This is a genomic window from Sphingobacterium siyangense, from assembly GCF_007830445.1.
Lineage (GTDB): Bacteria > Bacteroidota > Bacteroidia > Sphingobacteriales > Sphingobacteriaceae > Sphingobacterium > Sphingobacterium siyangense.
Genome location: NZ_VLKR01000010.1, coordinates 1 through 57671 on the forward strand (window position 1 = coordinate 1; position 57671 = coordinate 57671).

At 39.0% G+C, this 57671-nt stretch carries 52 protein-coding genes (1 of these 52 running past the window's edge); 30 read left to right on the forward strand and 22 right to left on the reverse strand.

The window, feature by feature from the left end:
* From IQ31_RS27325 to mnmL, 3 genes are all read left to right on the forward strand, one after another.
* Positions 1-332: transposase (locus IQ31_RS27325; RefSeq protein WP_483259534.1), on the forward strand; the 332-nt coding region annotated here is incomplete at its 5' end.
* A 141-nt stretch (positions 333-473) separates the two neighbouring features.
* Positions 474-1223, forward strand: a complete 750-nt coding sequence (locus IQ31_RS10415) for a hypothetical protein (protein WP_139145098.1) — start codon at positions 474-476, stop codon at positions 1221-1223.
* Positions 1224-1239: 16 nt separating this feature from the next.
* The gene (mnmL, locus tag IQ31_RS10420) at positions 1240-2181 is read left to right on the forward strand and encodes a tRNA modification radical SAM protein MnmL/YtqA (RefSeq protein ID WP_070570068.1); all 942 of its coding nucleotides are present in this window, start codon (positions 1240-1242) and stop codon (positions 2179-2181) included.
* Between the two features lie 148 nt (positions 2182-2329).
* Here the strand turns inward: mnmL and IQ31_RS10425 are convergent, their stop codons facing one another.
* Positions 2330-2797, reverse strand: a complete 468-nt coding sequence (locus tag IQ31_RS10425) for a pyrophosphohydrolase domain-containing protein (protein ID WP_070570070.1) — start codon at positions 2795-2797, stop codon at positions 2330-2332.
* Between the two features lie 94 nt (positions 2798-2891).
* On the reverse strand, positions 2892-4508 hold the full coding sequence (locus IQ31_RS10430; RefSeq protein ID WP_112375475.1) for a pseudouridine synthase: 1617 nt from the start codon (positions 4506-4508) through the stop codon (positions 2892-2894).
* A gap of 242 nt (positions 4509-4750) precedes the next feature.
* Here IQ31_RS10430 and IQ31_RS10435 point away from each other — a divergent pair, with 242 nt between their 5' ends.
* Positions 4751-5563 carry a lytic transglycosylase domain-containing protein gene (locus IQ31_RS10435; protein WP_145327934.1) on the forward strand — a complete coding sequence of 271 codons (813 nt, stop codon included), beginning with the start codon at positions 4751-4753 and terminating at the stop codon, positions 5561-5563.
* 108 nt (positions 5564-5671) lie between these two features.
* On the opposite strand, the gene lolA1 is transcribed toward IQ31_RS10435, so the two are convergent.
* Both lolA1 and IQ31_RS10445 read right to left on the reverse strand, forming a co-directional pair.
* Positions 5672-6325 (reverse strand): outer membrane lipoprotein periplasmic chaperone LolA1, encoded by a 654-nt coding sequence (gene lolA1, locus IQ31_RS10440; RefSeq protein WP_145327935.1) that lies wholly within the window; start codon positions 6323-6325, stop codon positions 5672-5674.
* Position 6326: 1 nt separating this feature from the next.
* Entirely contained in the window at positions 6327-9062 is a 2736-nt protein-coding gene (locus tag IQ31_RS10445) for an FtsK/SpoIIIE family DNA translocase (RefSeq protein WP_145327936.1), read from the reverse strand.
* Positions 9063-9334: 272 nt separating this feature from the next.
* Between IQ31_RS10445 and IQ31_RS10450 the strand changes: the two genes are divergently transcribed.
* Positions 9335-9844, forward strand: coding sequence for a GNAT family N-acetyltransferase (locus tag IQ31_RS10450; protein ID WP_145327937.1), 510 nt, complete (start codon positions 9335-9337; stop codon positions 9842-9844).
* A 120-nt stretch (positions 9845-9964) separates the two neighbouring features.
* Here the strand turns inward: IQ31_RS10450 and tyrS are convergent, their stop codons facing one another.
* Positions 9965-11248, reverse strand: coding sequence for a tyrosine--tRNA ligase (tyrS, locus tag IQ31_RS10455; protein WP_145327938.1), 1284 nt, complete (start codon positions 11246-11248; stop codon positions 9965-9967).
* 103 nt (positions 11249-11351) lie between these two features.
* Between tyrS and IQ31_RS10460 the strand changes: the two genes are divergently transcribed.
* Positions 11352-12035: an ACP phosphodiesterase gene (locus IQ31_RS10460; RefSeq protein WP_145327939.1), complete on the forward strand. Its 684-nt coding sequence runs from the start codon at positions 11352-11354 to the stop codon at positions 12033-12035.
* An 80-nt stretch (positions 12036-12115) separates the two neighbouring features.
* Positions 12116-13810, forward strand: coding sequence for an amino acid permease (locus tag IQ31_RS10465; protein WP_145327940.1), 1695 nt, complete (start codon positions 12116-12118; stop codon positions 13808-13810).
* An 89-nt stretch (positions 13811-13899) separates the two neighbouring features.
* On the opposite strand, the gene rlmF is transcribed toward IQ31_RS10465, so the two are convergent.
* Positions 13900-14811 carry a 23S rRNA (adenine(1618)-N(6))-methyltransferase RlmF gene (gene rlmF / locus IQ31_RS10470; RefSeq protein ID WP_088162950.1) on the reverse strand — a complete coding sequence of 304 codons (912 nt, stop codon included), beginning with the start codon at positions 14809-14811 and terminating at the stop codon, positions 13900-13902.
* A gap of 77 nt (positions 14812-14888) precedes the next feature.
* A complete protein-coding gene (locus IQ31_RS10475) occupies positions 14889-16835 on the reverse strand; it encodes a KUP/HAK/KT family potassium transporter (RefSeq protein ID WP_088162949.1) in 1947 nt (648 codons plus the stop codon).
* Positions 16836-17094: 259 nt separating this feature from the next.
* On the opposite strand from IQ31_RS10475, the gene IQ31_RS10480 reads away from it, so the two are divergent.
* Positions 17095-17529, forward strand: coding sequence for a T9SS type A sorting domain-containing protein (locus IQ31_RS10480; protein ID WP_083663760.1), 435 nt, complete (start codon positions 17095-17097; stop codon positions 17527-17529).
* 120 nt (positions 17530-17649) lie between these two features.
* On the opposite strand, the gene ispG is transcribed toward IQ31_RS10480, so the two are convergent.
* Both ispG and IQ31_RS10490 read right to left on the reverse strand, forming a co-directional pair.
* Positions 17650-19659 carry a (E)-4-hydroxy-3-methylbut-2-enyl-diphosphate synthase gene (ispG, locus tag IQ31_RS10485; protein WP_208734220.1) on the reverse strand — a complete coding sequence of 670 codons (2010 nt, stop codon included), beginning with the start codon at positions 19657-19659 and terminating at the stop codon, positions 17650-17652.
* Positions 19660-19704: 45 nt separating this feature from the next.
* Complete coding sequence (locus IQ31_RS10490; RefSeq protein ID WP_112375482.1) at positions 19705-20652, reverse strand: LiaI-LiaF-like domain-containing protein; 948 nt, start codon at positions 20650-20652, stop codon at positions 19705-19707.
* A gap of 246 nt (positions 20653-20898) precedes the next feature.
* Here IQ31_RS10490 and IQ31_RS10495 point away from each other — a divergent pair, with 246 nt between their 5' ends.
* The 3 genes from IQ31_RS10495 (at position 20899) to IQ31_RS10505 (ending at position 23414) form a co-directional block, all read left to right on the forward strand.
* A complete protein-coding gene (locus tag IQ31_RS10495) occupies positions 20899-21633 on the forward strand; it encodes an MlaE family ABC transporter permease (RefSeq protein ID WP_046671950.1) in 735 nt (244 codons plus the stop codon).
* Between the two features lie 9 nt (positions 21634-21642).
* A complete protein-coding gene (locus IQ31_RS10500) occupies positions 21643-22401 on the forward strand; it encodes an ABC transporter ATP-binding protein (RefSeq protein ID WP_145327942.1) in 759 nt (252 codons plus the stop codon).
* A 107-nt stretch (positions 22402-22508) separates the two neighbouring features.
* Positions 22509-23414, forward strand: a complete 906-nt coding sequence (locus IQ31_RS10505; protein ID WP_145327943.1) for a class I SAM-dependent methyltransferase — start codon at positions 22509-22511, stop codon at positions 23412-23414.
* Between the two features lie 81 nt (positions 23415-23495).
* On the opposite strand, the gene IQ31_RS10510 is transcribed toward IQ31_RS10505, so the two are convergent.
* The 3 genes from IQ31_RS10510 to IQ31_RS10520 form a co-directional block, all read right to left on the reverse strand.
* Positions 23496-25274, reverse strand: a complete 1779-nt coding sequence (locus tag IQ31_RS10510) for a hypothetical protein (RefSeq protein WP_145327944.1) — start codon at positions 25272-25274, stop codon at positions 23496-23498.
* An 83-nt stretch (positions 25275-25357) separates the two neighbouring features.
* Entirely contained in the window at positions 25358-26200 is an 843-nt protein-coding gene (purU, locus tag IQ31_RS10515; protein ID WP_145327945.1) for a formyltetrahydrofolate deformylase, read from the reverse strand.
* A gap of 37 nt (positions 26201-26237) precedes the next feature.
* The gene (locus IQ31_RS10520) at positions 26238-28091 is read right to left on the reverse strand and encodes a DNA topoisomerase IV subunit B (RefSeq protein ID WP_145327946.1); all 1854 of its coding nucleotides are present in this window, start codon (positions 28089-28091) and stop codon (positions 26238-26240) included.
* Between the two features lie 167 nt (positions 28092-28258).
* Between IQ31_RS10520 and IQ31_RS10525 the strand changes: the two genes are divergently transcribed.
* Both IQ31_RS10525 and IQ31_RS10530 read left to right on the forward strand, forming a co-directional pair.
* Complete coding sequence (locus tag IQ31_RS10525; RefSeq protein WP_145327947.1) at positions 28259-29413, forward strand: SPFH domain-containing protein; 1155 nt, start codon at positions 28259-28261, stop codon at positions 29411-29413.
* 23 nt (positions 29414-29436) lie between these two features.
* Positions 29437-30546 (forward strand): TFIIB-type zinc ribbon-containing protein, encoded by a 1110-nt coding sequence (locus IQ31_RS10530; RefSeq protein ID WP_145327948.1) that lies wholly within the window; start codon positions 29437-29439, stop codon positions 30544-30546.
* 74 nt (positions 30547-30620) lie between these two features.
* Here IQ31_RS10530 and IQ31_RS10535 read toward each other — a convergent pair whose 3' ends face one another.
* The 4 genes from IQ31_RS10535 to IQ31_RS10550 all read right to left on the reverse strand — a co-directional run bounded on the left by IQ31_RS10535 (position 30621) and on the right by IQ31_RS10550 (position 34250).
* A complete protein-coding gene (locus IQ31_RS10535) occupies positions 30621-31616 on the reverse strand; it encodes a hypothetical protein (protein ID WP_145327949.1) in 996 nt (331 codons plus the stop codon).
* Positions 31617-31650: 34 nt separating this feature from the next.
* On the reverse strand, positions 31651-32760 hold the full coding sequence (locus tag IQ31_RS10540; RefSeq protein WP_088162938.1) for a hypothetical protein: 1110 nt from the start codon (positions 32758-32760) through the stop codon (positions 31651-31653).
* 10 nt (positions 32761-32770) lie between these two features.
* Positions 32771-33517: a hypothetical protein gene (locus tag IQ31_RS10545; protein ID WP_145327950.1), complete on the reverse strand. Its 747-nt coding sequence runs from the start codon at positions 33515-33517 to the stop codon at positions 32771-32773.
* Between the two features lie 235 nt (positions 33518-33752).
* The gene (locus IQ31_RS10550; protein ID WP_046671961.1) at positions 33753-34250 is read right to left on the reverse strand and encodes a cupin domain-containing protein; all 498 of its coding nucleotides are present in this window, start codon (positions 34248-34250) and stop codon (positions 33753-33755) included.
* 196 nt (positions 34251-34446) lie between these two features.
* Here IQ31_RS10550 and IQ31_RS10555 point away from each other — a divergent pair, with 196 nt between their 5' ends.
* From IQ31_RS10555 to atpG, 8 genes are all read left to right on the forward strand, one after another.
* On the forward strand, positions 34447-36672 hold the full coding sequence (locus IQ31_RS10555) for a helix-turn-helix domain-containing protein (RefSeq protein ID WP_145327951.1): 2226 nt from the start codon (positions 34447-34449) through the stop codon (positions 36670-36672).
* Between the two features lie 83 nt (positions 36673-36755).
* Positions 36756-36971: an AtpZ/AtpI family protein gene (locus tag IQ31_RS28220; RefSeq protein WP_075994172.1), complete on the forward strand. Its 216-nt coding sequence runs from the start codon at positions 36756-36758 to the stop codon at positions 36969-36971.
* Positions 36972-37459: 488 nt separating this feature from the next.
* Positions 37460-38656 carry a F0F1 ATP synthase subunit A gene (atpB, locus tag IQ31_RS27870; protein ID WP_244294456.1) on the forward strand — a complete coding sequence of 399 codons (1197 nt, stop codon included), beginning with the start codon at positions 37460-37462 and terminating at the stop codon, positions 38654-38656.
* Positions 38657-38690: 34 nt separating this feature from the next.
* Positions 38691-38879 carry an ATP synthase F0 subunit C gene (atpE, locus tag IQ31_RS10575; RefSeq protein ID WP_021188666.1) on the forward strand — a complete coding sequence of 63 codons (189 nt, stop codon included), beginning with the start codon at positions 38691-38693 and terminating at the stop codon, positions 38877-38879.
* Positions 38880-38975: 96 nt separating this feature from the next.
* A complete protein-coding gene (locus IQ31_RS10580; protein ID WP_046671966.1) occupies positions 38976-39476 on the forward strand; it encodes a F0F1 ATP synthase subunit B in 501 nt (166 codons plus the stop codon).
* Between the two features lie 29 nt (positions 39477-39505).
* Positions 39506-40048 (forward strand): ATP synthase F1 subunit delta, encoded by a 543-nt coding sequence (atpH, locus tag IQ31_RS10585; RefSeq protein ID WP_075994169.1) that lies wholly within the window; start codon positions 39506-39508, stop codon positions 40046-40048.
* Between the two features lie 54 nt (positions 40049-40102).
* A complete protein-coding gene (gene atpA, locus IQ31_RS10590) occupies positions 40103-41677 on the forward strand; it encodes a F0F1 ATP synthase subunit alpha (RefSeq protein ID WP_075994168.1) in 1575 nt (524 codons plus the stop codon).
* Between the two features lie 77 nt (positions 41678-41754).
* Positions 41755-42654 carry an ATP synthase F1 subunit gamma gene (gene atpG / locus IQ31_RS10595; protein WP_120333225.1) on the forward strand — a complete coding sequence of 300 codons (900 nt, stop codon included), beginning with the start codon at positions 41755-41757 and terminating at the stop codon, positions 42652-42654.
* 73 nt (positions 42655-42727) lie between these two features.
* Here the strand turns inward: atpG and IQ31_RS10600 are convergent, their stop codons facing one another.
* Positions 42728-43774, reverse strand: coding sequence for a 3-oxoacyl-ACP synthase III family protein (locus IQ31_RS10600; RefSeq protein WP_145327953.1), 1047 nt, complete (start codon positions 43772-43774; stop codon positions 42728-42730).
* A 78-nt stretch (positions 43775-43852) separates the two neighbouring features.
* On the opposite strand from IQ31_RS10600, the gene IQ31_RS10605 reads away from it, so the two are divergent.
* From IQ31_RS10605 to IQ31_RS10615, 3 genes are all read left to right on the forward strand, one after another.
* On the forward strand, positions 43853-44134 hold the full coding sequence (locus IQ31_RS10605; protein WP_046671971.1) for an ATP-dependent Clp protease adaptor ClpS: 282 nt from the start codon (positions 43853-43855) through the stop codon (positions 44132-44134).
* 99 nt (positions 44135-44233) lie between these two features.
* Positions 44234-46675, forward strand: coding sequence for a TonB-dependent receptor (locus tag IQ31_RS10610; protein ID WP_145327954.1), 2442 nt, complete (start codon positions 44234-44236; stop codon positions 46673-46675).
* Between the two features lie 67 nt (positions 46676-46742).
* Positions 46743-47552 carry a 3-keto-disaccharide hydrolase gene (locus IQ31_RS10615; RefSeq protein ID WP_083663849.1) on the forward strand — a complete coding sequence of 270 codons (810 nt, stop codon included), beginning with the start codon at positions 46743-46745 and terminating at the stop codon, positions 47550-47552.
* A gap of 32 nt (positions 47553-47584) precedes the next feature.
* On the opposite strand, the gene IQ31_RS10620 is transcribed toward IQ31_RS10615, so the two are convergent.
* The gene (locus IQ31_RS10620) at positions 47585-48289 is read right to left on the reverse strand and encodes a YjjG family noncanonical pyrimidine nucleotidase (RefSeq protein WP_075994164.1); all 705 of its coding nucleotides are present in this window, start codon (positions 48287-48289) and stop codon (positions 47585-47587) included.
* 211 nt (positions 48290-48500) lie between these two features.
* Here IQ31_RS10620 and IQ31_RS10625 point away from each other — a divergent pair, with 211 nt between their 5' ends.
* The 6 genes from IQ31_RS10625 (at position 48501) to IQ31_RS10650 (ending at position 53307) form a co-directional block, all read left to right on the forward strand.
* The gene (locus tag IQ31_RS10625; protein ID WP_088162930.1) at positions 48501-49376 is read left to right on the forward strand and encodes a sensor histidine kinase; all 876 of its coding nucleotides are present in this window, start codon (positions 48501-48503) and stop codon (positions 49374-49376) included.
* Positions 49366-50073 (forward strand): response regulator transcription factor, encoded by a 708-nt coding sequence (locus IQ31_RS10630; RefSeq protein ID WP_070563139.1) that lies wholly within the window; start codon positions 49366-49368, stop codon positions 50071-50073. Before IQ31_RS10625 ends, IQ31_RS10630 begins: the two co-directional genes overlap by 11 nt.
* 10 nt (positions 50074-50083) lie before the next feature.
* Positions 50084-50602: a hypothetical protein gene (locus tag IQ31_RS10635; RefSeq protein ID WP_231585185.1), complete on the forward strand. Its 519-nt coding sequence runs from the start codon at positions 50084-50086 to the stop codon at positions 50600-50602.
* The gene (gene hemE / locus IQ31_RS10640; RefSeq protein WP_088162929.1) at positions 50602-51639 is read left to right on the forward strand and encodes a uroporphyrinogen decarboxylase; all 1038 of its coding nucleotides are present in this window, start codon (positions 50602-50604) and stop codon (positions 51637-51639) included. The genes IQ31_RS10635 and hemE overlap by 1 nt, the downstream gene beginning before the upstream one ends.
* 171 nt (positions 51640-51810) lie before the next feature.
* Entirely contained in the window at positions 51811-52350 is a 540-nt protein-coding gene (locus IQ31_RS10645; RefSeq protein WP_075994977.1) for a CopD family protein, read from the forward strand.
* A 75-nt stretch (positions 52351-52425) separates the two neighbouring features.
* Positions 52426-53307: a proline and serine-rich protein 1 family protein gene (locus IQ31_RS10650; RefSeq protein WP_145327955.1), complete on the forward strand. Its 882-nt coding sequence runs from the start codon at positions 52426-52428 to the stop codon at positions 53305-53307.
* Between the two features lie 21 nt (positions 53308-53328).
* Here IQ31_RS10650 and IQ31_RS10655 read toward each other — a convergent pair whose 3' ends face one another.
* The 4 genes from IQ31_RS10655 to IQ31_RS10670 form a co-directional block, all read right to left on the reverse strand.
* Positions 53329-54762 (reverse strand): NAD-dependent succinate-semialdehyde dehydrogenase, encoded by a 1434-nt coding sequence (locus IQ31_RS10655; protein ID WP_145327956.1) that lies wholly within the window; start codon positions 54760-54762, stop codon positions 53329-53331.
* 77 nt (positions 54763-54839) lie between these two features.
* On the reverse strand, positions 54840-55235 hold the full coding sequence (locus IQ31_RS28225) for a thiol-disulfide oxidoreductase DCC family protein (RefSeq protein ID WP_075994159.1): 396 nt from the start codon (positions 55233-55235) through the stop codon (positions 54840-54842).
* 142 nt (positions 55236-55377) lie between these two features.
* Positions 55378-56592 (reverse strand): bifunctional 3,4-dihydroxy-2-butanone-4-phosphate synthase/GTP cyclohydrolase II, encoded by a 1215-nt coding sequence (locus IQ31_RS10665; protein ID WP_145327957.1) that lies wholly within the window; start codon positions 56590-56592, stop codon positions 55378-55380.
* 71 nt (positions 56593-56663) lie between these two features.
* Positions 56664-57671: the 3' portion of an LptF/LptG family permease gene (locus IQ31_RS10670; protein ID WP_145327958.1), read on the reverse strand. It continues 477 nt past the right edge of the window; only the last 1008 of its 1485 coding nucleotides appear in the window; the start codon falls outside the window, past its right edge — the gene reads right to left on this strand; the stop codon is at positions 56664-56666.

The window sequence follows — 57671 nt, forward strand, 5'->3', positions numbered from 1 at the left end:
CAGAAATAAAGGGCGTGAAAATCTCCATCCCAAGCACTCCAAGAAAAAAAGACACTGCTTATCAAAAGCAGACAAAGCGCAAAAAATTTAGAACCAGAGCGGCAATAGAACCTATCATCGGACATTTAAAAACCGATTTTAGGCTGGCAAAAAATTACTTCATGGGAGAAACGGGACCACAAATCAATGCATTACTAGCTGCAACCGCTTGGAACATGAAGAAAATGATGGAACTACTGAAACAGAAAATTATTTTCTTATTTTATAAGATACAAATTATGCTGTTTTCTAATCCTGTTTTTAAAAATAAATTAAATAGTGGGTTTTGTTAAGGAACGACTAAGTACTTTCCTTGTGAAGCATCTCGCCTTTTCTAGAACTCCCGTATCTAGGTTTTTTGTATATTGCTGTAAATATTACTTACTGGCCATATGAGAAATTGTTTGATCATCGTCTGTCTTCTCTTGTTGAATGTGAGATCAGGTATTTGCCAAGATAGACAGGATTACATTTTTGTTTCTTATCAAAACTACCTTCCAACCCCGAAGATAGGTATTATCGATTTTTATAGGCAGTTAAATGAAAAATGGAAACGTGATATGGATATGCTTAATGATGAGGCTCATGTTGGATTCGAGGTTTATAAGGATAGCACTATCAGAGTTGTTTCTAGCAATTTTGGTCATGTAGATAAGACTGAAGAAATGAATCAAAAATTTTCGTCCATATCAAAGTGGATACCGGCAAATAAAGATGGTAGATCGACCAATATAGCGCGTGAATATATCATTCATCTTGGGGAAAGGTCCTCTATTGGGGAATTGGGGACATATACGCGGAGTAAGGATACAATGGTTGTCATCGATCCAGGTCATATCCAATTTATTGGCGGCAAATGGTTGAATGCACTGTATTATCAAACACTTGATTATTTTTATACAAATGGCAGGCTAAAAAGAATTGAAATATTGGTTTCAAGAAATAGGAATAGGTTTTATGGCTATTTGTCATTTAAAGAATTTGAACAATTTTTCGTATTCTATTACGGTTTACCTACTTATTATGATAATTCTCCCAGTTTAGCTGTTAAAAGCAGTTATTTTGATTTGGAGAATGCAGTTAAGGATAGTTTGTATAAATTATCTTGGGAAGATTTTCGTGATGGCCGTATCAGTTTAACATTTGATCCTGAGAAAATAATGGTCACATATGATTTTTATTGAGTAACTTTGCAGCGGAATGGGTACATTATTGGACAACGGAATTAAACCGTATAATCATTACGGGGCTTATTTAAAGCAAAAGTATAACGGACAGAAAGTGTTTAAAGTGATTGTGGATGGTAATTTTACCTGCCCCAATCGTGATGGTAGTAAGGGCTATGGTGGTTGTACGTACTGTAATGTAGATTCTTTTACACCGGATACTGCCCGGAAAATTCCTTCTATACGCGAGCAGGTGGAATCGGGTATTGAAAGAGCACGTAATAGCTATGGCGCTGAGAAGTTTATTATTTATTTCCAGCCAAATACAAATACATATGCGCCGACTCATCTACTGAAGATGATGTATGATGAGGCTTTAAGTATTGATCCTGAAAATACTTTGGGTCTTTCTGTGGGTACACGTCCTGATTGTTTGGATTTTGAAAAGATAGCATTGTTGGAGTCTTATACAGATCGTTACGATGTGGATTTGGAAATGGGTATGGAATCTATTTACAACGATACATTGGAGCAGATCAATAGAGGCTGTTCTCACGACGAATTTGTTCAGGCCATGAATATGCTGAAAGATACTCCGTTGGAGCTTTGTGTGCATACCATCTTTGGCTTCCCGTGGGAATCTGAAGAAATGATGTTGAAATATGCAGATGAAATCAACCGCTTTCCACAAATTAAATTTGTGAAGTTGCATCACTTACATATTGTAGAGGGATCTATTATGGGCGTTAAGTTCAAACGTGAGCCTTTTGAACTTTTCTCGATAGAAGGTTATACGGAATTCTTAGCAAAGTTTATTCCTCGATTGCGTCCTGATCTGATCATTCAACGTATTTTCGGGATTGCAGATAAAGAATTGTTAATTGCTCCGAATTGGGGCTTACCGAAATCAGGTATTCAAACATACATCGATAAGGGATTGGAAGCACGTCAGGTCGTGCAGGGGAGTCTTTTTTAGCCGTTCCTAATATTTTATACTCTTTTGATAGATCATTGTATGCTATCGCGTTTAATGAATATATTCAGCGCTATAAAAACAGCAAAGGCTTCTCTAATGAAGCCTTTGCTGTTTACCTACAAAAAAAGGGTACGATTACCATCTTTATTTAGCCCTCAACAATTGTTTTTAGATCGGCTGGAGAGTAATTGATGGATTTTAACGTTTTATTGTCAGCTGTTCTGAATACCAGAAATTTGCCATCAACTTCTTTATAATAGGATTCTACACCTTTTAATTTATAGTGCTCCTGTGTAGCGATGGCTTCTGCTTCGTCTTTACATGCTTTGCTCATATTGGAACGTTGAACTTCATCAAAAAGAGCAGAGAATTTATCTTTTAAACCAAATTCCAATACCGCTCCAGCAAGTACATATTGAATGTCACATAGCGCATCTGCAATCTCGACCAAATCTTTATCCCGGATGGCCTCTTCTAATTCTTTTAATTCCTCAGCGATCAACGATACCCGTAAGGCACATCTTTGTTCAGATGGAATAGTAGGCGTGTCTAGGATTGGATGTTGGAATGTTTTATGGAATTCCGCAACGGATGAAAGTGTTTTCGGATCAGTCATATTCTTTGTTTTATTATTTGAAAGAGCAAATATAAAAAATAAAGGACGGTTAACTGAATGACCGTCCTTTATTTTTATTTATCTGCTTAAGCGATTAAATCAGGTGCTTTAACTGCACGATTTCACGCTCTTCTAAATATCTCCAACGGCCACGTGGAAGGTCTTTTTTCGTTAAGTTTGCATAAACCACACGATCCAATTTAACGACTTCATATCCTAATGACTCAAAAATACGACGTACGATACGATTTTTCCCCGAGTGGATTTGGATACCGACTTCACGTTTCGATCCGCCTTGAACATAGCTCAAGTCATCTGGTTTAATTACACCGTCCTCTAATTCGATACCAAAGCTGATTTTGTTAAAATCGCCTTGTGTAAGGCTTTTGTTTAACTCGACATTATAGATTTTGCTGATGCTGTTGCGCGGGTGTGAAAGTTTTTCAGCAAGACTACCATCATTTGTCATCAAAAGTAGTCCTGTTGTGTTTCTGTCAAGACGACCAACAGGATAGATTCTTTCTTTTGTCGCTTTAGAAACAAGTTCCATTACGGTATGACGCTCCTGCGGATCATCTGTAGTCGTGATATAATCTTTTGGTTTGTTCAACAAAACATAAACATTTTTTTCACGTTTTAGACGTTCGTTGTTGTAACGGATTTCATCTGTTGCAGGATCCACCTTGGTACCCAATTCCGTAACAGGTTCTCCATTTACCCAAATAACACCAGCAGTGATAAGCTCATCCGCTTTACGTCTTGAACAGATACCAGCATTGGCGATGTAACGATTTAAACGAACTAAGCCGTCATCTTCTGCATCCTCTGCTTTTTTCTTTGGACGTTTAATATATTGTTTATCACCAAAGTTTTTGTTGTCGTCAAAATTTCTACTTTTATCGCCATCAAACTTTCTGTTAGAAGGTCTTGAAGAGTCATTTCTGTCTGAACGTTTGAAACTGTCTCTTTTGTCAAAAGAACGCTCTGATCTATCGAATGATCTTGGGCTGTCATTTCTGTCTGAACGTTTGAAGTTATCTTTTTTATCGAAAGAACGCTCTGAACGGTCAAAAGATCTTGGAGCGTCATTTCTGTCTGAACGTTTGAAACTGTCTCTTTTGTCAAAAGAACGTTCTGAACGGTCAAAAGATCTTGAAGAGTCATTTCTGTCTGAACGTTTGAAACTATCTCTTTTATCAAAAGAACGCTCTGAACGGTCAAAAGATCTTGAGGAATCATTTCTATCTGTACGTTTGAAACTATCTCTTTTATCAAAAGAACGTTCTGAACGGTCAAAAGATCTTGAAGAGTCATTTCTATCGGAACGTTTGAAGTTATCTTTTTTGTCAAAAGAACGTTCTGATCTATCAAATTTATTGAAGGAATCTTTTTTGTCAAAAGATCTTGAAGAATCATTTTTATCAAATGAGCGGCCTCCTCTACCAAAGGATTTTTCTGAATTATCTTTTGAACGGAAGGAATTGTTATCTCCTCGGAAGGAAGGTTTGTCTGAGAATTTTTTAGATCCGAATGATCTGTTCTCACGATTATCATCTTTTCTGAAAGAGCCTCTTTCAGATTGGTCATTCGACCCATATGATTTTTTTCCGAAACTATTGTTCTTATCGCCTCTAGATTTGAAACTATCTGAGTTGCCTCGTGACTTTCTGGAGTTGTCATCACGACTGTTCCTTTTATTGCTGAATGGCATTGTGTTTTGCTAAAATGTGAACGACAAAGTTAGGTATAATTTTGGGTTTTGCGAAAAAATCCTTATCTTTTTGTCTTTTCTTGAATTTGCTGCGTTTTTACGCTAACAAACCCGGTTTAAGTTGTCTAGAATGTAACTATTTGTTTTTTAAATAAATAGTGTTTACCTTTGTACCCTTGAATTTGAACCAAGCTATTTTTTGATCGATTGCAGTCGTGGATAGGGTAGCATTAAGGGAGTGAATGATAAGAAAGAAAGTTTTATGTAGTAGTTTGATTTTGTTTGCTTTATTGCTGTCAAAGTTATACTCAACCCCACACAACAATGCTTCAAACGGCGATAAGATCGTTGAACCGAAGCTCGTAGTAGTTCCCGCTCATCATGGGGACGAAGAAGAAAAAAAAGAAAAAAGCAATTCCTTTGAATCGTATATGAATTCATTGACATTTGCTGAAGATTCATTACCGATGGATCGTCCGCTTGTGGAAAGTAAATTGCGCAAATTTTTCAATCGATTCTCGTTTAAAAAAACAGGATCATACGATATGCACAAAAAGGCAGAGACCTATTTGCCTATGATCGCAAAGATCCTTAAATCACATGGTATTCCGGAGGATTTTAAGTATATCCCCTTAGTGGAAAGCGGGCTTAGTAAAGCTGTTGTTTCATCGAAGGGAGCTGGTGGCTATTGGCAATTTATGCCGGCAACAGCCCGTTTGTATGGCTTAAAAGTCAATGGTACGGTAGACGACCGAAAGGATCTTGTTAAATCTACGCATGCTGCAGCGAGATACCTCAAATACCTCTATGGCCAATTTGGTAACTGGACCTTGGTAGCTGCAGCATATAATGTCGGTGATGGTAGTTTAAGAGGTTCTATAAGAAGACAAAAAAAGGACGACTATTTTGCATTGAAATTGAATAATGAAACGGGTTCGTATGTTTACAAACTGGTTTCTATGAAGGAAATTATCGAACATCCGCAAAAGCATGGTTATTCGCGTTATGCAAACAAAGAAAGCGAGACCTTGGATAAGGAACCCAATATGCTATAAAATTGCGTAAAGTAAAATATAACGATTAAAGTACCATAAAAAAGGCTTTCCAATACTGGAAAGCCTTTTTTATGGTACTTTAATCAGTGTTATAGCGACGATAGATTTTTATCTTAAATCGACGATTTCAAAACCTTTGTAATCATTTTTGTTGAATGCAAATAGACTACCTGAAAGCGCTTTATTGCCTTCTTGCGAAGCTAATGTATAGGTATAGCGATTACCACTTTTATCAAAAACGGTCGTATCATAGATCAGGTTACTTGCCTTATTGATACGCAGCTTTATCTTTGAATAGTTTTTTTTGCTATCGAGCGGACTTAATTCAACGACACTTAGCGTAAGTCCCTTTACCTTTTCAGTATTGGTCAAGGTATATTTAAAACCGCTGGTGTAGAAGCTGAATATGTTTGTTGGATTGATCTCGTTGGTCGAATTGCTTGCTTCTGAGATTTCCACTTCCTTTTCGGCTTTCATGATATTCCACTGTGTCTTGGAATCCGATATCAATACTTGATTTTTGGTACTGACCTGGTACTTGTTGTTACTCTTGTCCAGGTATATTGTTCCAGCGTCAGTATGTGAGCCACCATTAGCTTGTTTAATAGCTAATGAGAAGTTGGCCTGTATTGTTTTGTATGCATTGTACTTTTGGCTTACTTTCGTCAGTAATGCTTTAGCAGCGGTATCATTTTGTGCATAACTGTTTTGGCTGTATGCAATAATTAGCAAACCTACCATAAACCACAATTGTTTTTTCATCTTAGTTGTCCTTTCTTAACGTCTCCAAAAATTGTTCTAATGAATACTCATCTGGATAAAGTACCTCGCGGGCCTTACTTCCTTCAAATGGACCTACAATTCCAGCAGCTTCCAATTGATCGATGATTCGTCCTGCTCTGTTATAACCCAATTTTAATTTACGTTGGATTAATGAAGTTGAGCCTTGCTGATGCATGACAATCAATCGGGCAGCTTCTTCGAACAACTGATCGCGGTCTTTGGGATCAAAATCCACACTACCAGAACCATCTCCGTTTTCGTCTACATATTCCGGAAGCATAAATGCCGAAGGGTAGCCTCGTTGTGCACCGATGTAGTCGGAAATTTGTTCAACCTCTGGCGTATCAACAAAAGCACACTGAATACGTATCAAATCACTTCCAGTCGCTAGAAGCATGTCACCTCGACCGATCAACTGATCTGCACCGCCTGTATCTAGAATGGTCCGTGAATCGACTTTCGATAATACACGGAATGCAAGACGTGCAGGGAAGTTGGCCTTGATTGTACCGGTAATGATATTGACAGAAGGACGTTGGGTTGCAATAACCAAGTGAATCCCTACCGCACGGGCCAATTGTGCCAATCGTGCAATCGGTGTTTCGACCTCTTTTCCTGCTGTCATCATCAAGTCGGCAAACTCATCAACAATAAGAACGATATATGGTAAGAATCGATGACCCTCCTCAGGGTTTAATCTGCGATTGATAAATTTTGCATTATATTCCTTTAAATTCCGTACCTGTGCATTTTTTAACAAATCATAACGTTGATCCATTTCTATACACAGAGAATTTAAGGTGTTGATTACCTTCTTCGTATCGGTGATAATTGCATCTCCGTCGTCAGGCAATTTTGCAAGGAAGTGGCGCTCTACTTTTTTGAATAGAGAAAGTTCCACTTTTTTAGGGTCAACAAGGACAAATTTTAGTTCGGCCGGATGCTTTTTATACAGCAAGGAGGTCAGAATGGCGTTGATACCTACTGATTTACCTTGTCCGGTCGCTCCCGCAACTAGAAGGTGGGGCATTTTAGCTAAATCGGCAATATAGACTTCATTGGAAATCGTTTTACCTAAAGCAATCGGGAGATCCATGTCTGTTTTCTGAAACTTCTCCGTAGCAAGTACTGATCGCATGGATACCATTTCCGGACTGGAATTTGGTACCTCAATACCGATTGTTCCTTTTCCAGGCATAGGTGCAATAATCCGTATACCTAATGCCGCAAGACTTAAGGCAATGTCATCTTCCAGATTTTTGATTTTTGAAATCCGTACACCTGGTTTTGGTATAATTTCATACAAAGTTACCGTTGGACCTATAGTTGCTTTGATACTTTCGATCTCGATACTGTAGTTTCTCAGTGTATCAACAATCCTGTTTTTGTTCGCTTCGAGTTCCTGTTGATTGATGGTAATTTTACCACCACCATAGTCCTTCAATAAATCCAATGCCGGATGTTGGTAACCAGAAAGATCCAATTTTGGATCATATTGTCCGAATTGGGCCACAAGGTCACTGGCAGTAATCTCTTTTTCCTCTTTGATATCCTCGACCACCAGACCTGGTACTGCATCGGGTTCGATGGCAGCTTCTGGCTCTTGTTGAGGTTCTGCTTCAATTTTCGGTGCTTGATATTCCCGGATTAGTGGTAAGTCTTCCGCTTCAAATTCTTCATTCGGCTGATCAATTGTAAAACTGATTGAAGGTGTATTCTCTGTTCGTTCCAGCGGACTGTCGTCGAACGAGAGTACCACTTTGTCTTTCGGATCAATTTGTACTTCAGGTACGGGGTGATGTGTAAAGGCAGGGCGTTGAAGTTCTTCCTGTATATCTTTTTCACGAGCAGATTGAAATCGCTCATTGATTGATGTTGGCCGTTGAAAAGATTCCCGTACAGATTGGATGGAATCATCTTCAATATGAATTTTGTTTCTTAGATTTTGTGGAGCGTATTCATCCTCATCCTCTTCGTCCGTATCTTCGGAGAATGACTTGGATTTCCTGTTACTGAATAGGACAAATTTAAAATCGAGGTTGTAAAGTAAGATCAATGTCGTCAGGTAGGCAAAAGCCAATATACAGCCAACGCCGACAATGCCAACTTGTGCTTCCAATAATTTATTGGTCCAAAAGCCAAATTTGCCCTCAAGCATATGCGGTGTATCGGCCATAAATCCATGCAGGAAGCCTAATGTTACCGAGATAAAAACGATAGCAACGAAAGAATAGACTACCGTACGGTACAACGGAAGTAATGATTTCTTGAACAACAGGCGATATCCTAAAATGAATAATACCGGGATAAAAAGAAAAGATGCGACACCAAACCATTCGTACATGAATTGGTTGGCAAGCAATGCACCAAATTTCCCTAGTTTATTGTCAACAACGGGTAGATCAACACTTTCATCATGAATTTCTTCCGTAGATCTAAATAATGTTGACCATCCGCCATTAGTTTTTGCGATATAACTTTGATCGTCTTCCCAAGTGAATAGGTAGGATACGAAAGCGGTAGCAAATGCTAATGAAAGCAAGATCAATAAAATCCCTAATATCTTGACAGCCTTTTGCTGTGCATCAGAATAATCTCTTGGTACACTATTTTTTTGACTTTTTTCTTTTTTAAATGTTGTTGATTCCTTTTGAGGGGCACGTTTGCCGGAAACTGAATTTCCTGTCTGCCTAAATGTATTTCCTTTGTTTGACATTGAAAAGCTCACAATTATACTGCTTACAAACTTAGTTATTTTGATAGTATTTTAAAGATGCTGATGGCCTATTATTTTAAGTTTGTCGTTTTTTATGAATGAATAAATTTAGATGTAGCTAAAAAGCTAGATAGCTATAATGACTAGCAAATACTATGCCCTGCAAATAGGTTTGATCAAAGAATGTGCATATCTATACAGATTGCTGTTTTGGTGTATTCTTTGGAGTTGCTGTAAAATATGTAGTTTTACGAATAAAAATAAGAGATAGGATGAACAAGTTTGAAATACGAAAAGCGACATTGGCTGATAAAGGACGGATTTGGGAAATTATACAACAAGCAATTGCCCTCAGGAAAGAACAAGGCAGCCGACAATGGCAAGATGGTTATCCGAATGAAGATGTGGTGCAGTCGGATATTGATAAGGGCTACGGGCATGTCGTTGAAGTGGAGCATAGGATTGTAGGTTATGTAGCTGTTATTTTTGATGTCGAACCTGCTTATAATGATATTGACGGAAAATGGTTAAGTGATGGACCTTATGTCGGTATACACCGATTGGCCTCGGCGCAGGATCCGCATATGAAAGGTGTGGGAACGGGAATCATGTCTGGGGTGGAGAAGATCGCGGTTGATCATGGGGTTTATAGTATCAAGGTGGATACTAATTTTGACAATGGAGGAATGTTGCATGTGTTCGAAAAGCTGGGGTATCAATATTGTGGGGAGGTACATTTTAGAGGAGCGTCGCGTAAGGCATTTGAAAAACTATTAAATTAACCGGACCGATTTTTTAGCGGAAGAAGAACAGCTTTGGATTGCATAAAGAAGTCCCTTTTGATTTGTTCAAAAGGGACTTCTTTATGCTTATGGATTATTAAATCAGGATATTGCTGATCACTAATCTGCGATAATCAGATAATAATTCTTTTTACCGCGTTGTGCAACAATATATTTATTGTTTACAAGGTGATTTTCCGTAACTGACTCTTCTATATCAGTTGCTTTTTCTCGGTTGATAGAAACTCCGCCGCCCTGAAGCATTTTGCGGGCTTCACCTTTGGAAGGGAATACTTGTGTCTGAACAGCCAGTAAATCAAGAATATTGATGCCTGCTGCAAGGTCCGCTTTAGCGACCTGAAATTGAGGAATGCCTTCAAATACCTCTAAAACAGCCTCGTGATCTAAGTTGTTCAAAAATTCTAAAGAACCATTACCAAAAAGAAATTCAGAAGTTTTGATCGCAGTTTCGTATGCTTCTTCGGAGTGGGTACGAATGGTGATATCTTTTGCCAGTGCTTTTTGAACTAAACGTAAGTGTGGCGCTGCATCATGTTCTGCAATAATAGACGCTATTTCGTCCTGAGGTTTGAGTGTGAAAATTTTGATCCAGTTTTTAGCATCATCATCTGACGTATTCAACCAAAATTGGTAATACTTATACGGAGAGGTTTTCTTTGGATCTAACCATACGGCACCAGATTCGGTTTTTCCAAATTTCTGACCATCGGCTTTTTTGATTAATTGTGTGGTGATTGCATAAGCTGTTCCCTGATCTTGGCGACGAATCATTTCACTTCCTGTTACAATGTTACCCCATTGGTCGGACCCACCCATTTGAACTTTACAGTTATGATGCTTCCAAAGGTAGTAGAAGTCATATCCTTGAATCAATTGATAGGTAAACTCTGTAAATGAGAGACCATTGTCGCCTTCCAGACGTTTTTTTACAGAATCTTTTGACATCATATAGTTAACGGTAATCATTTTACCGATATCACGAATAAAATCCAAAAATTTAAAATCTTTAAACCAGTCGTAATTATTAACCATTTGGGCGTCATTTTCCCCTTCTCCAAATTCAAGAAATTTGCCTAACTGCTTTTTCAGACAAGCGACATTATGCTGTAAGGTAGCTTCGTCCAACAAGTTACGCTCTGCAGATTTGAAAGAAGGGTCTCCGATCATGCCTGTTGCTCCTCCAACCAGGGCAACTGGTTTGTGGCCTGCATTTTGGAAATGGATCAACGTCATGATTTGCGTCAAGTGTCCTACGTGTAGAGAGTCGCCTGTGGGATCAAAGCCGATATAACCAGCGACTTTTTCTTTATTCAGTAAGTCTTCAGTGCCTGGCATAATATCTTGCAACATGCCTCTCCAACGTAATTCTTCTACAAAGCTCATTGTTAAATGGATTTAATTTTTTAATTTACAAGATGCAAAGATAGGAGATTAAGCGTATATTGAGCGAATAATTCCATATAAAAGCACACGCTAATAAGCTGGTATGAATTTTTTGTCACATTTCTATTTTGAGCGGTTTGCAACCAATGCCGAACGTATTGTAGGTGGATTGCTACCCGATTTATTAAAAAATGCTGATAAATCCTTTATGCTAAAACCACGTCAGTATGAAGATGAGCTTTTGGACAATCCTTTACTGGAGCAATTGTATATAGGTTGGAACCGTCATATCGAGGTCGATCGCCTGTTTCACAATTCACCTTATTTTTTTCATCATACACATCAACTGAAACTAAAAATCCAGTCTAGTTTAGCGGGGCTGCCTATCCGGCCGTCCTTTATGGCGCATATCGCGTTGGAGCTATTGCTGGATCATATCCTAACACAAAATAAAGCGGTCTCCATCGATAAATTCTACGCTGCGCTAATGCATGTCAATGAAGACGCTGTTCGGAAGTTTTTGAAAATTAATCAACTGAATGATATTCCTAAGTTTGAAAAGTTCTATCATCAGTTTATTGAGTGGAAGTATATTTATGACTATGCTGAGGTAGAAAAAATTGCAGGTGCACTTTTCAATATTTGTAAACGATTGTGGCAATTTGAAGTTTCCGTGGAGCAAAGACAGCTTCTGACAGAACAGTTGATTTCCTATTTACATACGCAGATGACCGATTATCAGGAAATTTACCAGTATATTCAATATGAGCTGGTGGACTTTAATTAGTCTATCGGAAAATACCAATAGTATAAGACCTTGAAAATATTTATTTTCGCATAATTTTAAGTATCAAAAACTAAATTTACATGTCACATAGACTTTTTCGGAAGAAAAGTGTTGATCAGATTCTGCATGACACTCAAAAAGAGGGGGGGACAGGCCTTGCAAAGGTATTGGGGGTAACAGATCTGGTTTCGTTGGGTATCGCCGCTATTGTAGGGGCTGGAATCTTTAGCACAATTGGGTTAGCGAGTTATGAAGGTGGGCCGGCAGTATCACTGCTCTTCGTTTTTACAGCTTTTGCCTGTGTTTTTACGGCATTGGCCTATGCGCAATTTGCCAGTACAGTTCCTGTTTCAGGATCAGCATATACGTATGCTTATGTAGCTTTTGGTGAGTTGTTTGCATGGATTATAGGTTGGGCATTGGTCTTAGAATATGCTGTTTCCAATACGGTTATTGCCATTTCCTGGTCGCAATATTTTGTCTCCATGCTAGAGGGCTTTGGTCTTCACATACCGGCTTGGTTATCCATGGCACCAGGCTATGCTTATGATGCTGTAGACAAGATGAACCAACATGGCGCGGCGGCCCTGACCGCAATCGACCAACATGGTCTGGATGCTTTTAATAGTGCGCCACGAATTGGGGGATTGCCTATTATTTTCGATTTACCGGCAGGTGTCATTACATTTTTGGTCACTTGGTTGGTTTATATCGGAATCAAAGAGTCCCAGAAAGCAAGTATGGTCATGGTTATGATAAAGGTGGCAATTATCCTGGCTGTCATTTTTGGGGGTATATTTTTCATTAAACCTGAAAATTGGACACCTTTTGCACCGAATGGTCTCAAAGGTGTACTCGGAAGTGTGGCCGCGGTTTTCTTTGCCTTTATCGGATTCGATTCGATCTCCACAACTGCCGAAGAGTGTAAAAACCCACAGCGCGATCTGCCTAAGGCAATGATCTATTGTCTATTGATTTGTACTGTATTGTATGTTGCCATTACCCTGGTCTTGACGGGGATGGTTAACTATACCGAATTAAATGTGAAGGATCCACTTGCTTTCGTGTTTAAATATGTGGGTTTCGACCATATGGCCGGAATTATATCGGTGACCTCTGTGATTGCCATCACCAGTGCCTTGCTGGTGTATCAATTGGCGCAACCAAGAATCTGGATGACTATGAGTCGGGACGGTTTGTTGTGGAAGAAATTCGCGACGATCCACCCAAAATATAAAACACCTTCTTTTGCGACTATTGTAACGGGTTTGGTGGTTGCTATCCCTTCGTTATTTTTTAAAATGGACTTCTTTGTGGATCTAACGAGCGTGGGCACCTTTTTTGCCTTTATCCTTGTTTGTGCAGGTGTATTGTATATGGATTATTCGGGCTTATCTGCAAAATCCAAATTTAAAGTTCCTTACATCAATGGTAAATATTTAGTTGGTGCAGGGCTACTGATCGCTATTGTGCTTATTTTTATCTATGCGCAAGAGACGATTCAGGAGTGGAAATCGCTTTCCATCCTGGAAATTATAGAACATAAAATGTTGGTCATTATATTTTGGTTAACCTGGCTTGGCCTGAGTATTTATAGCTTTAAAATGAACTTTTCGCTATTGCCTGTCGTTGGTATCCTGATCAATTTGTATTTGATGACGGAATTGGGGGCAAGTAACTGGATAATATTTGTGATCTGGCTCGTAATCGGATTGGCTGTATATTTTATGTATGGCTATAAACATTCAAAGTTAAATAAACAGGCGCAAGTATAGTATATGAGAAGCGTCGTACAATAATGGTTCAAAGAAAAGGAGCTATCTGCATAAAAGATAGCTCCTTTTCTTTGAATATCGTGGACGTATTAGAATCTCCACAAAAGGATTCGGCTTACCTTATTGCCTTGTTCCATGCGGATCACCTCGGTCTCTTTTACACTTATTTTCTTTAGTTTGTGTTGTAGAAAGCGAATGTCTTCGCGGTGAGCAACTAATGTTGTGAACCATTTTACTTGATCTTTGTGAAATTGACTTTCAAAGATCATGCGTGACAAGAAAGCTTTTTCACCACCATCACACCACAACTCGCTTCCTTGTCCAGAAAATGCTTGTGTGACAGGTTTTTCGTCTATTTTAGCTTCTTTAATGCCTGTAGTCTTACGGATTGACTGCTGTAAAGCCTCGGTTTGAGAGCTAAAAAATGGGGGATTACAGATTACCACATCATATTTCTCACCTGGAAGGATAATATCTTTGAATATGGCTTTCGGGTTATTTTGTAGACGGATTTGTATACTCTTTTTTAAGCTCATATTTGTCCGTGTTATCTCGATTGCATTTTTGTATGCGCTCTTGATAATTTCAGATCCTACAAAGCTCCATCCATACTCCTGATGCCCGATGATGGGGTAGATACAATTTGCACCAACACCGATATCGAGTATATGGATATTTCCACCTTTTGGAATCTCACCATTATTATCCCTTGCAAGCACGTCTGCGATGTAATGAATATAATCTGCTCGGCCCGGGATAGGGGGGCAAAGATTCTCTTTGGGAATATCCCAGTGTTGAATGTGGTAATATTTTTTTAGAAGCGCCTTGTTTAACGTTTTAACAGCATCGGGATTGTTAAAATCGATGGATTTTACGTTATAAGCATTTTCTATAACAAAATCTTTGAGCGAAGGTTCGACTTTGCTCAATTCTTCAAAATTATAGTTATCGAGATGTCTATTTCTAGGGTGTAATTTCTTTTTTGGATTAGCGTCTGCCATGATGTATTATTTGCAACAAAAGTAATGCAATTCTATTGAATAAAAAAGGTGATGCTTGGGCATCACCTTGAGGAGTATTAATCTTTCCGTATGAGATGGACCTCTGAAGTCTGAGGAAAATTGAGTGGAACCCGCTCAATTGTAACGAAGCTGGAATCTAAACCGAAACCTTTTTCTTCGGACAAACTCATTTTTTTGAGGTAACCATAGATGTCCATAATTACCTTCTCTATCCATGTCATTTGGTTGGTTTTGGAGAGTACTTTTTCCAAAACAACAAACTTAAAGTCACCAGGAATATTGTGTTTACGTAGGGTGTCGTATTGACTGGTGATGTCAATTTCACCTTTTTTCACCATTTCCTCAACTACTTTTCTGAACAGTAGACTGATGCGCTGTTCCTCTCTAAAGCCAAGTTTAAAATCAACCCGTATTAACTTACCCGGGATAAGCTGATCGATTGAATATTCTTTTGTATGTGGATGATCCATCACATCAACGTGGACGAGCCAATATACATCCGCACGTTTTGGCTTTTTATTAATAATTGAATAAATAATTTTAGCCTCTATCTCGGATTTGAAATTTGCACTTGTCAGATAGACCAAATGCGACGCATAGGGAGGGACGGATTTGTCCTCGCTCAATTCGGAGATAATGGGGTAGTATTTATTGATGTTAATGAAGTTAACAAAACGATTTTTAATTTTTCGCGCTGTGTACCAGCAATACATTGTTCCAAATAACGCAGTGGCAAGCATCAAGGTTAACCAACCACCATGCGCTATTTTGACACCATTTCCTATTAAGAACGTTAATTCAATAACAAAATAAGCAACCAAAAATACCGCAATAAGCACGCGATTGACCTTTTTCATAGCGAGGAAGTATCCCATTAAGATTGTGGTCATCAATACCGTTAAATTGATCGCAAGCCCATAGGCTGCATCCATTCGGCTTGATTCTTCAAATACCCAGATGACGATCATACAGCCGACCCATAAAATTAAATTGATGGATGGTACATACAATTGTCCTTTATGTTCGCTGGGGTAGCGGATAGCCACCTTAGGCCATATATTCAAACGTACTGCTTCCGAAATTAGGGTATAAGAGCCAGATATCATGGCTTGACTGGCGATGACCGCTGCGATCGTTGCGATAGCGATACCGTAACCGATAAACCAATCGGGCATGATTGAATAGAACGGATTTTCACCCCCTAGAACACGTCCTTCCTGTGTTAATAACCAGGCTCCTTGCCCGAAATAATTTAGTATAAGTGTGATTTTTACGTAGATCCAGCTGATACGGATATTGTTTTTACCACAGTGTCCCATATCCGAATACAATGCTTCGGCGCCTGTAGTACATAAAAATACTGCACCGATCAATAATAGTGAATGGGGGTAAGTAATTAAAATATGGAAGGCATAGTAAGGGTTGATTGCTTTCATCACTTCCGGTGCGAGGTGAAGATGAGATAAACCAATTACACCGATGATGGAAAACCAGATGGTCATTAATGGACCGAAAACCTTTCCTACAACGGATGTTCCAAATCGTTGAATAATAAACAATAAGGAGATAATTGTAACTACAATAGGTACTGTAGGTAATCCTGGGAATTTGAGATCCAAACCTTCAATAGCCGAGGATATTGTGATGGCAGGGGTGATCATTCCGTCGGCTAATAAGGTCGCCGCACCGATCATCGCTGGAAAAATTAACCAAGGGGCACGCTTGCGTACCAATGAATAAAGGGATAGGATACCACCTTCACCTTTATTGTCCGCCCGGAGAGTGATCCAAACATACTTTACTGTTGTCTGGAGGGTCAGTGTCCAAAAAACACAGGATAGCCCGCCCAAGACTAAGTCTTTTTGAATGGCTCCTTGTCCCATGATTGCTTTGAAAACATACAATGGAGAAGTTCCGATATCTCCAAAAACGATTCCTAAACTGATCAATAATCCGGCGAAACTCACCTTATTGATACTGTTGTGATGACTGTTGTCTGCCATTTATCAATTATTTTATTTCAAAATATACTGCAAAAATATACTTTTTGCCTGTACTTTAAGTAGGTACATTTCCTGCGCCAAATTTTAGCATTTACTTTGACATGCGCAAGAGCTGTTAAAATTTGTTAAAAGAAACTTAGAATGAATCTATTTGCTGAAAAACTTTTAAACAAAATACTAACTTTGTTGTTGATAATTCAAATAGTTAGCGTTATATTTGATTAAACCGTAACCAGTATTTGAAGTCTAATTTAACACTATGGGGAGAAATCTACTTAAAGCAGCTTGTTTAACACTTTTATCCGCACTGACATTGTGCAGCGGGATGACTCGGGTGTATGCAAAGTCTCCTTATGACCATACTATTTCGCAACATATTTGGGACGGTACTGAGGCATTTGGGGAAGACAACAACATCAAGGACACAGAGAAACTTATCAATAATGTGAAGGTTTTCTATAATCCGATTGCGGAGCAAATAAATCTTTCTTTTAAATTGGCAAAATCGTCGAGTGTCTCTATTAAAGTAATGGATGCATTGGGCAATGAGATTCTCCAATTAATGAATGGCAACTTAGATTCAGGAATTCAAAATCTTTCCTTTGAGCATGGCGGAAAATTAACGACAGGGTTTTACTTTGTACGGGTAGTCGCTGGTTCAGAAACTGTGGTGAAAAGATTTTCTGTTCGATAAGAAGGTAACATATTTCGATAAAAAGGTAGCTCGTAATATAAGTTTACGCGTTAACATAAAACAGCAAAGGGAATCAAATGATTCCCTTTGCTGTTTTATGTTAAACTTGATTTGTTAATTTTAGTCTTGTTGTATTTCTTCGATCCACAGTCCATCATCTTGAATGATCTTGATCAATTCGTCTAAGGCATGTGCAGAACTCACATTTTTCTTAACGATCTGCTGACCTCTATATAGCGTCACTTTATCAGGCCCCGCCCCAACATAACCATAGTCAGCATCGGCCATCTCTCCAGGGCCATTAACGATACAGCCCATGATACCAATTTTTAAGCCTTTTAAGTGATTGGTACGGCTTCGGATCATCTGCGTGGTTTCTTGGAGATCAAATAAAGTTCTGCCACAACTTGGGCAGGAAATATATTCTGTCTTGGATATTCTGGATCGTGTTGCTTGTAGAATTCCGAAAGAAAGCGAAGCGATGTTTTCCAATGCTGTTGCCGGAGAGTCAATCCAAATTCCTGAACCCAAACCATCGATTAATAATGCTCCTAGATCAGTAGAGGCGTACAGCTGTATTTTTGAAATAGGTTCTTCGGGATTCATAAAATCACCAATGGGTCCTGAGAAATCTTCTTCCAAATAAGAACGTTTGATAATGACAGGATTATCGATACCGATTTCCTGTAGGTTTCGAAAGAACTGTCTTTGATCTGCCATACCGTGAAAATAATCGGTTTCTACTATAAATACGACAGTTTTGTCAAGCTGTAAAGATTCAAACAGTGGGGTTAACAAATCTGAATTACAGATTTTGACCATATTCAGGACTTTATCCTTGTTGTCCGACTTTACGAATTCGTCTAAGGTAAAGAGGGGATGAATATTAGTTTGATCGGTAAGTTTTGACCAGGTGTTATAGTTATATACTTGCTTCAGATTTGCCGGCATCGTAAAGGATGGCAAATTGTCTGCGAGATAGACAAAGTCTACAGACTGCTCACCCATGTGGTATTTATCTAATAGGATATCATAGCGATAGCCAACTTTGGAAAGGATCTGAGCGTCTTTCAGATTTTCTTTAGAAATGTCGACCACAATCCTTGGTACCAAAGAGCCTCCGATAAAGGTATTTACTTCCTGGCTGGCATAAGGAACATTTGGTGTCTCTGGAGAGAGCTGAACAATCTCTTGTTTGGGCTGACTCTCGATGTTTGCCTTTCTTTTACTGTATCTATTGACAAGTGCTATGGCGACTGGGGCTTCCCGCTCAGGCTCTTCGGTTAACGATACACGTACAGTATCACCCAGTCCATCTTCCAAAAGTGTTCCGATACCAACGGCAGATTTTACACGACCATCTTCACCGTCTCCAGCTTCGGTTACACCGAGATGTAGGGGGTAGTTCATGTTTTCGGAAACCATTTTTTCGACCAGCAATCGGTAGGCTTTGACCATGACCTGTGGGTTGGATGATTTCATTGAGATACAGAGATTGTAGAAACTCAGATCTTCACACATCCGGATAAATTCCATGGCAGATTCGACCATCCCTTCGGGGGTGTCGCCGTAATGACTCATGATCCTGTCAGACAGTGAGCCGTGGTTGGTACCAATACGCATGGCGGTACCATTTTCTTTGCAGATATTTACGAGCGGAGTGAATTTTTGATAGATGCGCTCTAACTCACGCTTGTATTCTGCATCGGTATAAGATAGCTGATCAAACTTTTTCTTGTCTGCATAGTTACCAGGATTGACTCTTACTTTCTCGACGATACGAGCGGCAACCTCGGCAGCATTTGGTGTAAAATGAATATCAGCAACTAAAGGGACCTTATAGCCTCTTCTGCGAAGTTCATTTTTTATGTTAGCTAAATTTTGTGCTTCTTTAATACTAGGAGCGGTAATTCGAACGTATTCGCAGCCCGCCTCTACCATTCGAATGGTCTGCTCAACTGAGCCCATCGTATCCATTGTATCTACCGTAGTCATACTTTGAATACGAATGGGATTATCGCCACCCATGGGAATATCACCGATCTGAATTTCCCTTGTTTTCCATCTCGAATAATCTACCTTGGAATTGCAATAGATTCCAGGTAATGTCAACATATTACTTGTGTCCATATCTAACACAAAGTTAGCTTTTCTTGACTAAAAATCGGGTGTCAATTAATATCTTCTAATTTTTATTGACGCGATGCCACCGTTGATATCGAAATCGAATTTTTGAGCGGCAGAGTCGTAATTTGTCGATTTTACTTCGCCTTCACTTTTTAGGAAATCGCCCTCATAATCTGTCGAGGATAATGCATTGTCGCTTGTAATACGACAGGCCGCGTTTTTGGGGATGGAGATTTCAATAGAGGAGGCTCCAGCATCCATAGAAATTTTAGTTGTTGCCAGCGGTTGACCTAATTTTAACTTTAGACTAGTCGCTCCAGCATCGATATCCAATGTTTCTATCTTGTAGGGTGAAAGATCTAACCTGGCATCAATTGCACCGACATCAAAATTCAGATTCCATAGGATGTTGGGGTTTAAAGCGATGAACGTATTGTTGTTTTTGCTGTTAAAATCCTTGTTTTTGAATTTTCCCTTTAGGTTGATATCTAATTTGTCTGCAGATTCTCCATGTACAGTTATGCCCAGTAGATATTCTTTTGAGGTGTTAAATGCCGAGAAGATTTCTGAAGTAGTGCTACTATCATTTCTTAATGAAGTGGCCCCCAAATCGAGGTTTAGGGTAGCACTATGGATTTTATCATCCAGCGGGACGTTTAATTTTTCTGTTGTATAATTTGTTTTATCGTTGGGATCGTCGACATTGATGTTGACGCCTTTACTTTTTAAAAGCTGTGTTAAAAGTGGTTCCTTTGGTGTCGACAGCCCTATGTAAGTCAAAAAACCTAAAATTACGACGGTAGAACCGATGGCGACAAACTGTCCAATCTGTTGGTCTTTGGGTACCAGCATACGAATTCCGGCAAGCACAATAAACAGCGGCCAGTATCTAAAAATACCTACCCAGTTGAAAGAAATCGTGTTGAGCTGTGATAATAATAAGACAACTCCTATAAAGAGAATGGTGATACCAGTTGTTATTCTTCGTGTATTCATAACTAATTCCGTTTGTTAATATGTCTCAAAAGTAAGTCGCTTTGAGAGATACCGTATGAATGTTTAGGCTATTATACATAAAAAATCGGTAAATGTGACTAATTGATCGGTAAGTAATTTCGTTTTTCGTATACTTTTTGGGTTTTCGCTTGTTTATATATTTGCTGGAATTAATTACCTTTAATGGATTACTTGGTTTAGTATAGTCGTAAAATTGGCGTAATACATTGAAATTAAATAGATAATATGATCTTTCATCACATTGGTGCATATCTCATCCTCCTGAAATCAGTTTTTAAAAGACCGGAGAAAGGTCGAATTTATTGGAAGGAAACCGTACTGGCAATGACCGATATTGGTATAGGATCTTTGGGACTTATTGTCATTATTTCTACCTTCATTGGAGCTGTTATGACCATGCAAATTGCCTTTCAGATGGTTTCGGACTTGATCCCAAATTCTATTATTGGTTCGATCAACCGGGATTCAAATATTTTGGAATTGGGACCAACGATTTCGGGGTTAGTTTTAATGGGAAAAATTGGGTCGTCTATATCTTCGCAGATCGGATCCATGCGTGTGACAGAGCAAATTGATGCCTTGGAAATTATGGGGATCAATGCCCCTGGTTATTTGATATTACCCAAAATATTGGCAGGTATCACCATGATTCCGATGTTGGTTATTATTTCCATCGTATGCGCTTTAGTTGGCGGTCTGTTGGGCGGGTCACTTTCAGGTGCTGTGACACAGGCGGATTATATTTTAGGAATTCAAGATGGTTTCAATGGTTTTACGGTGACAGTTGCCCTTGTTAAAGCTGTTGTATTTGGGTTTATTATTACTTCGATATCAGCTTATAAAGGGTATAATGTGAAGGGGGGAGCTTTGGAAGTTGGGCAAGCTAGCACAGAAGCAGTTGTAGTTGGCTGCATAACTATTCTTGCTGCAGATTATGTGATAACCGCATTAATGCTTTAAAAAGATTTTATGATTCAAATCGAAGATATTAACAAGTCATTTGGAGACAATCACGTTCTGAAGGGTATCAGTGCAAATTTCGAACCTGGAAAAGTGAGTTTGATTATCGGGGGGTCGGGTTCCGGAAAGAGTACTTTATTGAAATGTATTGTGGGCCTGCATCAACCGGAAAAAGGAAAGGTGATTTTTGATGGCAAGGATTTTACTCGGATGAATTTTGAAGAGCGCGTTCCTATTCGAAAAGAAATAGGCATGCTTTTTCAAAATTCAGCGCTGTTTGATTCGATGACGGTAGAACAAAATATCATGTTTTCGCTGGACATGTTTACGGATATGTCTAAAGCGGAGAAATTAGATCGGGCAAATCATTGTCTGGAACAGGTTAATCTGGAGGGAAGAAATAAATTGTTTCCTGCGGAACTATCGGGGGGGATGAAAAAGCGGGTTGGAATTGCACGCGCAATTAGTATGAACCCCAAATACCTTTTTTGTGATGAACCCAATTCGGGATTAGATCCGGAGACTTCGATTGTTATTGACGAATTGGTGCTAAAAATTACGCAAGAATTGAAATGTACGACAGTCGTTGTTACACATGATATGAATTCTGTGATGGGAATCGGTGAGTATATTTTGTTTCTCTATAAGGGACAAAAATTCTGGGAAGGTTCCAATAAGGATATGATGCGATCGGATGTGGAAGAATTGAACAACTTTGTTTTTGCAAGTCCATTAATGAAAAGTGCTAAAGCTTCAATGGGGCAATAACATGTGAGAAGAGGGTTTTATTGCGCTTAATTTTAGGTGTTTGATCTGCGTTAGCATCGTGCAGATTTCTTTTATATTGAAATTTAGCTTAGTTTTGTCGGAAAATTTTGATTTTGGCAGCAACAAATATACAACTATTGACCCCACAGCATTGGAAGGACTATGAACTCATTGACTGTGGTGATTTTGAAAAACTGGAACGTTTCGGTGATTTAATTTTAATCAGACCAGAACCTCAGGCTGTATGGCCTAAGGCATTAAGTGATGCGGAGTGGAACAAGCGTTACCATATCAAATTCAAAGGTCGTTCGGCTACTTCTGGAGAATGGTTGAAGAAAAATCCGAAGGTTCAGGACCGTTGGCACATCGAATATAAAAATAACGACGTGGCAATCAAATTTAGATTGGGCTTGACATCTTTTAAACACGTCGGGATATTTCCGGAGCAGGCTGTAAATTGGGATTATATTTCGGAATCTGTTCGTTCATTTAAGACGGAGAAACCGAAGGTTCTAAATCTTTTTGCATACACTGGTGGAGCTTCTTTAATAGCAAAGGCTGCCGGCGCGGATACAACGCACGTAGATTCGATTAAACAGGTTGTTACCTGGGCTAATGAAAATATGGAAATTTCCAATTTGGATAACATTCGTTGGGTGGTTGAAGATGCTTTGAAGTTTGTAAAACGTGAGCTGAAAAGAGGTAATACGTATAATGGGATTATTTTGGACCCACCGGCATACGGACATGGGCCGAAGGGAGAGAAATGGAAATTGGAAGATCACATTATGGAAATGATGACTGAGGTCGTTCAACTATTGGATCCTAAAGAACATTTCTTGATTTTAAATACGTATTCATTAGGCTTTTCTTCTGTTATTGTTGAAAATTTAATTAAGACGGCTTTTCCAAAAGTGGAAAACTTAGAAATAGGGGAGTTGTTTTTACAAGCAACTGCAGGACCAAAACTTCCACTTGGCGTATTTGGTAAATTTCGCAAAATAGCGGAGTAAGACTTGTCAAAAGATTCTTTGATAACAACACGGGGTGCTTATTTAAGCGCCCCGTGTTTGTTTTTAAGCTATATCAGGGAGTTAAATATGTATGTCTTTTAAACGTAGTGATGCAAGTTCAAGCTGTCTTGGGATCGCTGCGCTGATGTTTTGTGGAATGAGCGATAAGTGTTGGGTAAGTTCGTTGTAATAGGTTATTCCAGCTTGTAATTGTGCTTTGAATTTGGCTACATATTTTATCTTTTTATCGTTCATGATATTTTTATTGTCTGCGACATATTTTTGAATATGATCGATATAAAGATTGAGTTCGTTAATTAAAATAAAAGGTCTGTTGTCATTTTCAAAAACCGAAATACGGCCATAGATGTGGTCGATCATTTCCCGCAAAGAATATTGTTTTTTGAACCAGACAAGATTTGGGCCTGGGCAGATGGATACAGCGGTCTGTTCTTTGCTCTTCTGGATATTGTACTTGAGATAGGCGGGTGCTGCGAGCCCTTCACAAAGACAGGTTTTCTCTGTAATGGCGTCGAAGGCTTTATCGTATTCTGCAGCGGACAGGTTTTGTTTTTGGAGTTCCTGGATCTTTTGATGTTGATAGACGCGTGATGCGGTGCAGATCGGTTTATCACTAAACTCTGTGTTCGAAATAAGGTATTCTTTTTTACAAGGGCTACCGGGGCGCCCTTTTTTTATACGTTCCAATCGTAGGTACTCCGCGCCACTTTTTCTGAAATTGTTAAAGGGAATTCCCAAGGGAGATGCCCCACTACAGTAGAAGTCTTCTTGCTTGGCCGTTTCCAATGCTTTTAAGGTTTCTTGATCTACCGTGGTTGCTTCGGGAACCATCAGAAATGGGGATCCCCATCCTACGGCATCGAATTCATAATAATTTAACAAGAACTGATGTTCTGAAGCAGTTCCCACACCTCCTTGAACTGTATATTTGATGATGGGGGGAGTTGTTAATGAGCGCTTTTGGGAAGTCCAATATTCGTGGTATATCTCGAAAAGTTCGGTTTTCAGACTTTCTTTTTTCTCTTTAAACTCTTGAAGGATTGGCCCCAGAAGAAAACCATCGGTTGCGAAGGCATGACCACCGCAGTTCAAACCGGATTCTATTCTGAATTCAGATACCCATACACCACGCTTAGCGAGATATTTTGCCTGGATGAGCGCCGATCGAAAGTCACTTACTTTCAAAACGACTTTTTTGTCAAATAGACCTTCACTATTTGGGAAGAAAGCCGGTAATTTAGCGAGGTAAGCGTATAGGTGTGGATTCATCCCTGCGGAAAGAATAAGAGAGGAATGCAGTGTGGAATTTGCAAAACCACGTAAGGCTGCTGAAGCATCCGAATAACGTTGATTCAATAGGTTACCATCCTGGTAATTCATTTTATCGACTTTGGACATAATATTAACATCGATGTCTCCCGCTTTGAGGTAATTGATCAATAGATCTTGCAGCTCGGTTTTAATCGCGCGATTGCTTTCAATTTCCATCGCATGATAAATTGGTTTTGAAGGGTGTGAATCGGGTAGAAGCTGAAAATATTTGGTAAGTTCGGAATTTTCGGTAAAAGGTTGACGCTTTAAGGCCTCGATTTGCCTATTGACCACAAACTGTACAAGATTGAGATAGGCCGTAATTCTTTTTGCTCGGTAATCTTCTTCTGTTTTAGCGATCGGATGATAGGAGATTTGATATTGTCCGCAGTAATAGCGGCGCATGCGCTCAATTAGTTCATCGTCAACAATAGACATTACGGAGGAGATGCCGTATTGTGCGACCTTAAGTGCGGAGTCGATGGAGAAAGCTAAGCCTAATACGGGGATATGAAAAGTATGCGTCATTCTTAAATATTTCTTTTACGAAATAATGGAGAATAACGCTGAAAAAAAGTAACGATTGTTTTATCGGGAAATGATTGTAATCACTATTCAAATACAATTGTCTTGTAGTCGTTGCGCATCACACGATCTTCGCTAAGGAGACGAATTGCTCGGCTCAAAACAGCCTTTTCTATTTCTTTTCCGGCAGTTACCATATCTTTTACAGTATAGGTGTGGTTGACATGTCGTATATCCTGTACGATGATGGGGCCCTCATCGAGTTGGTCGGTAACGAAATGCGCTGTGGCGCCGATGATCTTAACTCCTCTTGCATGAGCCTGCTTGTACGGGTTGGCACCAATAAAAGCGGGGAGAAATGAATGGTGTATGTTGACCAGTTTATTTTCAAAGGTATTGACAAACTGAGGGGACAAGATCCGCATGAACTTCGCTAAAATAATATAATCGAAATTATAGTTTTGGATTTGTGCGATCAGTTGTTTTTCGAATGTTTCCTTTGTCAGGTTTTCATGTGAGATACAATGAAATGGAATATCGAACTTTTCCGTAAAGGAGCGTAGTGATTCATAGTTGCCAATTACTGCCTGCACCTCCGCTCCCCATGTTTCGAAGTGTTGTCGTACCAAGATATCGGCGAGGCAGTGATGCTCCTTGGTCACGAGGACGACGATTTTTTTGCGGTTATTGGGGTTTATCTGTATCTGAGCGGATGGGGGAAGTACTTCGGCAAGAGAGTCGGAAAGCTGTTTCTGCTCAGGTACGATACCGTTACACACGACACGCACGAAAAATTTGTTGGCTTCTTCATCCACATATTCACGCATGGTGACAATATTGAGTTGATATTTTGCCAGCGTATTTGAAATGTTGGCGACCAATCCAACGGCATCTTGACATTGGATCAGAATTAAGGTTTGGTTGTGCATGAAAGGTGGTTGTAGGTTGCTAAAAAAGCGGGTTATTTTAACCCGCTTTTTTTGTTAGTTCTTCTTCAAGGTCAACTTCAACACGCAGATTTTCGACAATATGCTTTTGTCGATCTGGTGTGTTTTTGCCCATGTAATATTCTAATAACTGTTGAATTTTATTGTCTTTGGACAAGATAACCGGGTCAAGACGGATATCTTTTCCGATAAATAATCCAAATTCGGAAGGTGATATCTCACCCAAACCTTTGAATCGGGTAATTTCAGGTTTAGCGCCTAATTTTGCGATTGCTTTTTGTCGTTCTTCATCGGAATAGCAATAGATCGTTTCCTTTTTGTTGCGGACACGGAAAAGTGGTGTCTGTAAGATGGAAACGTGGCCAGCTTTGACAAGGTCTGGGAAAAACTGCAAGAAAAATGTCAATAGCAACAGGCGGATGTGCATGCCGTCGACATCGGCATCGGTAGCGATTACGATATTGTTGTAGCGTAACCCGTCGAGACCGTCTTCAATATTAAGTGCATGTTGTAAGAGGTTAAATTCCTCGTTTTCATAAACAATCTTTTTGGACATACCGTAGGAGTTTAACGGTTTTCCTTTCAGACTGAAAACAGCTTGAGTCTGCACATCCCGCGATTTGGTAATAGAACCAGATGCCGAATCTCCTTCAGTGATAAACAAAGTTGTTTCTTGGTTACGTTCATTTTTATCGCTGAAGTGCACTTTACAGTCACGTAGTTTACGATTGTGCAAAGAGGCTTTCTTCGCTCTTTCGTTGGCGAGTTTTTTGATCCCGGCGATATCCTTACGTTCACGTTCAGACTGTAGAATACGTTTTTGAAGAGCATCTGCCGTAGCCGGATTTTTATGTAGGTAATCATCCAATGCTTTTTTGACAAAGTCATTGATAAATCCTCTTACAGTAGGACCTTCCGGGCCTACACTTTGAGATCCTAGCTTTGTTTTCGTCTGTGATTCAAAAACAGGTTCCTGGACTTTGATCGCGATGGCGCCGATGATTGATGAACGAATATCCGATGCGTCAAATTCTTTTTTGTAGAACTCTCGGATTGTTTTGACAAGCGCTTCACGGAAGGCAGCCTGGTGTGTTCCACCCTGTGTGGTGTGCTGACCGTTGACAAAAGAATAATATTCTTCTCCATATTGCTGGCCGTGAGTCATCGCGATTTCAATATCATCCCCCCGTAAGTGGATAATTGGATAGCGCATGGACTCGGCATCAATATTTCGTTCCAGTAGATCTTTTAGTCCGTGCTCAGAAATAAACTTTTGCCCATTAAAGTTGATCGTAAGACCTGAGTTTAGAAAAACATAGTTCCAGATCATATTCTCTACAAATTCGGGACGGTATTTGTAGTTTCTGAAAATAGAATCGTCTGGATAGAATGTTACAGATGTACCATTCCGTTGCGTCGTATCTTTTTGTTCATCATTGACTAATTCCCCTTTAGAGAATTGGGCAATGCGTGTTATATTTTGACGGTATGACTGGACGGTAAACTGACTGGACAAAGCATTTACGGCTTTTGTACCGACACCATTTAAACCGACGGACTTTTGGAAAGCCTTACTATCATATTTACCACCCGTATTGATTTTAGAAACAACATCAACCACAGAACCAATTGGGATACCACGTCCATAATCGCGTACGGAAACTTTATTTTCGTTTACCGTGATATCAATAGTTTTACCGGCACCCATAACAAACTCATCAATTGAGTTGTCAACGACCTCTTTCAATAAAACATAGATACCATCATCATAGGCCGAACCGTCCCCCAACTTTCCAATGTACATTCCCGGACGGAGGCGGATATGCTCTTTCCAATCCAGGGACCTAATGCTGTCTTCGTTATATGTACTCATAAATTAATGTAGAACTTAGCTAACAAAAGTAAAAAAAATAAACTACGATAAGTAGTTTAAAAGGCTAAATTTTTTAGATATCGCTAGTTTGCGTACTGCTGGAGAAAATTGCCGGTTTGCGGGGAAATGTTTACATTTAGTGTAAGTAATTGTAAAGAGAATAATTTATGGGATTATTTGATAAAATCAGGAATGAGTTTGTCGATATTATCGAATGGGTCGATAATAGCACAGATACGATTGTGTGGAAGTTTCCACGATATCAGAATGAAATAAAAATGGGGGCACAGTTGACTGTGCGAGAAGGGCAGGCTGCGGTATTTTTGAATGAAGGCGTGGTTGCGGACGTCTTTCAGCCTGGTCGTTACGAACTGACGACCCAAAATATGCCGACCATGACAACCCTCAGAGGTTGGAAATATGGGTTCAATAGTCCATTCAAAGCCGATGTTTATTTTGTCAACCTTCGACAATTTGTCAATCAGAAATGGGGAACTAAAAATCCGATTATGTTGCGGGATCCTGAATTTGGTCCCATTCGACTTCGGGCTTTCGGTAATTTCTCTTTTCAGGTGAAGGACGTTACTGTTTTTATGAAACAGCTTGTTGCGACGACGCCTGTATTTACAGTTGAGGATATCACAGAGCAGCTTCGAAACATTGCGGTATCGCGGGGGATGGATGCTATTGCTGAGTCGAAGATACCGGCCTTGGATCTTGCATCCAACTATGATGAAGTTTCGGCCTTGATACAGCAAAAAATTGGGGTTGATTTTGATGAGTTGGGTTTGAGCTTAACGAAGTTCTTAATTGAAAATATTTCATTCCCAGAAGAAGTCGAGAAAGCCCTTGATAAGCGAAGCAGTATGGGGGTCGTTGGTAATCTGGGGGCCTATGCCCAATTCCAAGCCGCAAATTCAATGGAGAAAGCTGCTGAGAATCCCAGTAGTGGAGGGATTGTAGGTGCTGGATTTGGTGCTGGGTTGGGAGCAGGAATGGTTGGTCAAATGGGTAATGTATTTCAGCAAAACAGTTTTGATGGGAATAATCCTACTGGTACGGGATCAGCTGCTGCGGCTTCATCTGCAGGGGCCGTTGGACCTCCTCCATTGCCCAAAGCGGTCGCTTATTACCTGGCCATTAAAGGTAAACAGGAAGGGCCATTTGATCCGGAACAGCTGCGCGGTCTGATAAAAGACGGGACGATGACACTTGCCACCTTGGTTTGGAAAGAGGGCCTTGAAAACTGGATTGAGGCTGAAAAGGTAGGCGAATTAAAGGACTTGTTCTCGCAGAATCCGCCACCTATACCAGGAATTTAGGATAAAACGCACGACCGAGTTTTATGAGTTTTGAAGAAAAAACCTCCGAAATAGAGCAGGGGTTAAAATGCCAGGGCTGTGGTGCTATCTTGACTTATCAGCCTGGTACTTCCTATTTAGAATGTTCTTATTGTGGAACTAGAAATGAAATAGCGGACCCGATAGCGGAAAATGGCCATATTGAATCAACAGATTATAAAGTCTTTGGACAAGCAATGGAAGGGGTCGCTGATGAGCGCTATAGCTATTTGGCTGAAGTTGTGCATTGTAGTAACTGTGGCGCAAACTCGCGTTTGAATCCTCATGTTACGGCAGATTTATGTGCTTTTTGTGCTTCACCTTTGGTAATTGACCATCAGCAAAAGCGTATTGTGAAGCCACATGGTCTTGTTCCCTTTTCCGTTGATTACAAAAATGCTTTTGGGCTATTGACACAATGGGCCGGTAAGATATGGTTCGCTCCGAATGACTTTAAGCGAATTTTTAATTCAAGAAATGATCGTTTAAAAGGAGTGTATATACCATTTTGGTCCTATGATGCAGATGTACATTCTGATTACGTCGGGTCACGTGGAGAGTATTATTATTTGACGCGTACAAGACGCAATTCGGATGGTGAGACGGAAGAATACGAAGAAAGACGAACAAATTGGTATCCAGCTTCAGGTAGTATCTATAGTCAATTTAAGGATATTGTCATTTCGGGATCAACATCTCTTCCCGAAAAGTTCTCTGATAAAATCGGACCTTGGAATTTGGGCTATCTAAAACCTTTCAATGAGCAATATTTAAGTGGCTTTATCGCTGAAACTTTTAGTGTGGATCATGTAAAAGCGGCGGAAACTGCCCGGGCTATTATGGATCGGGAAATCGAACGTCAGGTTGAGGATGACATCGGTGGTGATACACAGGATATTGATTCTATTGATAGCGATTTTAAATCCATTAAATTGAAGTATATTCTTTTACCTGTATGGTTATCTGCATATCAGTATAAAGGAAAGAGTTATCAGATCATGGTCAATGCATTTAACGGTAAAGTTTATGGACAACGACCTTATAGCTTTTGGAAAATCGCTTTTTTAGTATTGGCGATCATTATTGTTTTATATCTCTTGAGTTTTATGGGATAACAAAAAAGGTTGCAAAAAAAAAGCGCTGTTCTCTTTTATTGAGAAAAGCGCTTTTTTTTTGCTAATCGTCTTGACTATTTGTTTAGTGAAAGTAGGAATCCGATCGTGAAATTGGCATCCCAATCAAATACGAAGGTGTCGCAATTGGTTGCATCTTTAATTGCTTTATAGATGTTGACACCGCTCTTTGTTTTTACTTTATCTGTTTTGTAAGATGCTGGATCGTTCAAAACCGTAAAACGCTCTTCACCTTGGCGTGTCTGTGATGCTAGTTCAAAAGGAACCCCGCCTATAATAAAACAAACCTCTCTTTTATTTGAAGGAATTTTCTCGCCTAATTTTTTTACTTCTGTATAGACAGCGTCATCTTTAAGGTCTTTTTCATAATATTTTGCACCGGGTGCTTCTACCGATTTTGTGTCACCGTCAATCCAGGAAATTTTGGTGTTACCGGAGCCAATGTCAACAACAAATGAATTATCTTCGTAAGCTTTCGGTAGGACAGATTTTAACGCTAATTTTCCTTCTTGCTCCGCTGTAACCAAGTTGACCACAAAGCCCATTTTTCTTAGTTCAGCACTGATAACTGAAGTTTTAGGTTCTTTTTGAGCTCCGGAGCTAATGACGAAATGTATGTTTTTGGATTTGACGCCTTTGTCGAGCATCATGCCTATATAATCTTTTAATCCTTTACGGATGTCTTCCGTATTTGCCAATCCTTCGTAGGCAAATGACTTTCCAAAGTCTTTGGAAATGATCTCCCAGCGATTTTCTTTGTCCATATTGACGACAAAGGAATTGAAACCCGAAGCGCCCACTTCAACGACACCCTTGTATTCGCCGTCGACTGGTTTTTCGGGTTGATAGTTGAATGAACGAGTCGTTTCTGAGCCTGATGAAGGTGCGGCCGCATGACCATTATTGCTTGTTGAATCTGTTGTTTGGACTGTCGAATTAGCATCAAATTTGCCCGATTGAATGGCCCAATAACCGATTGCGAGAATAGGTAAGGCGATGATAATTGCTTTGATTGGCCATCTTAATCTTGCCCATGTTGATTTTTCTTCCATAATGTTCGTATAATAAGTTTGATTTTAGTTAATATTAATCGAGTAATGTAAATCCTTTATCTACTTTTTCTTCGGGTTTGAGTTCATAGCTGGCATCGGCCATTTGCGTTACGTTTAATACATTTAGATTACGTTCGTCAACTTTGCGGATAAACTCTTCCAGTTCACCTTGAGTAGGCGTGCCACCCACGGTGATGTTGTTGTTTTGATCCAAGAAATCAAGATTCGATCGGATAGAGGCAATATTTTGACTGATGGCACCTGTTGCTGCATTCATGGCCTCTTGAAATGCCCAACCATCTTTGATATTGAACACATCGGCTAGGCCATCGGTGGCATTTTTCATCTTTTGAGTGGCTTCTAGCTTCTTGGAAATAATGGAAATGCTGCTATCCAAGGTGCTGACATAGATACGCGCTGCGCTTTCATTATCTTTTAGGACTTCCAATACTTTTGCAAATTGATTGGCATATTGGACATAACTGCGCGCATTTTGCTCTTCAGATTCACCTTCTTTTCCCAATAGAAATGCTTTGGTACGTGTTTCTTTGGCATCTCTTGCATAAGCATTTGCCTTCTCTGCATTATTTTTGCTCGTTTCCTCCTTTGATTTCTCGTCGAGATTAGCCGCTTCAGCGGTGAAACGTTTCGCATAGGTGTACTTCTCTTCGGCTGTTTTTTGAGCAGTTTCACCGCTTTGAATCATGTCGATGCGGACACCGTCTACATTGCTGATTTTTTCCTTCACGCGTTTCAGGGTGTCTTTTGCATCTCTTGATAACAGTTGTAAGGTTTCGATAGGGTTATTTCTAATGATGGATTTTTCACCTTTAAAAAGTAGGACGGTTCCCAATCGGTGCAATAGTGCAATGATCTTTGGGGCTAGCAATAATAAGGTAATCAGGATTATACTGAATATCACAAAAAGTATACTTTTTCCGGCATATTCCAGCATAATCGGTAAGTACTTGAAAAAAGCAAAGGCTCCACCAAGTAAAAGTGCCCAAAAGAAGATCGACGAAGCTGTCTTCTTCGCTTCTGGTGATTTTAATTGTGCAGGCAGATGATCGCCCAGTACTTGAAATATCGGAAGTTGCGTTTTTATCTCAGCGGGAATATTAACATACTGATCTTTTCTTTCCATTGATTTATTTTTATGTTATTGATTGATTAATCATATGCAATGCAGTGTTGATTTCGGTGACCACTTCATCAACGGCCGCGTTGCCGATGTTTATTTTTTGTTCGATATCTTTAATTCTTGGTTCGTACTTTTCATTAATTTGACCCAAAGCGAGTTGTTTTTTCTGTAGGTCATCTTGCAATTTGGCGATATTATCCGTTATTGTTTTGATTTCAGTGTTCAGATTTGCAATCTCCATGGTTCGGTCTTGTTCAGTCTTTTTCTTTTCAGCCTGTTTTTGTTCCGATTCTTTGGCAATGGTTTCTTTCAGTTTATTAGCATAATTTGTGCCAGTTGCTACCAGTTTATCCTTGGTTAACGACCTGTCTACAAATTTCAGTGAAGTATAGGCTGCTTTTAATGTGTTTTCCTCTACTTTTCCCATTGCGGCAGCAGCATTCCATACTTCGAAAAAATCTACACCCTGTTCGTTGAGTTTTTCAAGAATGGCATAGACCTTTAATTTCATTTCTTTGAGGTCGGTTGTTCCGTCATTGGCTGTTATAGGGATTGGGGGCGGTGTTTTTCCAGTTGGAGCCTGGACCGTCGGCGATGAATATGCCGGTGGTACCTGCGGTCTTTCAGGAGCGGCATTAGTGGTCGGAGCCGGTGGGGCTTGTGCCGGCGGAGTTTGCTGCGGCTGATCGTCCTCAAAAATTAATTTCTTCAGACTGTTTAATATACTGGATCCTCTTTTAGTATCGTCGTTGCTCATCATGTCATAGTTGATTATATCTGTACTAAAATAATAAAAATTAATATTCTCTTCTAATGAATTGCGTTATGGAACACCTGAAATGGACATGGGGTGGAGGAGCTTGGATAAAAGCGATGAAATGCAAATTAGGGAGAGTGAATCGGCTGCTATGGCGCTTTATGTTTGGGGTAAAAACAAAGATTCCCAATTGTTGATTGGGAATCTTTGTTTGGGCGGTAACGGTCTTGTGGGACTATTATCTGCCAAAATCATCTTGTACGCGAACAATATCGTCTTCATCAGAAGGATTGTTGGCATCTGTGTGCTGCCAGATCTCGGCTAAAATACCGAAGCCATCCAATCCAATTAAACGGTGACGTTGCCCTTGACGCAATCTAATCGTTTCGCCTTCTTTCAATGTTGAAACAACCGATTCTTCATCTGTGTCAGAAACCATAACGCCTACGTTACCTTGGATAACACGCCAGATTTCGGCACGACGGTGGTGATATTGCCATGAAAGTCTTTTCTCTGGTGCAACAATTAAAATTTTTGGACTTAATTTCCCTGAGATTCTTAATTCTTGTACATCCATTCCGCCGAAGTACTCATCGGCAAATTCTTGTGCTTGGGATTCGTCGATAACGAAAAATCCTCCCCAAGGGCGTGCAGCATCTGATTTATCAATACGAAAACCTTTGGATGTCAGCATTTCCTGTACTTTTTCAAACAATGCGATTTTATCTATAGCCATATTAAAAATTCTAAAAATTTGTTATTCGTTAATTCAGTTGCTAAATATAAAAAAAATCCATTAATATTTTAAGTTAACCGTTTTAGCTTTATCTAAATACGTTATAATGGAGCTGTTTTGGATATCCCTAGCTATAATATGTCGCGTGAAGTTAAAAATGAAATTGCTAATTTTGTGATCAATCTAATTTCAGGATATGTCAAACTTTCAAGTCGATCGGGAAAATACTGCATTTATGCAGGCTGTTGCTTTTGTTAACCAAACGAACCAAAACATATTTATAACAGGAAAGGCTGGTACAGGAAAAACGACGTTCTTGAAGTATATTCGTGAGCATAGCTACAAGAAGATGGCTATTACGGCACCCACGGGCGTCGCAGCGATGAATGCGGGCGGAACCACTTTACATTCTTTATTTTGGCTTCCATTTGGAACCTTTATAGAAGATTATGAATTACGTTGGGACGAGCAGGATAGTCATATTTACAATAAATCACGTTTATTCAGTACGATTAAATTGACCAAGCAGCGCAGGGCTATCTTGCAGGAACTTGAGCTTTTGGTGATTGATGAGGTTTCAATGGTCCGGGCAGATACATTGGATGCGATTAATGTGATCCTGCAATCTGTTCGTCGCGATATGCGGCCTTTTGGTGGTTTACAAGTATTGTTTATCGGAGATTTGTATCAGTTGCCACCAGTAGTGAAAGACGCCGAATGGAATGTTTTACGGGATCATTATTCTTCTGTTTTCTTCTTTAACGCTAAAATTTTAAGGGATAATCCGTTGGTGATGTTAGAGCTTAATAAAATCTATCGTCAGCAAGATGAGGGTTTTATTTCCATATTAAATGCCATACGAAACAATCAATGTACCAGTGACATGCTCACGACCTTAAATGGTTACTATCAGCAGGACTTTGTTCCAAATGAAGAGGAGCAGTATATTACATTGACCTCCCATAATCGAAATGCTGATGAAATAAACGGAGCCAAGTTGGCCTCATTATCAGGTAAAATGTTAAATCTTAAGGCTGTTGTCAAAGATGATTTTGCGCAGGGGTCCTACCCTGCTGAAGAAACGTTGTCTTTAAAAATAGGGGCGCAGGTGATGTTTATTCGAAACGATTCGGGAGATGAACGTAAATATTACAATGGAAAGATCGGTACGGTAAAGGACATCGATACGGTACAGGGCACAGTAACAGTTACATTTCCTGATGGGTCGGAATCTGTAACGGTAAAAAGAGAGACTTGGGAGAATATTCGGTATAATTACGACAAGGGGCAAGATCAGATTAAGGAGGAGATATTGGGTACATTTTCGCAATTTCCACTTCGACTGGCCTGGGCTATCACCATTCATAAAAGCCAGGGCTTAACTTTTCAAAAAGCAATCATCGACGCAGGGACCTCTTTTGCCGCGGGACAGGTGTACGTTGCATTGAGCCGTTTAACGAGTTTAGATGGGCTTGTATTAAAATCGATCATCCCTTCTTATGCTATCCGTACAGATTACCAAGTTGTCGAATTTGCGCAGCGTGCTCAGGGACAGGTTGATGTAAATGAGATTTTGGAGCAATGCCAGCGGAATTATCTTGGCCAGATTTTAATGCATGGTTTCCGTTGGGACGGTCTATTGGCCGAGACTTCGGAGCTGCTGAAATCACTTGAAGAGCGTAATATTGATGGAAAGGAACAAGCAGTACTATTCTTTCAACAATTGGTCAAGCACCTTCAGACCCAGGAGAAAGTTGCACATAAGTTTATTGTTGTATTGTATGATTTGTTGCGGGATAAAAACGCGATCGACTATGATGTAATTTGTGAACGTTCTACTGCTGCGGTCAATTGGTTTTTACCGAAAATGGATGTAGATCTGATTGAGGCCTTAACCAAACATATTGAAGAGTATCAGATACGAAAACGTACGAAGAAATATATTGATGAGTTAAAAGCACTATTGCTTGATTACAAGCGAAAACGCGAGCAGTTGCAGCATTGTCTGCTTATTGCTGAAACGCTTTCAAAACGGGAAGATTTTCAAACAGCGATGCTCGATGTTGCTGCCAGTGTGAAGACCAAAGAAAAAGACGAATTGGCTGCACAAAGTGCAGATGAAGAAGGACCTAAGAAGTTGGATACAAAGGAGATTTCCTTAGAAATGTTTAAGGATGGGATGAGTATTGCTGATATAGCTGTTAAGCGCGGGATGGTCGCTGGTACGATATATGGACATTTAATTAACTTTGTTGGTACGGAAGTGGAAGCAACAGAGTTGATCGAGCAGGATAAGTTGGATCGTATTCTTGGTGTTATTCGTGCAAATCCGGATAAGTCTTCTTCGGAACTTAAAATGCTTTTGGGGGCAGATATTGATTATCCGGATATTAAAATTGGACAAAAAGTTTTGGGATTGTAGGCAATAAAAATTTATAGCGTATATTTGTAACAAATTGTGTGATATAGTTTGTTGAAAGCCCATTGATAACCTTAAGATTGCTTATGGAAAACAAGAAAGATCCTAACAAGTGGCTTGTGCTGACGACTATTTCAACCCAGATGGTTTTTACCATTTACGCATTTTATTTATTAGGGGATTGGCTGGACGGTAAGTTTCATGCTGAGAACCAACTATGGATGAAGATCTGTACTCTTGGAGGGATTGGAATTTCTCTATATCAAGTCATTAGACAAGTGAATCGATTAAACGATAGATGATAGTATATATAAAGCAGGCCCTTATTTTATTTTTTGTTGCGGTATTAATTTTTGCCGTTCATTTCTTTTTGTTAAAGTCTTTTGATGGTATACATTCCCTGGAAGATCTACATTTTCCATTGTATGAAATTTATATTTTTCAACTGATATTATCCGTGATCATCATGGTGGGGATAAGTTACTGTTCGCAGAAATTTCCGCAATATGTTGGTTTTGTTTTCTTGGGATTATTGACTTTAAAGTTTGTCCTAAATTATGTTTATATCCATAATGGGTTGGCAAAACCGCAGGCTGATATTTTAAAATATAACTATTTGATCGTTGTCGTTTTATTCCTTTTTTACGATGTTATATTTGCTTACAAGGCTTTAAACAAATCCTAAGGGAGAAAACGATAGTTTTTTCAAAAAAATGTAATATTAAAGTAGCTTTTGTGCTTTATATATAGTATTTTCGCAAAAAATTTTAAATAACATAATAGTAGTATCGTGAGTCTTAAAAGAACACTTCAATTTTTAGCAGTTATTCTGTTTGCAGTTGCGCCATTTTTAACAAAGGCGAATGAGGATGCACACGGAGAAAAATCGCAGGCTGAGGAAATCAATAGCCATATTGAGCATCACTTACAAGATGATTATTATTTTAGCTTCTTTTCGGATGAAGAGACAGGTAAACATTATGGTTTTTCATTGCCGGTAATTTTGATCGATAATGGCTTGAAAGTTTTTATGGCTTCGGCATTCAATCACGGTAATAAAGTTGCTGAGGTTGGCGGTCAATATTATGCATTGTATCACGGGAAAATTTATAAGACTGATGCTACTGGTAATTTGACTGGTCATGAGTATCGTAAAAATGCTGATGGTAGCTATGTTATGACTATAAATGAAGATGGAAAAGAAGAGAAAAAGGAATTTGAAACTTCCTATGTGATTGGTTCTCATGAAATTCATGATGCTGTCGATTTTCATCCATCTGTAGCGATGCCTTTAGATTTTTCGATCACTAAAAGTGTTGTTGGTTTGTTTTTGGCTGCATTTTTAATGTTTTGGGCATTTATTAGTTTGGCTAAAACATATAAAAAAGGTGCTAACAATTTACCTAAAGGTGTTGGACGTGTATTGGAGCCTTTGGTTATCTATGTACGTGATGAGATGGCTATTCCAAACATTGGTCATCGTTACAAGGAATTCATGCCTTATTTATTGTCTGTATTCTTTTTGATCTGGATTTTAAACTTGGTTGGTTTGACACCACTAGGGTTTAACGTTACAGGAAACATTACAGTAACTTTATGTTTGGCTCTTTTTACATTCTTAATTGTGAATATCAAAGCAAACGCAAACTACTGGAAGCATATTTTTTGGATGCCAGGAGTTCCGGTTCCATTTAAATTTGTTTTAGCGCCAATTGAGGTATTGGGATTGTTTACAAAACCATTCTCTTTGATGGTACGTTTGTTTGCAAATATTACAGCTGGTCACACGGTCGTAATGGGACTGATTGCAATTGTTTATTTATTGCAACACCAATTGACAGTAGTGGGTAGTATCGGTGTTTCCATGTTCTTGACAATCTTCTTGATGGTTATCGAATTATTGGTAGCATTCTTACAAGCATTTATTTTTACGATGTTGTCATCCTTATTTATCGGTATGGCTGTTGAAGAACATCACGATCATTAATTAGTAAATTTTTTAATTATTCAAATCATACATTATGTACAATTTAATTGGAGCCGGTTTAATCGTTATCGGTGCAGGTTTAGGTTTAGGTAAAATTGGTGGTTCTGCAATGGAAGCTATCGCTCGTCAACCAGAAGCAGCATCTAAAATCCAAACTGCAATGATTATCATTGGTGCCTTACTTGAAGGTTTAGCATTCGGTGCTTTATTATTAGGTAAATAGTCACAACGGTTTTATGGTATAACCTGCAACGGTTGGTTGCAGGTTATATTATTCCTGAATCTTAAAAAATAAGAATTATCATTATATAGTATAACAATGGATAAATTAATACATTCGTTTTCGTACGGTTTGTTTTTTTGGATGGTCATCGTCCTTGTGGTTATTATCTTTTTATTAGGTAAATTCGCATGGAAACCAATTGTTGATGCCCTAGACGAACGTGAAAAAGGTATTGCAAGTGCTTTGGAGGCTGCTGAAAAAGCTAAATTAGAAATGGCTCGTTTAACAAATGAGAACGAACAATTACTAAAAGAAGCTCGCGCAGAACGCGATGTTATCCTTAAGGAAGCAAAAGAACTTAAAGATAAGATTGTAGCCGAGGCAAAAACTCAGGCACAGGCTGAAGGTGCAAAATTGATTGCACAAGCAAAAATCGAGATCAACGAACAAAAGAACAAAGCTTTGGCAGAGGTTAAGTCTCAGGTTTCTTCTTTGTCTTTGGATATTGCTCGTAAAGTGTTAAACAAAGAATTTGAGGACCAAGGAAAGCAAGAAGCTTTAGTAGCAGATTTGCTTAATGACGTTAAATTGAACTAATCCGGTCACTCAAATTACGAAATAGAATTATGTCAGTATTTAAAGTAGCATCAAGATACGCTAAGTCATTAATCGACTTGGCTAGCGAGCAAGGCTCACTGGAAACAATCAAGGCGGATATGGATTCATTCATTGCTGTTTTAAAATCCAGTACAGAATTGCAAGCTGTTTTTGCCAATCCTATTGTTCCTTTGGACAAGAAGAAAAACATATTGGATGCGCTATTTAAAGATAAGATCAATCCAAATATCTTGGCATTCTTTAAGATCATGATCAATAAAGGTCGTGGCGAGATTGTTTATGCCACTGCTCAAGAATTTATTCGTGAGTACAACGAGGTAAAAGGAATTGTGAAAGCTACAGTTACATCTGCAGCGCCGCTTTCTGAAGCTAATTTGGCAGCGATGAAAGATGTACTTGCGAAAGAAACCAACGCTCAAGTGATATTGATCAATAAAGTTGATCATAGTTTGATCGGTGGATTTGTAGTCAATATCGGCGATCGCCAAATTGATGCAAGTATTGCTGGTAAGTTGAATAAATTGGAAAGATATTTGAATCAGAATAATTAATTTGTTCTGATACTTGAAGTAAAATAAATCAAAAAACCCCTTATAATAATTAAAATGATAGAGGTAAGACCAGATGAAGTTTCGGCAATTCTAAGAGAGCAATTGTCGGGCTTTAAATCAGAAGCCGAACTAGAGGAAGTGGGTACCGTACTTGCTGTGGGTGACGGTATTGCTCGTATTTACGGCTTAACTAAAGTTCAGTCCGGTGAGTTGGTTGAATTTGATAACGGATTACAAGGTATTGTATTAAACTTAGAAGAAGACAACGTTGGTGTTGTACTTTTAGGTCCTTCTGATGAGATCAAAGAAGGAGATACTATTAAACGTACCAACCGTATTGCATCCATCAAAGTTGGTGAAGGCTTGTTGGGACGTGTTGTAAATACTTTAGGTCAACCAATCGATGGTAAAGGACCTATTCAAGGTGATTTGTATGAAATGCCTATCGAGCGTAAAGCTCCAGGTGTTATCTACCGTCAACCGGTAACTGAGCCATTACAAACAGGTATCAAAGCGATCGATGCGATGATTCCAGTTGGTCGTGGTCAACGTGAGTTGGTTATTGGTGACCGTCAAACAGGTAAAACAGCTGTTTGTATCGATACAATCTTGAACCAAAAAGAATTCTATGATGCAGGAGAACCTGTATTTTGTATCTACGTTGCCGTAGGTCAAAAAAATTCTACAGTTGCGAATATCGTGCGTACATTGGAGGAAAGAGGTGCTATGGCTTATACAGTAGTTGTTGCTGCATCTGCTGCTGATCCTGCTCCACTTCAGTTCTATGCGCCAATGGCAGGTGCTGCTATCGGAGAGTTTTTCCGTGATACAGGCCGTCCAGCATTGATCGTTTATGATGATTTGTCTAAACAAGCGGTAGCTTACCGTGAGGTTTCGTTATTGTTACGTCGTCCACCGGGCCGCGAAGCATACCCAGGTGACGTATTTTATCTACACAGCCGTTTGTTGGAGCGTGCAGCGAAAATCAACTCTTCAGATGATATCGCACGCAATATGAATGATCTACCTGAATCGATCAAACACTTGGTGAAAGGTGGTGGTTCATTAACTGCGCTTCCGATCATTGAAACCCAAGCTGGTGACGTTTCAGCGTATATCCCAACCAACGTAATTTCAATTACAGATGGTCAGATCTTCTTGGAGTCTAACTTGTTTAACGCAGGTATCCGTCCAGCGATCAACGTAGGTATCTCTGTATCTCGTGTAGGTGGTAATGCGCAGATCAAACCGATGAAAAAGGTATCCGGTACATTAAAGTTGGATCAAGCTCAGTACCGTGAATTGGAAGCTTTTGCGAAATTCGGTTCTGATCTAGATGCTGCTACTAAATCTGTCTTGGATAAAGGTGTTCGTAACGTTGAGATCTTGAAACAAGGTCAATACTCTCCGGTTTCTGTTGAGAAGCAAGTGGCGATCATTTATATCGGAACTAAAGGTTTATTGCGTAATGTTCCTGTAAATAAAGTGAGAGAATTTGAAGAAGAATTCTTGACTCAATTGGAACAACGTCATCCAGAAGTATTGTCAGCTTTTAAAGCGAATAAGTTCTCCGATGAATTAACTGCAGTATTAGAAACAGTAGCTAAGGATTTAGCATCAAAATATTAATAGTAATGAGTATTTGGTATTGAGTCTATCGACAAGGCTCGATACTCAATACTAGGTACTTAATACTTAAAACAAATATGGCAAATTTAAAAGAAGTAAGAAACCGGATTACCTCGGTATCATCAACACAGCAGATCACGAAAGCTATGAAAATGGTTTCGGCTGCTAAATTGAAGCGCGCTACTAACGCTATCTTACAATTGCGCCCATATGCGAATAAACTAAGAGATATTTTGGCGGATGTTTCTGCGAGTGTTGAGGGAAGTAACTCTCCTTTTACAGTAGACCGCGAGCCAAATAAGGTGTTGATCGTTGTTGTTTCTTCTAATAGAGGTTTGGCTGGAGCATTCAACGCAAATGTTATCAAAGCGACTAATAACTTGATCTTTAACAAATATGCCGAGCAACATGCAAAGGGTAATTTGAGTATCATTGGTATTGGTAAAAAGGGTTATGACTTCTACTCGAAACGTAACTTCAATATGGTAGCTAATCACTCTGATTTGTTTTCTGATTTAAATTTTGGTTCTGTATCTGTGGTGACTGAATTTATCATGGAACAATTCAAAGAAGGTAATTTTGATCGTGTTGAAGTGGTCTATAATCAGTTCAAAAATGCAGCAGTTCAAGAGTTGACTGCAGAGCAGATTTTACCATTATTACCTGCGGAGGAAAACAAGCAACATACGCATAAAGCAAAAATAGAAGCTGAGGTGGATTATATCATCGAGCCTTCCAAAGAGAAGATTATCGAGGAGTTGATTCCTAAAGCAATCAAGATTCAATTATACAAAGCTGTTTTAGATTCGAATGCCTCTGAACATGGAGCACGTATGACGGCAATGGATAAAGCTACAGAGAATGCTGGTGACTTAATCAAATCACTTAAGCTATCTTACAACCAGGCACGTCAAGCTGCAATTACAACAGAATTGACGGAGATCGTATCTGGTGCAGCAGCATTATCAAACGGATAATTTTTTTATTCCGAAATATATAGAAAAAGGGCTAATCACACATGATCAGCCCTTTTTCTATATACGCTATTATCTACCATCGAATTAAGGCTGAACCCCAGGTAAATCCTGCTCCAAAAGCTGCCAAACATACGAGATCACCGTCTTTAATCTTTCCTTCTTCCCAAGCCTCGCATAGTGCTATCGGTACAGAAGCCGCAGTGGTATTCCCATATTTCTGAATATTGTTGAATACCTGATCTTCCCTTAATCCAAGAGTTTTCTGTACAAATTGCGAAATGCGAAGATTGGCCTGGTGTGGAATCAATAAATCGATATCACTGGTTTTTAAATTATTTTTTGCCAGCGCTTCATGAATGACCTCAGGAAATTTGACAACAGCTTTTTTGAAGACGGCCTGGCCATCCATATTTGGAAACGCAGTTCCATCTTCGAGCATCTCTTTGGTCATTAATAATCCGCCCAATTCCTGATCCGGCCAATTGGGCATTTTATCTAACCAAATTCCACTGGAAGCTCCGGGGTAATACATCGCTAGCTTTTCGGCTTCGGCTCCATCTGAATGTAAGTGCGTGCTCAGGATTCCTTTGCCATTTTCGGTTGTAGGCTGCACAACTACTGCTCCGGCACCATCTCCGAAAATCACGGAAACGGCTCGTCCTCTCGTAGAAAAGTCAAGCGCAAAAGAGTGTTTCTCCGAACCAACCACTAGCACATTTTTGTACATCCCTGTTTTGACAAATTGATCGGCAATAGAAAGCGCATATATAAAACCAGAACATTGGTTTCTAATATCCAGTGCCCCGATCTCCTTCATCTTCATTTCCCGTTGCAGTAGAACGGCGCAGCCCGGGAAATAATAATCTGGCGATAAGGTGGCAAAGATGATGAAGTCGACATCTTCAGGTGTAATATGGGCTCGTTCGATGGCAATTTTAGCTGCTTCGACCCTCATAGTGGTGGTGGTTTCGCCTATTCGGTCTGCATATCTACGTTCTTTAATGCCAGTTCGTTCTTGAATCCATTCGTCACTGGTATCCATAAAGCGTGTTAGGTCATTATTGGTATATACGTTTTTTGGGACGTAATAGCCAATTCCTGCAATTTTTGACTGTAACATAATAAATTCCTCTAATTGATTGTATTCTTCCCTTTTATATTATCGTTAATTTAGAAAAAAATATTCTATTTTTGCAGCATGGGTACCCAAACTGCTGAAGAAACCTTTACGTTAGAAGAGATATTAGCCTCTGTGAAAGAGTCTAATCGCCTCATTTTGTGGAATGATGAAACCAATACGTTTGAACATGTGATTCATTGTCTCATCTATCATTTACAATATACCGAGAAGCAAGCTGAGAAGATTGCCTGGAAAGTACATACTGAGGGGAAATGTGCTGTACTGGAGGGTACTTATACGGAGATGGAGATCTATCGTAAAATTCTGAAAGCCGAGGGATTGACTGTTTCTGTGGAGTAATTTGCTATTCTTTTGTTACCGTAATAATATGGTTACGCTTCAATTTTGTCTGTAAGTTTTAGTTTTCTTTGCACTATAACTTATAAACTAAGCTGAAGCATGTTTTTTTACGCTAAATCGTTTAAATCTTTCTTATTTGTATTCTTTTTACCTGTTGTTCTTTTTGCTCAAACAGGTCAAATCAAAGCTATTTTAGTCGATAGCGAAACTTCTAAACCTATTTCATCGGCTAGTGTCGCGCTCTTGGACGCCTATAGTAACGTCTTTGTTAAGGGGGGACAGTCTGTATCCCAAGGATTCCTTTTGTTGTCTGATATTAAACCTGGTAAATATAATGTCCGTATTACTTATGTTGGCTACGAGACACAAACCATTGATAGTATAGAGGTCTTAGGAAGTAAAAGCAAGGACTTAGGTCGAATTGCTTTGAAATCTACAGGTAATATGTTGAACGAAGTTGTTATTGAAGGAAGAGCTCCTGCCATGCAAATTGGTATAGACCGTAAAACCTTCAATGTTGGCGAGAGTTTGGTCAGCGCGGGTGGAACAGCGACCGATGTGCTTGCGAATGTCCCCACTTTGCAAGTTGATCAGGATGGATCGGTCAGTTTGCGTGGATCAAGTAGTGTGAAGATTTTAATCGACGGACGGGAGTCTGCCTTAGCAGGAAATGATGTAACTTCTTTGCTTCAGAGTCTACCTGCCAATTCAATTGAAAAAGTTGAAGTCATCACAAATCCATCCTCTAAATATGATGCAGAGGGCCAAACTGGGATTATCAATATCGTTTTAAAGAAAAATATTCGAACAGGGCTGAACGGATCGATAAATACATCCGCTGGTTCTTATGATAATTATATGGCTGGTATAACATTGAATTATCGTGATCGGAAATTCAATTACTTCGGATCCTATAACTTCAATAAACGAAACATGTTGGGAAGTGGGAAAACGGACAACAGGTTTTTTGGGGATAGCACGCGTAATTATAGCGAATCCGAATCGTCAAGAAAGGGCAATAGCCATACGGTAAAAGCTGGGTTTGATTATAATATGACAGACCGTACTTCATTGAGTTTTTCGGGTAATTTAAGTATACGTGATAACAAGCGAATAGAAGACTTGAATTACGAGTTCTTTAAGCAATCGCAGATGACAGGAACGAGTGTTCGAAATTCAACACAATTTGAAGATGATCTTGGTTATGAATTAAACGCCGATTTTAGACATCAATTTAAGCGAGAAGGAGAGGAGTTGACGGGGAATGCAAGTTATGGGAGAGATAAGGAAGATGGTACAAATGATTTTTCTCAAAATTACACCGATGGGCGGAAGGCCACCTCACGGAAGAATGTTACGTCTGAGGATGGTAAGAATATCAATCTTCAATTGGATTATGTTTTACCTTTCTCCGAGGTAAGCAAATTCGAGGCAGGCTACAGGTCTCAAATCAGAAAGTCATTTGATACACAATTTTCCAGATCACTCGATTCTTTAGGTAATTATGTGCCGGATTATAGAATCAGCAACGATTTTGATTTTACGAGTACTGTCCATGCGATTTATGCGAATTATCAAAATAAATTAACAGATAAAATTGGCTATCAAATTGGACTCCGGGGAGAGCAATTTGAACTCAAGTCCACCTATTTCTCCAAGGATCCAGCTGCAGTGGGAACGGAATCCAATGCTAAACAGAAATTTTTCAGGTTATATCCAACACTGTTTTTAACCTACGATGTTGGTGAAAATGGGGATAAAGTTCAATTTAGCTACTCGCGCCGTGTTCAACGGGCTCGTGGTTGGCAAGTTAACCCATTTTTAAACGTATCCGATGATTTGAATTATCGTCAGGGAAATCCGAATCTGAAACCGGAAGATGTACACAGTTTGGAAATGAGCTTTGCCAAAACCTTTGGTAAAGTAAACCTCATATCTTCTGCCTATTTCAATCACGCAAGTGAGGTTATTCAGCCATTTGTTTACAAGATAGAGGATGGAAGAACATACAGTAGATGGGAGAATATGACCAGTCGTAATCTTTCGGGTTTTGAGTTTATTTCAAAAGTCAACGCAACGAAGGATTTTGACTTTACATTTAATCTCAATTTGATCCACATTCAGTATAATGCAAACCCGGACTACGATATTAAAGAACGAAAGGATTTCGCTTATAATGCTAATCTGACCGCTAATTATCGTTTTACACCAACGTTTTCTGCTCAAATGAGAGGCGAGTATAATTCTTCGCGTGTAATGGCTCAGGGGCAGATGAATGCCATGAAAGGTATGGATCTAGCCTTAAAAAAAGATGTGTTCAAGAAGAAAGCTTCAATTATGTTGAATGTGAGAGATGTATTTAATTCGCGAAAAATGAATGGTGTGACGGAGACTGCTCAACTTATATCAGATTTTGAGCACCGTTGGATGAAGAGGATGGTAACCTTATCACTTTCCTATCGGTTTGGTAGCCAAGATTTAAACAAATCAAAGAAAAAAGTGTCGAATACAAATGAAATGGGTGGCGGAGAGGAATATTAAAAAATATTCCTCTTTATACACTCAAATGCTTAAATTTAATTTTAAAACAAACCTAAAACTAAAAAGAATGAAGTTATTAAAAACAGTTCTTGCGGTATCGGTGATTGCTTTTTCAGCACATCTTAATACTGCCGTAGCGCAAGCAAAAAAAGAGGTTCCTGCTTACAAAATCTTAGATTTACCCCGTGTAGATATCAAGAAATTTAAAAAGAATAAAGCTGGGGCCTATGTTATTTTTGATGGTACTTCCATGGAAGGCTGGAGAGGATATGATAAGACAGTAGTGCCAAAAAGATGGGTAATTAATGAGGGAGCGATCAAATTTGATAGTCAAGCCAATGTTGGTAAAGAAGAAGGTGGTGACTTGGTCTTTGCTCATGATTTCAAGAATTTCGAATTGGAGATGGAATGGAAAGTTGCTAAAGGAGCAAATTCAGGTATCTTCTTTTTAGCGAAGGAAGTGGAAGGACAACCGATTTATATCTCGTCTCCAGAATGTCAGGTTTTGGACAATGAGAACCATCCTGATGCTAAAATGGGTGTAGATGGAAACCGTAAATCGACATCATTGTACGATATGATCCCTGCTAAGCCTCAGAATGGTAAACCGTATGGCGAGTGGAATAAAGTTAAGATCAGAGTAAACAATGGCAAGGTAGAGCATTTTCAAAATGGTGTAAAGGTTGTTGAATATACATTATGGGATAAGTCCTGGATTGATTTATTGCAAAAAAGTAAATTCAGTGAGGAAAAATGGCCTTTGGCTTTTGAATTGTTGAGCCATGTTGGTGGCGATAGCAAATCGGGGCTTATCGGTCTTCAGGATCATGGAAATGATGTATGGTTTAAGAATATTACCGTTAAGGTTCTAAAATAGAAAAAGTAGCTTTAAGCTGCTTTTTCTATTTTCTATAGTATCGATTGTAATTCTTTCAAGTCGATAATCATATGTGATACATCGTCTGGTTTTTCAATAACATTTGGGTTAAAGAAAATGGCGTCCATGCCTACATTTACGGCTCCACGGATGTCGGCGTCAAGGTTATCTCCGATCATCAGTGATTGCTGGGCTTGCGCTTGAGCAGTCGTCATAGCAAACTCAAATATTCGGGGATCCGGTTTATTCACACCGATGACTTCTGAAATAAAAATATGTTTGAAGTATTTGTTTAGGTTGCTCTTTTCCAGTTTGGTCTCACAGGCCTCTTTAAAACCATTAGATATCAGGTGAAGATTGTATCTGTCACCCAAATAAGCCAAGGTTTCATGTGCATGGGGAAACAGGTTTGTTTTTTTTGGACAGATAGCGAGATACTCCAGTTCGAATTCTTCAGGAAACAACTCTGGATCCACACCGAGCTCGGTAAAGGTATCTGCAAAGCGAGCTTTCCTGAGTTCTGGTTTTGAAATCTTTCCGTGATGATAGAGTCCCCAAAGTCGATGATTGTTAACTGTATAAGTTTCTATAAAACGAGTGGATGACTCTTGATTAAACAAGTGATCAAACTTGTATTTAAAATATAGCTCGTGCAGACTTTCTTCGGCATTTTTATCAAAATCCCATATGGTATGATCTAGGTCGAAGAAAATGTCTTTTTTCTCGTGATTAAACATATGCAAAATTAAAACAAATTAACCTGAAATTCCAAGTCAGTTAGGTTATCTAGTGATGAAATTAAAAGTCACTTTTATCGATATCGGGTCTCCGATGGTTTATATGACTGTTTGGTGATTTTAGTCTTATTGCGAATCGGTTAATTTTCTTCTTTGTGTCATAATCCTTCGGATATTTCCGAATACATGGGTGAATACCTATTTTTGTCACATGAAGAAAGCGCTGTTACTCTTTTATTTTCTATTGTTCTATGCGGTTATGCAACTGATATGGTGGGGGGTGATGTTTATCCGTTTTGATCCGAGTAAAAAGAACATGATCATAGGAGAGGGAATATTCTTCTTGATTATTTTCTTGTGGGGTGCATGGCGGTTGAAGCGGCTGGTTGAGAGGGAGCAGAAACTGCTTCAACAACAGCAGAACTTTCTTTTGGCTATTACGCATGAACTTAAATCGCCATTGGCTTCCGTCAAATTGTATATTCAAACTATTTTGAGGCGTGATCTTGACAAAGAGCAACAACAAACGTTCTTGAGAAACTCGCTGAAGGATATCGAGCGTTTGGATGATCTGGTGGAAAATGTATTGATGACAACCAAGTTGGACAGCCGAAATTACAGTATGCCGAAGGAGGATTTTAATTTTACTGCTTTGGTAGAACAGGTTGTAGATAGGCTTCAGAAGAATTCCTGTAGTTCACAAGTTTTGAAACCTTATTTGGAAGCGGATATCATTATTCATGCAGATAAGTTTGCGATTAGTAATGTGGTTACTAATCTGATAGAAAATGCAATTAAGTATTCGCCGGCATGTGCTATGGTGGATGTGAAATTATATACGGAGAATAATAAAATAATTTTTTCTGTTGCTGACCATGGTATCGGTATCAGTGATGAAGAGAAAAAACTTATCTTTAATAAGTTTTATCGCGTGGGAAGTGAGGCAACACGAAAAACCAAAGGCACAGGTTTGGGGTTATATATCGTGAAAACCGTATTGCAGAAGCACGACGCGACCATAAAAGTTAAAGATAACACTCCTAAAGGGAGTATTTTTGAAGTAACATTTGAAAGAAATGCAAAGTAAACAAAGAATATTACTTGTCGAAGATGAAGAACACTTGTTAGAAGCTATCAAGTTGAATCTCGAAATGGAAGGCTACCGTGTTACTACGGCTACTGATGGAAAAAAAGCACTAAAAGTCTTCAAGGAGGAACGTTTCAACTTGGTGGTTTTGGATGTGATGATTCCCGAAATTGATGGATTCCAAGTGGCTGAAACTATTCGACTGCAAAACACTGAGGTTCCTATCATGTTTTTAACTGCGAAAAATAGCAGTGAGGATCGAATTACGGGTCTTAAGAAAGGGGCGGATGATTATCTGGTAAAACCTTTCAACTTAGAAGAATTGATTCTTCGTGTTGGAAATTTGGTGCGTCGTGGCATGAAACCAGACGATTTGAAAGAACTAAATTCTTATCAAATTGGTGATAAAACGATCTATTTTAATTCGTATGAGCTACATCATGCAGATGGCACGATCACTTCGTTGACAAAGAAGGAAACCATGCTGTTGAAACTGTTGATTGAACGACGGAATGAGGCCGTATCCCGGGAACAAATATTGGAGACCGTATGGAATTACGATGTTTACCCATCTACACGTACCATCGACAATTTTATCTTAACCTTCCGGAAATATTTCGAACCAGATCAAAAGCATCCGATTTATTTCCATTCTATCAGAGGTGTTGGTTATAAGTTTACCGACAATAACGCATAGGTAGAAAGAGATGATGACAATCAGGGCTAGAATAGCCGTTATTTTTATTGCTGCATTATTTTTGGGCTATGGCTTATACCAAGGGCATTATCAAACTGCTGTACTGATAGCAGGCGGAATAGGCTACTTGATTTGGAGTCATTTTAGAGAAGGGTCCGTTTTTTTGGCAACGCAGGCTTTTCATAGGCAAGATTATGAAAAGACAAAAAATTTGCTAGCTGAGATAAAGAATCCGGACGCACTTCGTAAAGGCAGACGTAATTTCTATGAATTTATGATGGGAAATATTGCGCTTAAAGAGGAACGTGTCGATGAGGCCGAATATCATTTTCAGCTAGCTTCACGTCTGCCTTGGAAAAAAGATAATGAAAAGGGTATGGTGATGATTAATCTGGCAAATATAGCGCTGCGAAAGTTGGATTATGAAAGAGCGAGAGCTTATACAGATGTTGCCAATAAGTTACATCTGACGGCTAGACAGAACAGCATTATTACAAAAATAGAAAACGAAATTTCAAAACATTTATAGTGAGTACTACTTTACAAAACGACTTATTGATTAAAGCTGCATTTTCGCAGCAAACGGAAAGACCTCCTGTGTGGATGATGCGTCAAGCTGGACGCTTTATGAAGGAATATTGGGATATCAAGAATAAATATTCCTTTTTGGAGATGTGCAAAACACCAGAAATTGCTGCGGATGTCACTATGCTTCCGGTAGATTTGTTAGGCATTGATGCAGCTATTTTATTTTCTGATATTTTAGTTACAGCTGAAGCCATGGGAGGGGATTTGTCCTTTGAACAAGGTGTAGGGCCTCGTTTTTCTAATCCTGTTCGTTCTGTAAAGGATGCTGAAGATTTGTCTACCAACTGTTTGGATAAATTACAGTATGTTGCTGATGCAATCAAGGTCATTCAACAACGTCTTGACAGCCGTATCCCTTTGATTGGTTTCGCGGGAGCACCATTTACAATTTTAAGTTATTTGGTTGAAGGTGGATCTTCAAAAGATTTTAAGTTAACGAAGTTGATGTTGAATAATCAGCCTGAGTTGGCACATATGATCCTTCAAAAGATCGCAGATGTAACGGTTGAATATCTTAACATGCAGATCGCAGCTGGAGTAAATGCAATTCAATTATTTGATAGCTGGGCCCTGGCTTTATCCTGGAATGATTACCGTGATTTTTCGCATTATTATAATAAGCAGATTATCGCTAAGTTGAACCGTAAGGATATTCCTGTCATTTCCTTTTGTAAAGGATCTTCTGTTTTTGCACCAATGATGGTCGAAGCGCAACCTGATGTTGTTTCTATCGATTGGAATGCAGATTTAAAAAATATTAAACAATCTCTGCCACAGGGTATTGCTGTTCAAGGAAATTTGGATCCATTTGTTTTGTATGCAGATAAACCTGTTATCAAGAAGAAGATTATCGAATTATTTGAGCGCATGAGAGGTGAAAATGGTTTTATCTTTAACTTGGGACATGGTATCATGCCAGATATTCCTTTTGATAATGTAAAATATGCCATTGAGGTTGTAAAGGAATTTAGCTATTAGTTTGCTATCTACTTCAAAAACAAAAACGACTTGCCTTTCGCAGGTCGTTTTTGTTTGCCCTATATTTAATCTATTTCGGTTGATATAGCACTTTTGTATATTGGATGTAAGATTTGCGCAATTGATGTTTGGACGTATTGAATGCTATTAACTTTTCTTATTTTTGTAACTATGGTCTATTTATATGCAAAAGCAGTTCATATTATCTTTGTGATTTGTTGGATGTCAGGTCTGTTTTATATGCCTCGACTCTTTATATATCATACAGAAGCTAAGGACAAGAGTCAAGAAGCGTTTGATGTTTTGCATAAAGAATTCAGTAAGATGGAAAAATTACTGTGGTGGGTTATTACTACTCCTGCGATGTACATCACTGTCTTTTCTGCACTAGTTATGTTATGCTATTCTCCTGGTTTATTATCCATGGGGTGGATGCATGTAAAACTGACATTCGTTCTGGGAATGATTATCTATCATTTTACCTGCCAGAAGATTATGTTCAAATTGAGTCGTCAAGAATCCAAATTAACTTCAACAAATCTCCGTTTGTTTAATGAAGTCGCAACAGTTTTATTATTCGCTATTGTTTTTACTGTTGTCTTAAAATCGGCACTGAACTGGATATTTGGCGTTTTGGGACTCTTAATTTTATCCATTGCTTTAATGATGGCCGTAAAACTTTATAAGAAGTACCGGAACAAGAAAGCATAACAAAATGTTAAATTCTTTGGTTTCTTAATCCTTTTTTATTCTGTGTAGTCGAAGGATTATAAATTGAATCGGATTATGTACAGGAAAATTTTGGTTATGGTCTCGTTGCTTATTGTCGCAACGGCTGGGTTTGCGCAGCGATACAGACCTTTTGGAGGGGCATTAAACATCTATTCTACAGATGTCCCATTTTTTCTTTATATCAACAACGTTTTGTATAATAATAGGGCTTCCACGGATATTAGGGTATCCAATTTGACGAGTCGTCGTTATGATTTGCGTATTGTATTTGCTGACAGACAGCAACGCACATTGAATGGCAGTGGTGTGCAACTTGTCAATAGAAATGGACAGTATATGAATGTGGTATTTTCTGTCAGTAGCAGAGGCGGAAATAGGGGGATTATCCTGGAATCCATGAATCCTGTAGATCGGTATAACAACGGTAATTATCGTGAGGATTTACCGTATAATAACCGGGATGGATATAGTAATGAACAAGGTAATGAGCGATACAGACAATCGGAAGATCGTGATGATTTGCCAAACAATAATCGTGGGGGATATAATAATGATCAATATAGGCAGTCAGAAGACGCTAAGGTTTATCGTAACGGTGTAGCGAATCAAGGAGGATATGCTGAAAATGAAGATAATGATCTGTCTGATGCCGGAGTAATGAATAAGACGAATTCCAATCGATTGAACGATCTATTAAATCAGAAGGAAAACGATCAGGATAGACTTGCTGTAGCTGCTCAGGAATTAAAAAGTATGCATCTAAGTGTTAGTGAAATTGTTGATTTAATGGAACTTTTTATACGAGATGATAATAAACTGGCCTTTGCCAAATATGCTTATCCAACCTGTGTGGATAAACAGAATTATGAGAAAGTAGGGGACGCCTTATCGTTCAGTTCAACAAGGGAAAAGCTAGTGGATTTTTTGAAAAAATAAAAGGAGCATTTTGCTCCTTTTTTATTCACCGCCAAAGCAGATATATTTTAATTCCATATATTCATCCAAACCGTATTTAGATCCTTCACGACCTACACCAGATTGTTTTACTCCACCAAAAGGAGCTGCTGCATTTGAAATAAGGCCTGTATTGATACCTACCATGCCAGCTTCTAGCTGTTCAGCAACACGAAAACAGCGATTTATATTTGTACTATAAAAATAGGAGGCTAGCCCAAATTCAGTCGTATTGGCCATTGCTATTCCTTCTTCTTCTGTCTTGAAACTGAAAAGGGCGCAAATTGGACCAAAAGTCTCCTCGCGGAATATAAGCGCTTCTTTCGGGACGTTGGTCAGCACAGTTGGCTGGAAAAATAGATCTTTGATGACCTTTCCTCCAGTAGCCAATTCGGCACCATGATTTAATGCGTCTTGTACATGATGCTGTACTTTTTCTAGCCCTTTTGCATTGATTAAAGGACCTACCTGGACGCCTTTGTCAAGTCCATTACCAACTTTCAATTTGCTGACAGCATGGCTAAGTTTCAATGAAAACTCATCATAGACATCTTCTTGTATTAGAAATCTATTGATGGAAACGCAAGTTTGCCCTGAGTTTCTAAATTTTCCGGCAAGCGCTCCTTCGACAGCAGCATCAATATCCGCATCGTTAAAAACCAAAAAGGGAGCATTACCACCGAGCTCCATAGATACTTTTTTAATGTTAGAGGCTGATTGTTCTATGAGTGTTTTTCCGACTTCGGTAGAGCCTGTGAAAGATAGTTTTCTTATCAGGTCGTTTGTAGCTAGTTCTTTGCCGATACCAACACTATCTTTTCCTGTAATTACGTTAAAAACACCCTTCGGAATCCCTGCATCTTCAGCCAGTTTAGCCAATGCTATAGCAGAAAATGGGGTTTGGGAGGCCGGTTTTAGCACAACGGTACAACCAGCCACCAAAGCTGGAGCAACCTTTCGGGTGATCATCGCTAAAGGAAAATTCCAGGGTGTAATTGCGGCTACGACACCTACACCTTGCCTAATCGTTATCATTCTACTTCCTTTTTTATGGGTAGGTATGGTTTCACCATAGGCTCTTTTTCCTTCTTCTGAAAACCATTCTACGAAAGAACTACCGTAGTCAACCTCTACCCTCGATTCGCTTAGCGGTTTGCCGCTTTCTAGGGTCATGATTTCCGCAAGATCGTCTTTATAGTGTTGAATAAGATCGTACCATTTGCGGACAATGTTGCAACGTTCCAGTACCGTTGTGTTTTTCCAGCTTTTCCATGCCTTGTCAGCATCAATTATGGCTTTAGTACAGTCAACTACTTTTAAATCTGGCAACGAAGCAATAACTTTTCCTGTTGCAGGATTTACCACATCAAATGTGTGTTTTGACTTGATAAATTTCCCATTGATATAGGCACTGTCAATTAAAAGTGTATTTTTCATCGATGTAAATTTAATTGTCACAAGTATAATTAGAAGATTTCTGAACTAAACTTCACTTCAATAAGATTACTGTTTGTTCAAATGAATCTTTCTCGCTCAGATTTTGAAGGTATCGTACAAAATTCATTTTTTCCAAACCATCGATAGCGGTTTTTAGCAAAATAATCATAAAGCGCATCTCTCCACGAAAGTGGTAAAATCTTTAGTAAATAACATGTAATGTAAGGGAAGCCCAATTGCTTACAAATCTTTAAAATAGCTTCACTTTTGAGATAGGTACCAGCTGGAGATAGGAAAACGATGGAATCAGTATTTTTGGGAATATTTGTTAGCGCCGTCCGGGCAAATTCAGACTGCAAGGAACTAAATAAGAATTTCTTTCTGCGATCGATCCTTAATAATAGTTGAACAAAGTGATTACAGATCAAGCAATCACCATCGAAAAAGATGATATATCTCCCTTGTTGTTCCATATTATAAAGTTACTTCTATTTATTGAAAGTACTGCCATAACAAGATCATAAATGGAAGCGATTTTATCATCATTGGGGTTTAATTCTCTATGTTAAAAAAGGCGGTGTTTCCAATAGAAACACCGCCTTTTTTACTTCCTTTTTATAGATTTTTCATGATTGTATGTCCCATACGATCTCTTTTAGTTTTTAAGTACTCTTCATTAAAGGGATTTGCCGTTATTTCAATAGGTACATTTTCTATGATTTCAAGACCATAACCTACTAGGCCAGCACGTTTTGTCGGATTATTTGACATAAGACGCATTTTTGTGACACCAAGGTTTCTAAGAATCTGGGCTCCTACACCGTAGTCTCTTAAATCTGCCTTGAACCCTAACTGTACATTGGCGTCTACCGTATCCAAACCATTTTCTTGTAATTTGTAAGCATGTAGCTTATTGATCAGTCCAATACCGCGACCTTCTTGATTCATATAGACAATAACACCTTTACCCTCTTGCTGGATCATTTCCATTGCTTTGTGCAATTGAGGGCCACAGTCACAACGGCAAGAACCAAAAATATCACCCGTAACACAAGAGCTGTGCACCCGTACTAAAATAGGTTCATCTTCATTCCACTCGCCTTTGTAAAGCGCTAAATGTTGTTCGCCAGTGTCTTTTTGTGTAAAGGCTTTCATTTTAAAATCACCATATTGCGTTGGCATATTAACAGTGACTTCTTCATTGATTAAAGAGTCGTGCTTAAGACGGTATTCAATTAGATCTTCAATACTAATGATCTTTAAATCAAATTTTTTAGCAACTTCCATTAGTTCCGGAAGTCTGGCCATTTCACCATCTTCTTTTAAAATCTCAACCAATACACCTGCTGGTTCAAATCCTGCTAATCGAGCGAGGTCAACTGTAGCTTCAGTGTGTCCTGTACGACGTAATACACCACCATCTTTCGCTATGAGCGGGAAAATATGTCCTGGTCTACCTAATTCTTCATAATGGATATTAGGATCGATCATTGCTTTAATTGTTTTCGAACGGTCCGATGCAGAAATACCGGTTGTACAACCATATCCCTGTAAGTCAATGGAAACTGTAAAGTTCGTTTCATATACCGCTGTATTCTGTCCCACCATTAAGTCAAGGTGTAATGCATCTGCTCTTTCTTTAGTAATTGGGGCACATACTAGTCCACGACCGTGAGTCGCCATAAAGTTGATGATTTCGGGAGTTGCATTGCGGGCAGCAGTGACAAAGTCTCCTTCATTTTCGCGATCTTCGTCATCCACGACGATTACTACTTTTCCTGCCTGTATATCAGCGATCGCTTCTTCGATCGTGTTTAATTTGAAATCCATTTATTGATATATTGTAATTGGTACAAAGTTAGTGTAGAATCTAAATTTATTTATAATAGCGTTGTCACAATCTAATGTGATTCTTTTAATTTATTCTTTTTTGCAAGCTTTTCCTTAATCCACTTCCAAGCGGCTTCTACTTTTAATTTATATTGATCAATATCAAATAAGGCAGAATCAGTTGTCGACTTGTACGTTAGAAAAGCGGCTAATGGTGTTAAGACAATAATGGCCATCCACATGCCTACGGCTGATGATATGGCACCATCTTTCGCTGTTTTTTCTGCTACTGTGGAGATAATGTGATAGATCAGAAAGAAAATGATGGCCATCACGACCGGAAGACCAAGTCCACCTTTTCTGATAATGGCTCCTAGTGGAGCTCCGATTGCAAATAGTAAAAGACAGGAGACAGCTAGGGTAAACTTGCGATGCCATTCAATCCGATAGCGTATATCTTTCGATTTGTAATCTTTAAACTCAAGTGTACGTCCATTCAGATCTTCCTTTAAATAATTCAATTGGTTTAATGCATTCATGGTGATCTGTGCCCGTTGTTCTTGGGGAACCAGATCGGTAAGCAAATTTTTAAAAGGTTTGATCTTAGTTTCTTTGACCTTTGGCTGTCCAGGTTGATTCGCACTAAAATATTTCGAATAGATATTATATCGGGTGTCTAATGTACGGACGATCGCTTTTCCCATACTGTCTATCTTAATATGGTTGGAATCGATGTACATGTCTAACTGTTTCAGGTTTAACATGGCGTGGTGGCTCTTGAAGAGATTTTCATCCGTTTTACCTTGTTGAAAACTTCCCATATCAAACTTTTGCTCTGTTTCCTTGAACTTAAATCGCGTAAATTGCTGACGTGGATCGTAGGTTTTGGAGTTTTTAGTCCGTGCTTCCTCATAGCGGATACCATCCTTAAGTTTTAGGATCATATAATTGTTGTCAGGAGAGTTATAGATATACCCTTCTTTCGCCATAAGTACATTATTGGCTGTGTTACCGCCACGATGATCATAAATCATCAAGTCATAGAGAATTGTTCCCGCTTTATTTTTTCCTTTAGCGCG

Coding starts and splice junctions, on each gene's coding strand:
- mnmL (WP_070570068.1), top strand. CDS start 1,240: ATGGGTACATTATTGGACAACGGAATTAAACCGTATAATCATTACGGG.
- IQ31_RS10425 (WP_070570070.1), bottom strand. CDS start 2,797: ATGACTGATCCGAAAACACTTTCATCCGTTGCGGAATTCCATAAAACA.
- IQ31_RS10430 (WP_112375475.1), bottom strand. CDS start 4,508: ATGCCATTCAGCAATAAAAGGAACAGTCGTGATGACAACTCCAGAAAG.
- IQ31_RS10435 (WP_145327934.1), top strand. CDS start 4,751: ATGATAAGAAAGAAAGTTTTATGTAGTAGTTTGATTTTGTTTGCTTTA.
- lolA1 (WP_145327935.1), bottom strand. CDS start 6,325: ATGAAAAAACAATTGTGGTTTATGGTAGGTTTGCTAATTATTGCATAC.
- IQ31_RS10445 (WP_145327936.1), bottom strand. CDS start 9,062: ATGTCAAACAAAGGAAATACATTTAGGCAGACAGGAAATTCAGTTTCC.
- IQ31_RS10450 (WP_145327937.1), top strand. CDS start 9,335: ATGAACAAGTTTGAAATACGAAAAGCGACATTGGCTGATAAAGGACGG.
- tyrS (WP_145327938.1), bottom strand. CDS start 11,248: ATGAGCTTTGTAGAAGAATTACGTTGGAGAGGCATGTTGCAAGATATT.
- IQ31_RS10460 (WP_145327939.1), top strand. CDS start 11,352: ATGAATTTTTTGTCACATTTCTATTTTGAGCGGTTTGCAACCAATGCC.
- IQ31_RS10465 (WP_145327940.1), top strand. CDS start 12,116: ATGTCACATAGACTTTTTCGGAAGAAAAGTGTTGATCAGATTCTGCAT.
- rlmF (WP_088162950.1), bottom strand. CDS start 14,811: ATGGCAGACGCTAATCCAAAAAAGAAATTACACCCTAGAAATAGACAT.
- IQ31_RS10475 (WP_088162949.1), bottom strand. CDS start 16,835: ATGGCAGACAACAGTCATCACAACAGTATCAATAAGGTGAGTTTCGCC.
- IQ31_RS10480 (WP_083663760.1), top strand. CDS start 17,095: ATGGGGAGAAATCTACTTAAAGCAGCTTGTTTAACACTTTTATCCGCA.
- ispG (WP_208734220.1), bottom strand. CDS start 19,659: ATGGACACAAGTAATATGTTGACATTACCTGGAATCTATTGCAATTCC.
- IQ31_RS10490 (WP_112375482.1), bottom strand. CDS start 20,652: ATGAATACACGAAGAATAACAACTGGTATCACCATTCTCTTTATAGGA.
- IQ31_RS10495 (WP_046671950.1), top strand. CDS start 20,899: ATGATCTTTCATCACATTGGTGCATATCTCATCCTCCTGAAATCAGTT.
- IQ31_RS10500 (WP_145327942.1), top strand. CDS start 21,643: ATGATTCAAATCGAAGATATTAACAAGTCATTTGGAGACAATCACGTT.
- IQ31_RS10510 (WP_145327944.1), bottom strand. CDS start 25,274: ATGACGCATACTTTTCATATCCCCGTATTAGGCTTAGCTTTCTCCATC.
- purU (WP_145327945.1), bottom strand. CDS start 26,200: ATGCACAACCAAACCTTAATTCTGATCCAATGTCAAGATGCCGTTGGA.
- IQ31_RS10520 (WP_145327946.1), bottom strand. CDS start 28,091: ATGAGTACATATAACGAAGACAGCATTAGGTCCCTGGATTGGAAAGAG.
- IQ31_RS10525 (WP_145327947.1), top strand. CDS start 28,259: ATGGGATTATTTGATAAAATCAGGAATGAGTTTGTCGATATTATCGAA.
- IQ31_RS10530 (WP_145327948.1), top strand. CDS start 29,437: ATGAGTTTTGAAGAAAAAACCTCCGAAATAGAGCAGGGGTTAAAATGC.
- IQ31_RS10535 (WP_145327949.1), bottom strand. CDS start 31,616: ATGGAAGAAAAATCAACATGGGCAAGATTAAGATGGCCAATCAAAGCA.
- IQ31_RS10540 (WP_088162938.1), bottom strand. CDS start 32,760: ATGGAAAGAAAAGATCAGTATGTTAATATTCCCGCTGAGATAAAAACG.
- IQ31_RS10545 (WP_145327950.1), bottom strand. CDS start 33,517: ATGATGAGCAACGACGATACTAAAAGAGGATCCAGTATATTAAACAGT.
- IQ31_RS10550 (WP_046671961.1), bottom strand. CDS start 34,250: ATGGCTATAGATAAAATCGCATTGTTTGAAAAAGTACAGGAAATGCTG.
- IQ31_RS10555 (WP_145327951.1), top strand. CDS start 34,447: ATGTCAAACTTTCAAGTCGATCGGGAAAATACTGCATTTATGCAGGCT.
- IQ31_RS28220 (WP_075994172.1), top strand. CDS start 36,756: ATGGAAAACAAGAAAGATCCTAACAAGTGGCTTGTGCTGACGACTATT.
- atpE (WP_021188666.1), top strand. CDS start 38,691: ATGTACAATTTAATTGGAGCCGGTTTAATCGTTATCGGTGCAGGTTTA.
- IQ31_RS10580 (WP_046671966.1), top strand. CDS start 38,976: ATGGATAAATTAATACATTCGTTTTCGTACGGTTTGTTTTTTTGGATG.
- atpH (WP_075994169.1), top strand. CDS start 39,506: ATGTCAGTATTTAAAGTAGCATCAAGATACGCTAAGTCATTAATCGAC.
- atpA (WP_075994168.1), top strand. CDS start 40,103: ATGATAGAGGTAAGACCAGATGAAGTTTCGGCAATTCTAAGAGAGCAA.
- atpG (WP_120333225.1), top strand. CDS start 41,755: ATGGCAAATTTAAAAGAAGTAAGAAACCGGATTACCTCGGTATCATCA.
- IQ31_RS10600 (WP_145327953.1), bottom strand. CDS start 43,774: ATGTTACAGTCAAAAATTGCAGGAATTGGCTATTACGTCCCAAAAAAC.
- IQ31_RS10605 (WP_046671971.1), top strand. CDS start 43,853: ATGGGTACCCAAACTGCTGAAGAAACCTTTACGTTAGAAGAGATATTA.
- IQ31_RS10610 (WP_145327954.1), top strand. CDS start 44,234: ATGTTTTTTTACGCTAAATCGTTTAAATCTTTCTTATTTGTATTCTTT.
- IQ31_RS10615 (WP_083663849.1), top strand. CDS start 46,743: ATGAAGTTATTAAAAACAGTTCTTGCGGTATCGGTGATTGCTTTTTCA.
- IQ31_RS10620 (WP_075994164.1), bottom strand. CDS start 48,289: ATGTTTAATCACGAGAAAAAAGACATTTTCTTCGACCTAGATCATACC.
- IQ31_RS10625 (WP_088162930.1), top strand. CDS start 48,501: ATGAAGAAAGCGCTGTTACTCTTTTATTTTCTATTGTTCTATGCGGTT.
- IQ31_RS10630 (WP_070563139.1), top strand. CDS start 49,366: ATGCAAAGTAAACAAAGAATATTACTTGTCGAAGATGAAGAACACTTG.
- IQ31_RS10635 (WP_231585185.1), top strand. CDS start 50,084: ATGATGACAATCAGGGCTAGAATAGCCGTTATTTTTATTGCTGCATTA.
- IQ31_RS10645 (WP_075994977.1), top strand. CDS start 51,811: ATGGTCTATTTATATGCAAAAGCAGTTCATATTATCTTTGTGATTTGT.
- IQ31_RS10650 (WP_145327955.1), top strand. CDS start 52,426: ATGTACAGGAAAATTTTGGTTATGGTCTCGTTGCTTATTGTCGCAACG.
- IQ31_RS10655 (WP_145327956.1), bottom strand. CDS start 54,762: ATGAAAAATACACTTTTAATTGACAGTGCCTATATCAATGGGAAATTT.
- IQ31_RS28225 (WP_075994159.1), bottom strand. CDS start 55,235: ATGGAACAACAAGGGAGATATATCATCTTTTTCGATGGTGATTGCTTG.
- IQ31_RS10665 (WP_145327957.1), bottom strand. CDS start 56,592: ATGGATTTCAAATTAAACACGATCGAAGAAGCGATCGCTGATATACAG.